Genomic DNA, 57671 nt, shown 5'->3' on the forward strand with positions numbered 1-57671 from the left:
CTGGTATACCTATGGAAGAGACATCACCGAAAATAAACGGGTAGAGAGTGAGTTGGTAAGGCTGTCTTTTGTAGCCAGTAAGATCAATAATGCGGTGGTGATCAGCGATGCCAATAACCATGTAACCTGGGTGAACGATGCCTTTGAAAAGATCACGGGATTTACCATCAATGATTTGAAGGGGAAGCGCCTGGGTGATTTGATCATTGGCCCCAAAACGGATTTGGAGCTATTGAAAAAAGCAAGGYTCCTGATCAAACAAAACAGGTCTTTTACGGTAGACCTCCTTTCGTATAGGAAAGACGGACAACCCATTTGGTTGTCTATTTACAATACAGTGGTGCTGGATGATAAAGGAAAGGTTGATATGGAGGTGGAGATCATTATAGACATTACTGAAAAGAAAAAGGCAGAAGAAGAACTGCAGGTACTGTCTTTGGTAGCCAGTAAAACCAATACTGGAGTTAACATCTCAGATGCCGAAGGCAAAACGACCTGGATAAACCAATCCCTTAAAAAGTTAACCGGTTATTCTTTGGCCGAGCTGAAGGGCAAGGAACTGGGCGATGTGCTTTCTAAAGACGAAGCGCATAAAGAGCTGATCTTAAGCTCCCGGGCAAAGTCACTGAAAAATGAATCTTATGAGATAGAGGTACAAGCCAAAACCAAGGACAGCCAATCTATCTGGCTTTCGGTTTCCAATACCCCAATTATAAATGATAAGGGTTCGCTTGAACGTCAGATTGATCTGATCTCGGATATCACTCAGCGTAAGCAAATAGAGCATGAGTTGCTCGAGGCTAAAGAGCAGGCGTTGCAGCTGAGTGAGGCGAAGGAGATGTTCCTTTCTGTAATGAGCCACGAGATCAGGACCCCATTAAATGCAGTTATTGGGATGACCCATTTGCTGATAGATAATGATCCTAAGGCATCGCAGCTGGAAGATCTGAATGTGCTTAAATTTTCTGCGGAAAACCTTTTGCATATTATTAACGACATCCTGGATTTTACAAAAATAGAAACCGGTAATCTGGAACTGGAAGCTATACCATTAGACATTAAAAGCCTGGCCTGCGATATTGTGAACTCCTTACAAATTAATGCCGCGCAAAAAGGGGACAAGCTGACATTGGCATGTGATGATCAGATTCCGGTGAATATTCTTGGGGATAAGACCAGATTGTATCAGATCCTGATGAACTTACTTGGAAACGCAATTAAGTTCACAGATTATGGGACGATAGAATTAAAGATTGAGCTTGTCAGCGAAAATGAAGAAGCTGTGGTGATGCGCTTTGTGGTAAAGGATAATGGTATTGGAATTCCTGAGGATAAACAATCATACATTTTTGAAACATTTACTCAGGCTAAAACTGATATATCACGGAAGTATGGAGGCACAGGTCTTGGTTTGGCCATTACCAAAAAGCTGCTAAAGTTATATAAGTCGGACATTAAAGTAAAAAGCAAGGAAGGAAAAGGGACCGAATTCTCTTTCGATATTCAATTTAGCAAAGCGACACAAAAGACCGGACTTGTTAAATCAGTAGAACCGCCGGCCTCATTTATTGGAAAAAGGATATTGGTTGTTGATGATAATGAAATTAATATTCTGATTGCAAACCGCATACTTAGTAAATGGGGATTTGACCTTGAATTTGCCAGAAATGGTAGGGAAGCCATTGAGAAGGTAATGACAAAAACCTTTGACCTTATTTTTATGGATATTCAAATGCCAGGTATTGATGGGTTTGAGACCACAAGTATTATAAGGGAGCTGGATGATGAGTATTTTAAAACCATTCCTATAATTGCGCTTACTGCATCTACACTTCAGGATGAAAATAGCAAGTTCAAAGCTTGCGGGATGAATGGGCATATATTGAAGCCATTTAAGCCGGAAGAAATAAAGAATATTATCGCTATAAACTTCTCTAAGTAGTAAAATTGAATTGGATTTGCTGTAAAAGATAAAGGGCCGATAGTCCATTTGCATGGAATTATCGACCCTTAAATTAACGCTCTCGTAACAAAGGAACGAATTATTTCTTAATTGCCAAAAAATAAAAGACTTATTTGACAATAAAAAGTGAAAAAAGTAAAGGGCCGGTATTTCTATTAAGAATACCGACCCTTACCATCTAAATTAACGCTCTCATTAACATAAACGACCTTATCTTGAAATTGTTATAATTGAGGTGTTTTTTTTTAATTATGCTGGTAGCACCCGAGTTCTGAAGGGAATGTTCTGGGCCCGTTATTAAGGTCTTTGTTTAAGAAAAGATTAAAAGCAGGGTCGGCACTTAAATCGCGGCCTTTATGTAATACAGCGCTATTGTTCTGAAGCAGAAAATTGTATTTGATGGGATCTATAAAACCGGGATCAATATTTAACAGATTAAAACTGCCCTCATAGGTTTTTAGCATCGTTTTAATCGCGTTGTTGCTCAGTTCCGTTTCGATAGCTGCAGTGCTTTTTTTATCAACAAGAAACTCTTCAGTTAAGCTTCCCCAAATGATATTATTGACCAGCAGGATTTTTAAATTTTTTGAGGGATATCCGCTCCCTGCATCAGAGAAATACAGACATGGTGTTCTGCGCGATAACTTTGTATTGTAGCCGGCAAATGTATTTTGCTTGAGGTTATATCTTCCTCCGGAAACACCATACAAAAGATATTGACCGGCATTGTAAAACAGATTGTTAAATGCATCCAATTCAGCATTGTAGCCTGCAAGACCGGCAATGGTCATGTTCTTTATGATGCTATTGGTAAGTACTAGTTTGGGTGTGTTATTTGTGGAAAGAGAATCGACAGTGACGCCTATTACTGCATTTTTGATCTGGGTGTAATGGAGTTTTGAATTGGAACTGCTGCTATAAAAATGGATACCATGCCATTGTCCGGGTTCCTCGGCATACATGCCTTCCATTCGGTCTCCCGAAAATAAAACGGGATTGGTGGCTGTGCCGGTCGCTAACAGTTTTCCTTTAATATTCATTCCTGAATTTTCATGAAAAAGCACTTTGGTGCCGGGGAGGATTGTTAGTGTAGTTTGTGGGGCAACCGTTACAGATTTGTAGATGATATAAGGCAGCGCACTATTCCAAGTGGTGTTTGACGTGATGGTTTGGTTGTTTAAAAAAACGGCATTTTGTCCGTAAGCTATAAGTGCAACAGATTGCCGGTTCCCATTTGTATTGAACACAATGGAATCCTGCGCAATAAATGGTTCTGTTTGGTTGTTTGCATCAATGGTAGCCTTTACGTAGATACTGATAGAATCTTTACCGTCAATTTGAAGGTTGGATTTCTGGTTAACAGATTGTCCGTTTATGATGAGGCTAAAATTAGAGCCGGCACCACCACCGAGTTTGATTTCACTGATGTTAACCGTTTTTACATTTGGGTTATAAACCCTAATCCGTTTATTGGTAGATCCTGCAGCAGTAAATACCGTATCGAAGAGGAGGGTGTCGGTAGAAAAAGAGAGCTTTGCTTTAGCATCCGTAGTTATTCCTTCGGATTTACGGCAGGCCGTAAATGCCAGGAAAAGGAACGCAAAAAACAGATGAGACAAACGCATTTAACAAACTTAGATAAATTTATTATGCAAAGACAGCGATGTTTAATTAAGTTCATTCGCTAGTTTTTCCCTTTTTAGGATTTAAGTGGCTGGACCTGATGATTAATTTTGCTGTTTTACGGCGAGCTGACCACAAGCCGCATCAATATCTTTACCGCGGCTGCGTCGGATATTTGTGGTGATGCCCTGGCTTTTCAGGTAATTAGAGAACGCATCGATTTTATCGCCTTCAGCATTCACAAAATCAGCAAACTGAATCGGATTGTATTCAATCAGGTTAACCTTGCAGGGAACATGTTTGCAGAACTTTGCAAGTTCCATGGCATCTTCAATTTCATCATTGAAGTGATTAAACACAATGTATTCGTAGGTTACTGCGTTTTTGGTTTTGGAATAATAGTATTTTAATGCTTCTTCAAGCGCTTTTAGGGTATTGTGCTCATTGATAGGCATAATCTCATTGCGCTTTTTATCATTGGCAGCATGTAATGACAGGGCAAGATTGAATTTAACGCCATCATCACCCAATTTTTTTATCATTTTAGAGATGCCTGCTGTAGACACGGTGATTCGCTTGTACGACATATTTAAGCCATCGGGAGCGGTGATCCGCTCTATCGACTTTAATACATTGGCATAATTAAGCAGGGGCTCACCCATACCCATGTAAACGATATTTGTCAATGGGGCATTGTAATTTTGCTTAGCCTGCTGGTCAATTAATACTACCTGGTCATAAATCTCATCAGCATTGAGGTTACGTTTACGATCCATATAGCCTGTTGCACAGAATTTACAGGTTAAGCTGCAGCCAACCTGAGAGCTTACACAAGCGGTCATGCGGTCGTCCATTGGAATTAAAACACCTTCTACAATGTTGCCGTCATATAGCCTGAATGTATTTTTGATGGTATGGTCATTACTGAATTGAGAGTTGTTAACCTCCACTACGTTGATGGCATAATTTTCATCAAGCTTAATTCTAAGCTCTTTGGAAAGATTACTCATCTCTGCAAATGTGCGTGCTGATTTTTCCCAAAGCCATTGGTAAACCTGTTTGGCCCTGTAAGAAGGTTCTTTCATGGCGGTAAAGTGCTGTTGCAGCTGCGCCAGGTTTAATGAACGTATATCAGTTTTCTTTGTAGTAAGCATTTGGTTGCAAAGCTACCTAAAAAATATTCTTTCCCCGTCATTGATAATTCATTTCAACGCGGAGGGTAGCTGAAACCAGCAACTATTAGCGTTTGGGACTTCTGGTTTTTGCAGCCGGGGCACCGGATCTGCCTTTTGTTGGTCTTACCGGTCTTTTGCTTGGTCCGTTGTTTTTGTTCCAGTCAGTACTTGAAGCAGCGGATTTGAAACCTCCGGCAGATTTTGGTGCTGATTTACCTTTGCCACCAGCGGGACGATCTGCTCTGCTTACCGTACCTGACGATGCCTTGCTATTAGGTTTTTTAGGGCCTCCAGGTTTGCCTGAAGATTTTCTTGGAGTTACATTTTCGGATAAATCTTCTTCTGCCCTGGCTTTAGGTTTTTTATTTACTCTTTTAGGAGCGGCACTTTCGGAACTTGATTTTGCAACCATGTTAAATATCTCAGTCTGCTCTGCTGGGGTGAGCTCGCGCCATTCGCCAACAGGAATGCCTTTTATACTGATGTTCATGATCCTAACACGTTCCAGCTTGGTTACTTCAAAACCAAAATGCTCGCACATCCGTCTGATTTGTCGGTTTAGCCCTTGAATCAGTATGATCTTAAATACAAAAGGACTTTCCTGAGTTACTTTACATTTTTTGGTCATTACGCCCAATACCGGTACACCTTTGGCCATGCCGGTTAAAAATGATTCAGTAATAGGTTTATTTACAGTAACTATGTATTCTTTTTCGTGATTGTTACCTGCTCTGAGTATTTTGTTTACCAGGTCGCCGTTATTGGTAAGGAAGATTAAGCCTTGAGAGTCTTTATCCAGACGCCCGATCGGGAATACCCTTTCACTATGATTTACATGGTCAACAATATTGCTTTTCACACCAGCCTCAGTAGTACTGGTAATGCCAACAGGTTTGTTGTAAGCAATAAGAACAGAGTTCTCGACCTCTTTAGGTTCAATAGTCTGTCCGTTAACCGTAACAATGTCTCCAAAGATGACCTTGTCGCCAACCTTAGCCCGTTTGCTGTTGATAAATACATTGCCTTGCTCAATATATCTGTCGGCCGCTCTACGGGAGCATAAACCGCTTTCACTAATGTATTTATTTAATCGGATGCTAGAATCAGACATGGATATTGGAGTTATAAATTGATTTCTTTTTTACAAAGGAATCAATTTATAACCAAATATGCTATCAAAATATTTTTAAGCAACTTATTTTAGGAAGAAAAGCATGGTCATTCTGATCACAAAATGACCCCATTTTAAAATAAAGCAAATCATTTTAAAAATCCATTTCATCAGCACTGGGACCAAAACTTCCTGGAATTGGGATGTTAAGAAGCCTTAAAAACACCCCTAGTTGAGCCCTATGGTGGATAATTTGATTAATACTCATTCGGATTACATCTGCTTTAGGTTCAACACTATAAATCTGTTGTCCATTTCTTAAGGTCCAGTCCTTATCTAAAAGACTTTCGTTTTCTTCTTTAAGCTCAGATCTGCCATCGGCCAGTGAACTTTCAAAATAAGCCAGTAATTCTTCAGTAGTATTTACATCAGCAGGTTGATAAGGGTTATCGGCGAAGTCAAGCTCGTCGGTTTTGATGGCCATTGTAATCCAGGTTGGCAGTTCCGCAATGTGAGTGGCCAGTCGCTTAATGGTCATGCTTTTTTCATGTGGCTGCCATTCAAACTTATCAGTTGGCACTCTTTGCAACATTTTGCGCGTGGTTAAAGCCTCTTGTTCCAGTTCCTTTAAATACATTTTAATTCTGCTCATAACTTTGTTTTTTGTTTTGTAGAACAAAGTAAATGAGGGCAACTGACAACCCTATGGCAGTCTGTTTTGAGAAAGAAAATTTATTTTAATAATTGACTGGAAGGAGCTTCATATACTCACTTAATTGCATGTGCTCGGTTTTTCGGAATGGGATTTCTAAATTTTTTACGGACTCAATTCGGGATACCTTGAAATCACGGTATTCGCAGCGGAGGTGGCACCATGCGATTAAATGCCAGCTGAATGCATAAAATATGAGTCCAATTGGTTCCAGCTCCCTTTTAGTGGTTTGCACTTTGTTGTTTGTATATGCAATTTCTATGATGCACTGCGAGGAAATGGCGTTTTGTAAGGCCGAAAGGTATTCAAATTCATTTTTTATTGAATCGGGCAGTTGCAGTATCATGTTGTTGTTCAGCAGTTCCAGTTTCTCTTTCTGATTGCTGCGCAATACCGCTTTGACCTTATTTAAGGCAGTGGTATAATGTTTAAGAATAGATTGATCGGTGAAGCCGGAAACCAGACGTTCCATAATTAATAAAGCATTGGCTTCTTCAGAATTAAACGATACGGGTGGGAGAAAGTATCCCTGGACAATGAAGTAGCCTTTTGGCTGCTCGAAGCTAATTGGAATTCCCTGTTCAGTAAGTGCTTTAATGTCGCGATAAACGGTACGGATGCTGATCTCAAATTGATCCGAAATTTTGTCGGCTGTAACATATTTTTTTGTCTGAAGTAGGACAAGTATTCCAAAAAGTCTGTCTATCCGATTCATTTATAGGCTTGTTGATGTTTTGCAAATTGATATAAAATAGCTTTAGCGGGTACTAATTTATAGATTTCTGCGCTTATTATCCGTTCTTTGTAGTTATGATTTCTTATATATCTGCGTCTTACGTATTTCCTGTGGTTAGCCCCCCAATAAAAAATGGGGTGATAGGAGTTGAAATTGATGGTACAATAACCAGTGTTTTAACGCCTGAGGAAGCCGGGAAAGAGAAAATAAAGGACATAACCCATTATGAGGGCTTATTAGTGCCGGGATTTGTGAATACACATTGCCATTTGGAATTGTCGCATCTAAAAGGCCAGATAGAAACACGTACCGGGTTATTGGGTTTTGTCCAAGCCATAATGAAATTGAGGACATCTGATGAAGATGCGCTGGATCTGGCCATGCTGAGAGCGGACAGGGAAATGTTTGAGAATGGAATAGTTGCTGTTGGTGATATTTCGAATCAGATCATTTCAAGGGGAACCAAGCTTGGAAGCCCTATTTATTACCATACTTTCCTGGAAGTTATGGGTTTTAATCCCTTAACGGCAAAAGAATCTATAAATCGTGCACTTGAATTTAAGGAGAAGTTTGATCCCCTTAAGGTCTCAATTGTTCCGCATGCCCCATATTCAGTTTCGGCTGAGTTATTTAAAGAGCTGCGTAGTAATGGTGAAACCAGTAGTGAGCTGCTCAGCATTCATAATCAGGAAACGGAAGATGAAAACCTATTTTTTGAGCGCAAGGAAGGGGGATTTTTGGAATTGTATAAAGTTCTGGGCCTGGATATTGACTTTTATGAAGCCTCTGGTAAAACATCTTTACAAACATTTTTACCACTGTTATCTGGTAAACAGAAAACACTGTTGGTACATAATACTTTTACCTCAAAAGCAGATGTTGAATTTGCAGAAGCATATCATCCTAATTTATATTGGTGCCTTTGCCCGAATGCGAATTTGTATATAGAAAACAGACTCCCGGATGTAGATATCCTGAGGACTGCCGGGGTTAAAATTACGCTGGGGACAGATAGTTTAGCCAGTAACAACAGGCTGAGCATATTTGCAGAGATGCAGACCCTGCAAATCAATTTTGGAATTGACTTTGATGATCTTTTAAAATGGGGCACCATTAACGGGGCTGAGTTTTTAGGGGTTGAACAGCGTTACGGTAGTCTGGAGCCGGGAAAAAGGCCGGGCATAAACCTTGTTGATTTTGAAGAGATAAGCGGGATAATAATGCTGGGATCAAGAGTAGAAAGATTGTTTTAAGTTTTATTTAGATAAATGTCTTTTCTTTGCATTTGATGAAGAATAGAATTGCATCTCTTTTTGGTATTCAATATCCAATCATCCAGGCCGGCATGGTTTGGTGTAGTGGATGGAGGTTGGCTTCTGCAGTGTCTAATGCAGGCGGGTTGGGCATTATTGGCGCCGGGTCTATGTATCCTGAGGTGTTGCTGGAGCATATCCAAAAGTGTAAAAAGGCGACGTCAAAGCCATTTGCGGTAAACGTTCCGTTACTTTATCCTAATGTGCAGGAGGTAATGGATATTATCGTTGCTGAACAGGTAAAAGTGGTATTTACATCGGCAGGAAATCCTGCCAGCTGGACGGGGTTTTTAAAAGAAAAGGGAATTACGGTGGCGCATGTTATTGCCAATACAAAATTTGCATTAAAAGCAGAGGCTTGCGGAGTAGATGCCATTGTGGCCGAAGGGTTTGAAGCAGGTGGGCATAATGGAAGAGAAGAAACGACGACAATGTGTTTAGTCCCCATGGTTAAAGCTGTGGTTAAAGTTCCGGTGATTGCTGCCGGGGGGATTGGAAGTGGCAGGGCAATGCTTGCGGCTTTTGCATTGGGTGCCGAAGGGGTGCAAATAGGATCGGCATTTGCTGTTGCCGAGGAGTCTTCAGCTCATCCCAGTTTTAAACATAGGATAGTAGAGGCAATGGAGGGAGATACTAAGCTGACGCTGAAAAAACTGGTCCCTGTACGGTTATTGAAAAATGAATTTGCAGACGCAGTAGCCAAAGCAGAGTCGGAAGGTGCAAGTGTTGAGGCATTGAAGCATCTTCTGGGAAAGGCACGCGCTAAACTGGGTATGTTTGAAGGAAATATGGATGAGGGCGAGTTGGAAATAGGCCAGGTATCGGCCATGCTACAAGATATTAAGCCGGCAGCAGTTATACTACACAGTATTTGGTCAGAATTTTTAGAAGAAAAAAATAGGTTAAGCGCATTAGAATTTAGCGATTACCGTTAAAGGTTTAAAGTTTACATGGAAACGAAACATATAGATATTAAAATAACAGGAAAGGTGCAAGGGGTATCTTTCAGGGCTACCACTAAGGCTGTTGCTGATCAGATGGGCATTAGAGGTATGGTAAGGAATGAAAAAGATGGTTCATTATATCTGGAAGCAGAGGGTGATGATACTTTACTTGAAGTTTTTGTAGAATGGTGCAATGAGGGGCCAGACCGGGCCAAAATTGAAAATGTAGCGGTTACACCCGGTGAGGTGAAAAACTATCAGAATTTTGAAATCATTAAGAAGTAGATGTCGGTATTAAAGAAGTTTGCTGGTGATACGGCTATTTATGGCCTCAGTACAATCCTTTCCAGGATGATTGCCTTTGCATTAACGCCCATTTACGCGAGAGCATTGCCGGTTGGTGGCAATGGCATTTTTACGGCCATGTATGGATATGCTGCTATTATTAATCCAATACTGGCTTTTGGGATGGAGACTACCTTTTTCAGGTATCTGCAGAAAAAGAATGATAACAGGCAATTGGTTTATAACAATGCTTTTGGGGCAGTGATCGCCATCTCTATTGTATTTTTGTTGTTCTCCTTACTTTTTTTAAACAGCATTATCGATTTTATGCAGACTGGAGATGTTAAAGATCATGCAGATTATGCTTTCTATGTAAAGTGTTTCCTGACGATCCTGATAACGGATGCCTTTTGTGTAATTCCTTTTGCGAAGATTCGTGCCGAAGGTAGGCCGATAAGGTTTGGAACAATAAAGTGTTTGAATATTTTTATCGTTGTGTTCTTTAATGTGTTCTTCCTATTTCTCATTCCGATGATCATTAGCCACAAGCTGCCTGGGGGGGAATGGATGGCAAGTTGGTACAGACCCAAATGGGTAGGTTATGTATTTTTATCGAACGTGATTGCGAGCGTGTGTACCATATTTTTACTATTACCAGAGATTTTGCAGCTCAAGCTGAAGTTTGACCTGGGCATGTTTAGAGAAATGTTTGTATACAGCTGGCCAGTACTGATCGCCAACATTTCCTTTATCATTAACGAAGCACTAGATAAGGCCATGCTTAAGCATATGCTGCCTGCCAGCATCAGTGATCAGGAAGTGGGCATCTACGGTTTATGTGCAAAAATTGCATTATTCCTGAGCATATTTGTACAGGCCTTTAGGTTGGGAGCAGAGCCCTTCTTTTTCAATCATTCAAAAAATAAAAATGCTAAAGAGACCTACGCGCGGATTATGAATTATTTTGTAATTACGGTGGTGATTATAGCAGTGGCACTGGTGGCCAACGTAAATATTCTGGCTACGATAATTGTAGGGCCGGAAACTCGCGTAGTTAACAATCATGTGGTTCAAAACATCTATTGGTCTGGACTGGGAGTAGTCCCCCCATTGGTATTTGGTTACCTTAGTTTGGGTATTTATATGAACTTGTCGGTTTGGTACAAATTGTCTGACCAGACCAAATATGGTTTGTACATATCAGGTATCGGTGCGGTGCTGACTATCGTATTGAACTGGATCTTTATTCCAAAATATAGCTATATGGCATCAGCCTGGATTTCATTTGTCGCTTATGCAGGTATGATGGTAATGTCCTATCTATGGGGACAGCGTAATTATCCCATTCCTTATCAAATAAAAAAGAATTTAGCTTATATTGTTGCCGCCATAGTAATCGTTTTTATCTCATTTAGTGTGTTTAACAGGAACATGTTTATCGGTAATGGGTTGCTGATATTGTTTGCTTTGGCTGCATTTTATGCGGAGAAAAAAGAACTGATGGCGCTATTAAAAAAGAACTAAAAATGAACATAAACATTATAAACAATTCCGGACATCCATTGCCTCAATATGAAACTGAACATGCTGCAGGTATGGATATTCGCGCTTTTATAGAAACTGATATTACGATTAAACCTTTACAACGTATTTTGATTCCAACAGGTTTACATATTGAACTTCCTGTAGGTTATGAAGCGCAGATACGCCCACGTAGTGGCCTCGCTTATAAACATGGAATCAGTATTGTGAATTCGCCGGGTACTATTGACGCAGATTATCGCGGTGAACTGAAAGTGTTGTTGGTTAATCTGTCTGATACAGATTTTGTGGTGAATGATGGTGATAGAATAGCCCAAATGGTTATTGCAAAACATGAAAAGGTAAGCTGGAAATCGGTAGGCGAGTTGAGCGATACAACGCGTGGAGCTGGTGGTTACGGGCATACAGGCAAATAATTTGTTATGAGAAGAGGTAAGTGGTTTTTAATGATATTGCTTACTGGCAGCACATCGGTGTTTGCCCAGGAACCTGTGGTTTCTGCAACGGACAGCATGGCTATAAAAACACTCTTCTTTGCAGGTTTAAAGGAAAAGCTAAATGAAAATTATCCGAAGGCAGCTGAGAACTTTGATAAGTTGTTGAAGATCGATCCTGACAATTCTGCTGCTTATTTTGAGATTGCTACGTTGAATTTCAGACAAAATAAACTGATGGAATCAGAAATGGCCATTAAAAAGGCTACTGCGCTGAGTCCTAATAACATTTGGTTCTGGAAATTATTGGCAGAGCTTTATAAGCGAAAAGGAGATATGGATAATCTGGTTGGCGTTTTTGATAAGTTAATTGCGCTTTCTCCTGATGAAGACTCTTATTATTTTGATAAATCCAATGCTTTGCTTCTAGCGGGTAAAGAAGACGCCGCTTTGAAAGGGTATGATGTACTGGAAAAGAAGTTCGGACCTTCAGATGCTTTAACCGAAGCCAGGCAGCGCGCGAGTATGGGGAAAGATGACGGGCTTGATAAGAAAGAAGTTGAGAAGATCCTAGCTGAAAATGTAAAGGATGTTAAGGGCTTGCTATATACAAGTGGGGTATTGATACAAAAAAACCAGAACGCTGAAGCTTTGGCAGTACTTAAGAAAGCAAAAGAACTGGAACCGGATAATTTTGAGGTGGATCTGGCGATGGCTGACGTTTATAGTGCCTTAAAGAATAATACAGAAGCACAGATATCTCTAAAAAAGGCTTTTGGAAACACTATGATGCCTGTTGACCAAAAAGTTAAAATTGTAGTGATGCTTTTGGGTGGCAAGAAAGATCAGTTAAGGGTGGATGCTGCTGCTGAACTGGCAATGATTGCAACGAAGGTTCATACGGATGATCCTAAAGTTTTTGCTTTATACGGTGATGTACTTTATCAGCAAGGAGATCTGCAGGGCGCATTGACACAGTTCCAATCTGTATTAAAGATGACCGATCAGCTCTATGCAGTATGGGAACAGATGTTGAATATACAGACTTCGCTTGGTTTATATAAGGATGCAATCAAAACTGCTGATGATGCTTTGTCGGTTTATCCGAATCAAGCTATTTTATATTATTACATGGCATTGGCCCTTCAAAATGACAACCAAAATGCATTGGCGTTAACAAATATCAAAACAGCATTGCAACTGGATGCAGAAAATCCGTTATATATAGAGTACTATGGTGATGTTTTATTTCTGAAGGGTGATAAAGATTTGGGATTGGCACAGTGGAAGAAGGCCAAAAGCGCCGGAAGTAATTCAGAGAAGTTAAATAAGAAGATTAATGAGAAGAAATATATTCAATAGCTTGCTGTTTGTTGCTCTTGTTTCGGTGGGAATGGCTTGTAAAACCAAGAAAGCCATTGTTAAGCCGCCAAAGGTAGTGGAAACTCCGGCTGACAACAAGAGATCAGAAACGATAACGGTGCTAAAAGCGAAGGATATTTCTTTTAGTACGCTTTCGCTTAAAGCAAAGGCTAGTCTTGATATCAATGGGAACACAAATAATGTGAACATGAACATCAGGATAGAGAAAAATAAAAAAATCTGGGTAAGTATTACCGCTTTAGGTATCGAAGTGGCAAGGGCATTAATTACTCCGGATAGTATTAAGGTCAGAAATAATTTACAGGGGGTTTATTTAAAGAAGCCTTTTAATTACGTACATACTTATACCAATAAACAGGTTAATTTTGAGCTGTTACAAGCTATTTTCTCTGGAAATACGGTTAAAGATTTCTTTAGAGATGAGACACTGGTAGCACAGGAAAACGGCGTTTGGACCCTTAGTGGCGTAAATGAAGGCCTGGCTTACAGAGTGATTTTTAATACCTTGTTAAAGGTTAATGAAAACAATTTAAATGATATTGCTTCCGGAAGATCTTTGCGGGTTGTTTACGGGGAATATCAGAATATTAATGGCGCTCTTTTTCCCACTAATCTGAAAATTAACTCTATGGCCGGGGATAAAAGAATTAATATCAATTTGGACTTTTCGAAAATTGAAAGCAATCTTGCTCTTGAATTTCCGTTTAATGTTCCAAATAAGTATGAGGTAATAAACTGATTTTTTATACTTTTGATGCAATGAAGCTAAACAAATTACTTTTACTCCTCTTATTTTTACTATCTGCCTCTGTTGTTTTCGGACAAAGTAGTGCAGAGTTGAAAAGAAAAAAAGAAGCCATACAGCGCGAAATTGATTTGTTGCAGAAAAATGCAAATAAAGCAGCAAAGAACAAAAAGCTTACTTTAAGCCAGATCAATGCACTAAATGCCAAAATTGGCTTAATGCAAAGCAAAATCTCTGTGATCAATTCGGAGATGAAAAATCTTGACAATCAGATTCATGAAAACACGAACGTTGTTCATAATTTAAAAGGACAGCTGGGGCAGCTTAAAAAAGAATATGCAAGTATGATCAGGTTTGCGCAAAGGAACAGGAACTCTTATGATAAGATGATGTTCATTTTTGCGGCAAGTGACTTTAATCAGGCATATAAGCGGATTAAGTATTTACAGCAGTTTGGCCAGTACCGTAAAAAACAGGCCGACTATATACAGGGTAAGCAGAAGGATCTTAATTATAAGATCGTGATTTTAGATAGAAACCTTAAGGAGAAGAGCAATCTTTTGCATGAACAGGAGCAGGAGAAAAATAAGCTTGGCAAGAATAAGAGTGAACAATCTCAGGTACTGAATAAGTTTAGCAGGGAAGAGAAGCAGTATAGACAAGACATCGCAACGCGGAAAAAAATATCTGCCCAGCTGGATAGAAATATCCGCGCAGCAATTGCAAGGGAGATAGAGAAAGCAAGAAGAGAGGCAGAAGAGGCGCGTTTGGCCGCTGAAAGAGCTGCCGCCGCCAAGGCAAAAGCAGAAAATAAACCTGCTCCAACTGCCGCTGCGCCAAAAGCAAAAACAAACAGCGGATATCTGACGGCAACACCGGAAGCTGCAAGGCTATCATCACAATTTGAAAGTAACCGTGGCTCACTGCCATGGCCTGTTGCTACCGGTTCAATTACGGAACGTTTTGGAAGACATATGGAAGGGCAGGCATCTTATACCAACGATGGTGTAAATATTGAAACTGCTGAAGGAGCTGCTGTACGTGCGGTATTTAATGGTAAGGTTACTACGGTTATGGAGCAATATGGTAGGTATTTTGTGCTGATTAAACATGGTGAATATTTCACGGTTTACCAGAACCTGAAGTCGGTAAGTGTATCTAAAGACCAGGAAGTGACTACAAAACAAACAATAGGTACTGTGGGTACAACCGAAGGTACACCTCAGCTGCAATTCCAGATCAGAAGAGGGATGGCAGCGCAGAATCCTGAAGCATGGATAGCAAAATAGGATATTGTGGATTATAAATGTTTATATTTGTATTAATTAATTATAAATCAGTAAGAAAATGTATAGAGGGACGTTAATAGAATTCCTGAACATGGGTGGCGGCGAGATTATGCTCATCCTGGCGGTGGTACTTTTGTTATTTGGAGGTAAAAAATTACCAGAACTAGCAAGAGGTTTGGGGAAAGGAATCAGAGATTTTAAAGATGCCTCAGAAGGGGTTAAAAGAGAAATCCATCGTAACATAAATTCCGTAGGTATTGTTGATGATATCGAATCGGTTATTAATGACACCAATGCCAATCGTCATCATCCTTCTGAAACTACTCCGGAGCCACAAGCACAGGTTGTAGAGGAGAGCAGGGGTTCATCGGATTTTGAAAAGCAGGACCTTGTTGCTGCGAATAACGATACAGAGAACACAAAAATAGAAACAGATAAAACTAAACTTTAACTAAAATATCATGTTAAACACAACGATATCAGCCGCGTTAGGTGGCATGGAAATAGCCGTTATTCTTGTAATAGTACTTTTGCTTTTTGGAGGTAGAAAGATCCCGGAACTAATGAAAGGTCTGGGAAAAGGCATTAAAGAATTTAAAGATGGTAAAGACGGAGTTGATGATAATGAACCGGTTGAAAGAAACCGCACCAACAAACCGTTATAGGTTTTAGAACCTAATTTTTAATCTTAATGTATTCTTGAATTTGAAGAAGTATAGCTCCTTAACAGAGATACAAACTCTTATTGGTCAAAAAAAGCTCAGCTTACCTGAGTTGTTAGATTATTATTTTAAGCAAATAGAAGCTCATCAACACCTCAATGCATTCAATGAGGTGTTTTTTTATTCGGCTTCTGAGCAGGCGAAGCTTGTACAGAAAAAAATCGATAATGGAACTGCGGGTAAGCTTGCGGGGATGGTAATTGGTATAAAAGATAATATATCTTATAAAGACCATATGGTTACTGCTTCTTCCAGGATGCTTGAAGGTTTTGTATCTCCCTACTCTGCTACCGTTGTGGAAAGACTGATCAGTGAAGATGCTGTTATTATTGGCAGGTTAAATTGTGATGAATTTGCTATGGGCGGGTCTAATGAAACCTCTTATTATGGTCCGGTAAGTAATGCTGCAGATACTGAAAGGGTTTCGGGAGGATCATCAGGAGGATCGGCAGTTGCAGTTCAGGCAGATTTGTGCCTGTCGGCCTTAGGCACTGATACCGGAGGCTCTGTTAGACAGCCAGCTGCTTTTTGCGGATGTATTGGTTTTAAGCCAACTTACGGCCGTATATCGAGATATGGTGTAATTGCTTATGCTTCATCATTTGATCAGGTAGGTACCATTACATCTTCAGTTAGTGATGCGGCAGTATTGTTAGAGGTTTTGGCCGGAGCTGACGATTATGATAGCACCGTTTCTAAAAAAGAAGTACCTGCTTATGCTGCAGCCTTGGGCAATGGGACAAAAAAGAAAATTGCAGTGATCAGGGAAACCCTGGAAAGCGAAGCACTGGATCCTGCAATTAAGGATTCGATATTGAAAGCCATTGAGCGATTTAAAGCTCAGGGGCATACGGTAGATTATGTGTCGTTCGATTTGCTGGACTATCTGGTGCCGGCCTATTATGTGCTTACTACGGCGGAGGCTTCATCTAATTTATCCCGGTATGATGGCGTGCATTATGGTCACCGTAACCTGGAAGCCGGGAGTTTAAATGAACTCTATAAAAAATCAAGAGCAGAGGGTTTTGGGGAAGAGGTGAAAAGAAGGATATTGTTGGGAACCTTTGTTTTAAGTGCCGGATATTATGATGCATATTATCAAAAAGCACAGCAGGTAAGAAGGTTGATCAGGGAGAAAATGGAAGAGATGCTTAAGGAGTTTGATGTGATTTTAACTCCTGTAACGCCAACACCAGCTTTTAAAATTGGTGATAATATAGATGACCCATTGGTGATGTACATGGCAGATATATTTACTGTATTGGCCTCTTTAACCGGGATTCCGGCGGTAGCAATACCTTTGGGCAATAATGATGATGGTTTGCCGTTAAGTATTCAATTGATGACCAAACATTTTAGGGAGGAAGAACTACTTTCCTTGTCCCAAACATTTTTAAATGATAGTTTAAACTAAGGAGGTTTTTTTAGAAAAGCCTTGGAAGCAGAATGAAATGCCTATGAAAATAAAAGTACACTTCGTATCCTATTGCATTTTAGCATTAATTAGCTTTTCAGCATCAGCCCAACAACATGGCTTAATTTTGAATGACACAGCTTCAGTACCTGAGGTTGATGAAACGCCCCTGTTTAATAACTATAATTACAACTACAAGAACAGATTAGATTCTATTGAGAAGACTGTTCCGCTTACTTACAATGAATACGTACAGAAGTACATAGACATCTATAGCGGAAGGAAGGAAATGATGGGCAGAATGCTGGGCATGTCTGACTACTATTTTCCGATTTTTGAAAGAGCACTTAAAAGCCTTAACATCCCGGAGGAGATCAAATACCTGCCGATCATAGAATCATCTATGAACCCACATGCAGTTTCACGAGTTGGTGCTACCGGATTATGGCAATTTATGTTTGGTACTGCCAGAGAGTATGGCTTAAATATGGATAATTTTGTTGACGACCGAAAGGATCCTATACAGGCAAGTTATGCTGCGGCAGCCTATTTCAGAGATGCCTATGAAGAGTTGGGGGACTGGCTTCTGGCAATTGCCGCTTATAATTGTGGAATGGGAAATGTGAAGCGGGCCATGCAGAAAGCCAACTCCACTGATTTCTGGGAGCTTAGAAGATTTTTGCCAACCGAAACAAGAAATTATGTGCCTGCGTTTATTGCTGCTGTGTATGTAATGAAGTGTTCAGATAAACACCATATTAGTTCACAGCGACCATCTTATATCAAGATTACAGATACTATTCAGGTTAATCGTTTTATTTCTATCCCTACTTTAGCTAGCGCTTTGAATATGGATGAAGAGGAGCTTTGCACGTTAAATCCTTCTTACAAGAAGAAGATCGTTAACGGAACAGAATCGATGCCGAAGCGTGTGATTGTTCCAAAAGTGAGCCTGGCTAACTTTGCCAGAATCTACGAGGTGCTGAACCCTGAGACAGAAACCAACATGAAAGTGGTACTGGCTTCAAATGAAGAGCGTCGACCGGTAAGGAATGCGAAATCAACACCGGTCTTTTTCTATCATAAAGTTAAACCCGGACAAAATTTGGGAGAGATTGCCAATAAATATCATGTTGAAGTTCAGGATCTTAAAGTCTGGAATAAATTAAGAAGTTTAACGATTGTTCCGGGACAGAAAATAAAAGTGTATAGTGCACATACCGATGATGACACCCCCCGTCGACTGAAAAGCTAGCGTTCAGTTTGTTTATTTTCCTGTTCATTTTGTTCATAATTGCATTTAAACACGCGAAATCCGTAATTTAATTGCCTTTTTTTTATTTTAAGCCCTAATAAAAGAATTGTAACTTTGACCCTTTACAATTGACAATTTTATGACTAAAATAAACAGGAAGCAGGATGCTTTAGATTACCATTCGCAAGGGCGCCCTGGGAAAATTCAGGTTATCCCAACAAAACCAACAAACTCTCAAAGAGACCTGGCGCTTGCCTATTCACCTGGGGTTGCAGAGCCATGTTTAAAGATTGCTGAAAATACTGAAGACGTTTATAAATATACAGCTAAGGGGAATTTAGTGGCTGTGATTAGTAATGGTACTGCTGTATTGGGCTTAGGTAATATTGGACCGGAAGCAGGAAAACCTGTAATGGAAGGAAAGGGTCTCCTTTTTAAAATATTTGCTGATATTGATGTTTTTGATCTGGAACTGGACACCACTAATGTGGATGATTTTGTGAAGATCGTAAAAGCCCTTGAGCCTACTTTTGGTGGCATAAATTTAGAAGATATTAAGGCACCTGAGTGCTTCGAAATAGAGCGTCGTTTAAAGGAAGAAATGAAGATTCCGGTTATGCACGATGATCAGCATGGAACTGCTATTATTTCGGCGGCGGCATTGCTAAATGCATGCGAGCTGCAAAAAAAGAAAATGGATAAGGTTAAGATAGTAGTGAATGGGGCAGGTGCTGCTGCCATTTCCTGCTCACGCTTATATGTTTCTTTAGGTGCTAAAAAAGAGAATATTGTGATGTGTGACCGCTCTGGTGTGATCCGTGATACACGTGAGAACCTTGATGCAATCAAAGCTGAATTTGCAACTTCCAGAAATTTAGATACACTGGCGGAGGCAATGAAGGATAGTGATGTGTTCATTGGCTTATCATCTGCTAATTGTGTAACAGAAGATATGCTGAAATCAATGTCAAAAAATCCTATCGTGTTTGCTATGGCAAATCCAGACCCGGAAATTGCTTATGAGCTGGCACTCAATTCCCGTAAGGATATCATTATGGCTACCGGCCGTTCTGACTATCCTAACCAGGTGAACAATGTTTTGGGATTCCCATATATTTTTAGAGGCGCGCTTGACGTGAGGGCTACTGCTATTAACGAGCCCATGAAGATCGCTGCAGTAAGAGCAATTGCCGAGCTGGCTAAAAAACCAGTACCTGAGGCGGTTAATATGGCTTACAATGAAACCAACATTAAGTTCGGTAAAGATTATATTATTCCAAAACCAATGGATCTTCGTTTAATGACGAATGTATCTACTGCAGTTGCTAAAGCAGCAATTGACTCGGGTGTGGCGCGTAAGGTGATCACCGATTGGGAGGCTTATACTGAGGAATTGAAACATCGATTGGGTGGTGATGATGCAATTATGCGTGCAATTACAAATAAGGCTAAATCTGATCCTAAGCGCGTTGTATTTGCTGAAGCTGACAACTATAAAATATTAAAAGCTGCCCAAATTGTAAAAGATGAGAATATAGCTATTCCGATTCTGCTTGGAAACAAGGAAATCATTAAGAAAATAATTGAGGAAAATGCACTGGAATTAGAGGGCGTTACCATAATTGACCCTTTTGAAGAGCAGCAGCGCATGAGCAAGTATGCGAACTCATTATATGAGAAGAGACAAAGAAGAGGGGTGACTTTAATTGAGGCTACCAAATTTCTGCGTGACCGGAATTATTTTGGTGCTTCTATGGTTGAGTTTGGAGAAGCTGATGCAATGATTTCTGGTTTGACTAAGAATTATGTGTCGACAATTAAGCCAGCTTTGCAGGTTATTGGTACAGAAGAGGGTGTAAACCGTGTTGCAGGCATGTACATGATGATGACCAAAAAGGGACCTGTATTTTTCGGAGATACGACTGTTAATGTTGATCCTACTGCAGAAGAATTGGTAGATTTAACTTTGCTTTTAGAAAGATCTGTAAGTAAATTTAACATACAGCCAAGGGTGGCATTACTTTCATACTCTAACTTTGGCTCTAATGAAGGTATTGTACCGGAAAAGGTTAGGAAAGCTGTAAAGATATTACACGAGAAATATCCGCATATTATGGTGGACGGTGAGATGCAGGGGAACTTTGCCATTAATAATGAGATGTTAAAAGACAATTTCCCTTTTAGCAGGTTAATAGGCGCTCCAGCGAATACACTGGTTTTTCCTAATCTGGAATCTGGTAATATTGCTTATAAGTTATTACAGGAACTTGGAGAAGCGGAAGCCGTTGGCCCGATCTTGCTGGGTCTGAAAAAACCGGTACATATTGTACAGCTTGGCAGTTCAGTGAGAGAAATTGTAAACATGGTAACCATTGCAGTTTTAGACGTACAGGCTAAAGAACAAGAAGCAAATCCGAAAAAAGGTCTATTAAAAAGAATTTCAAAAAGATAAAATATGTTTGCATATATTGATGGTAAGTTGACCTTTAAATGCCCCGCGTATATTGTAGTGGAAGCCGGTGGCGTAGGCTACCATATTAATATATCTCTAAACACATACAGCAGTCTTGCTGATGCGGAGCGATGTAAAATCTATACATGGCTTCATATTAAAGAAGATGCCCATACTTTGTATGGTTTTGCTGATGAAGGTGAAAGAAGGTTATTTCTGCACCTGATTTCGGTATCTGGTATAGGACCAAATACAGGAAGAATGATGCTTTCATCCATTACCCCTAATGAAATTCAGTCGGCTATTATCAGCGGCGACCTTCCGCTTATACAACGTATTAAGGGGATAGGTGTGAAATCTGCACAAAGGCTTGTGCTTGAGTTGCAGGATAAATTAAAGAAGGAAGGAACGGGGTCGTTAATTGCGGCCCCTTTAAACAATACTGTAAAGGAAGAAGCTTTATCGGCTTTAATGATGCTCGGGTTTGCTAAACCTGCATCTGAAAAGGCAATTGATAATGCAGTGAAGGTGGGTGGTCAGGATCTATCAGTAGAACAAATGATTAAGCTAGCCCTAAAAAATTTATAACTTTTTTTACTCTTGAAAAACAAATTAACGCTAATATTATCTCTCCTCTTGGTTATACTCTTTTGGGGAAAAAATGCTGTCTCTCAGGTAGTGGTTGGGCGGGCTGCCACTGATACGTCAAGAAATTTATTCGGGTTAAAAGAAAAGCAGCGGCTGGGAATAAGGCCACCGTCAAATTCCTTTAAGCCCTTGCCGGAAAATGTGAAACGTGAGGTTGAGTATGATGCCATAAATAAAAGATACATTATTAGACAGCTGGTGGGCGATAAGTTAATAGCTGCCCCTCAATACCTAACCATCGCCGAATATCAGCGGTTGATAAGCAGTGAAATTAAGCGTGAAAACTGGAGGACACTTTCGAATGAGGAGATCAATGATGTAAGAAGAACCGGGATCATTCCTAGTTTGAGTATCAATAGTAAAGCCTTCGAGAAAATATTTGGCGGGAATACGATCAATATCCAACCGAGGGGGGAAGCGGAACTTACCTTTTTGGGTAGAATAAACAGAAATGAAAACCCCCTGTTTAATGAACGCCAGAGGGTGCAGGGTAATTTTGACTTTAACCAGCGGATCCAGATGGATGTGATTGGTAATATCGGTACCAAGCTGAAGGTTAATATGAACTACAATACTGAAGCTCAATTCGATTTTGAGAACCAGATTAAGTTGGATTATACAGGTGGTGATGATGATATTATAAAGAAAATAGAGGCCGGTAATGTGAGCCTTCCTTTAAATACGACCTTAATTAGCGGAACACAAGCCTTATTTGGGATAAAAACACAATTGCAGTTTGGTAAACTGAACGTAAATACTGTTTTTACCCAGCAAAAATCGCAGTCGAGAGAAATACAGATTAATAATGGTGCACAGCAAAACGAATACAGGATCAGTGCAGATAATTACGAAGCAAACAAACACTATTTCCTTGCCCAGTATTTCAGGGACAATTACAATAAGGCCCTATCCAATCCGCCTACCATTACTTCGGGTGTTATCATTACAAAAATAGAAGTATGGGTTACCAATAAGGCCGGCAATACTCAGGATTCCAGAGATGTTCTTGCCTTTATGGATTTGGGAGAGAACAGGCCATACAATGCTACCCTGACCGGAGGAACCTCAGTACTGCCTTCGGCATTTAAGAATGCTCAGTTTCCAAGGCATTCAAATAATTTGTTGGATAGGTTGCCGGCAGATGCGAGACAAACCAACTCTAATGCAGTTATTTCTTTCTTTGAGCAAAGCAAGGGAACAGACAACTACGCGAAACTCACTTATGCCAGAAAACTAACTGAAAGAGAGTTTACCTTTCATCCTAAACTGGGTTATATCTCCTTAAATAATTCCCTGAATACAGACGAAGTGCTTGCCGTTGCGTACCGCTATACTTACAATGGGGTAGAATATCAGGTTGGTGAGTTCACTACCGATGTTCCATTTGACCAGGGGAGCCCTAAAGTTTTGTTCGCAAAGTTATTAAAGAATGAAACGACTAAAGTTAACCTGCCTACATGGGGACTGATGATGAAAAATATTTATTCTATAGGTGGATACCAAATCAGTCAACAAAACTTTAAGCTGGATATCTTTAGAATAGACGAGAAAACAGGTATTGAGAGACCAGTTATTACTGAGGGTGAGAAACTGGATGAATTTAAGCGGCCACTAAAAGATAAGTTATGGATACAGGTAGGGGGTTTGGATCGTTTAAATCAGCAGGATGAAGCAAAACCGGATGGGATTTTTGACTTCCAGGCAGAGAATAACCCTTTTAATTCAAATTCTAATCAGAACTCCTCAAACACATTTGGGAACAATAGTGCTTTTAACAATACCAATACAATTAATAATACCAATGGAAATACGGCCTACGTGCTTTCAAACACAAAAAATGGATACATTACTATAGATCCATTAAATGGGAGAATAATTTTTCCGCTTGTTGAGCCATTTGGAAGAGATCTGGCCAGTCAGTTTTTACCAACCGAACAAGCTTTTATTGATAAATACACTTACACTGCATTGTACGACTCGACCAAGGTTGTGGCGCAGCAATTGTTTACCAAACAGAACCGGTATATCATTAAAGGAAGTTACCAATCTGATATTGCCTCGGAGTTTAGCTTAAATGCCATCAATGTGCCGGAGGGATCGGTGAGGGTTTTTGCCGGAACAATTCCTTTACAGGAAGGAGTGGATTTTACAGTAGACTACCAGGGAGGAAGGGTGAAGATATTGAATACGGGAATTTTAATATCAGGCCAGCCGATAAGAATATCAACAGAAAATAATGAACTTTTTGGGTTGCAGCAGCGGTCGTTATTTGGGGCAAGGCTGGACTATAAAGTAAATAATAAACTGAATTTGGGAGGTACAATCATGAACCTTTCTGAAAAACCGCTAACACCAAAAGTAAACATTGGAGAGGAACCGATTTCCAATACCATATGGGGGCTGGATATTAATTACAGTTCACCCTCAAGGTTTTTAACTAAGCTGGTTGATAAATTACCTTTCCTTTCTACCAAAGCCCCTTCGAGCATTACCTTTTCGGGAGAGTTTGCCCAATTGTTACCTGGCCACCCGAATGCGCTTAACTTTGGAGGTCAAAAAGGTGGCGTAAGTTACCTGGATGATTTTGAAGCCTCGAGATCAATAATAGATCTTAAAAGTGCTGTAGCATGGCAGTTATCGGGTACCCCTCAACTGTTCCCTGAATCAAATTTGACTAATGACCTTGCGTACGGCTACAATAGGGCGCGTATTGCATTTTATAATATTGACCCGACCTTTTACAATAGGAATGCGAGTAATTTACCTGCCAGCATAAGAAGCAACCGTACAGAATTGTCGAATCATTATGTGCGCGAAATTATAGAGCAGGAGGTTTTCCCTTTTAAAGAAACAAGTACCGGTCAATCTATCACCCTGCCAACTTTAGATGTTGCTTTTTATCCGACGGTGAGAGGACCTTATAATTATGCACCAACAGGATTTGGTTCTAATGGTCTGTTAAATAATCCTAAATCGAGATGGGGTGGTTTGTTCAGAAGAATTGAAACCAATGATTTTGAGGCTTTGAATATAGAGTTTATAGAATTATGGGTTATGGACCCAAATATTTATAAACCAAATTCTGCCGGAGGTGATTTGTATTTTAATGTTGGAAATATTTCAGAAGACATTCTGAAAGACGGACGTAAATCATTAGAAAATGGGTTGCCTGCAAATGGAGATCCAAGTAAATTTGATGAAACAAATTGGGGCAGGGTACCTAAGCTGCAACCGGTGGTTCAGGCATTTGACAATGATCCAGCTGCCAGAAGAACCCAGGATGTAGGGCTGGACGGGTTGTCGAATAATGATGAACGTGCCAAATTCGCCTCGCTTATTAATCAAATAAAGGGGCAGTTAAATCCTGATGCTGCTGCTGAATTAGAAAATGACCCATCATCAGATGACTATTCCTATTATCGGAGTAATGCACTCGATCAGGCTGGTGCCGGAATTTTAAAACGTTACCAGAGATATAATGGTACTGAAGGAAACTCTAAGACCCCTGAACAATCTCAGGAAGATTTTGGTGTAGAGAATTCAGCTTCTACTTCTTTACCGGATGGAGAGGACATCAACAGAGATAATAACATGACCCAGTCTGACGAGTATTTTCAATATAAGGTATCTATGCGTCCGGGAGATTTAATGGTTGGACAAAATTTTGTTACTGACAAGGTGACCTCGCAGGTTAAACTTGCTAATGGACAAACACAACCTGTTACCTGGTATCAGATCCGAATTCCATTGGCACAATACCAGCAAAAGGTTGGAAATATCCAGGATTTTAAGTCGATTCGTTTCATTAGAATGTTCCTGACCAATTATGCCGATACCACTGTGCTAAGGTTTGGAAAGATCCAATTGATAAGAGGTGAATGGCGCCAGTATAATGCAAATAACGATCCTGCACAGGTAATTGTTGATCCGGTGTTACAACCAATAGGAGCCGATAATTCGACAATTGAAGTAGCCACAGTGAACATTGAAGAAAATGGAAAACGTACCCCAATACCATATGTTGTTCCTCCGGGTATTGAAAGAGAACGCGATTTCAGCAATTATCGTGGTGATACCAGGCAGAATGAACAGTCGCTGGCGGTAACGATCAAAAATTTGAGGGATGGATACGGAAGAGCTACATTTAAAACCGCTATTAATGATTTCAGATCATATAAGCACTTGGAAATGTATATTCACCTTGAAGCCCTTGGGAGTAATGTGCTGAATAATAATGACCTGAGTGCCTTTTTAAGAATTGGGACCGATAATCAGGATAATTATTACGAGTACTCACAACCTTTAAGGGTTACCAATCCGGGAACAAGTGATCCTTATGCCATCTGGCCGGACCAGAATAAACTGGATATTGAACTTGAGATTTTTCAAAAAGCCAAGATAGCCAGAAATAAAGCTATGCTTAACGGGCAGCCATGGCCGGTAAATATCCCCTATGAATTTATCGAAAATGGGAAAACAATTACCATAAAGGGTCAGCCTGATATGAGTAAAGTCCGGGTTTATATGCTTGGTGTGAAAAATCCACTCAGGAATCCTGCAAACCCTGGTGAGGATGATGGGCTGGATAAAAATGCGGTGATATGGTTTAATGAATTAAGGTTGACGCAGTTTGACGAAAGAGGGGGGTGGGCTGCAACTGCAAGGATGAATGCACAACTGGCAGATTTTGCGGATGTAAACATTTCGGGAAGTAAATCTACGATTGGATTCGGCTCCCTGGAAAAACGAGTAAGCGAAAGAAACAGAGCTGATAATGTATTTTTTGATATCTCCTCGAGCATGGAACTTGGCAAGTTTTTACCTAATAAATCGGGGGTAAAGATTCCCATGTTTATTAGTTATTCAAGTCAGATAAGTACACCGCAGTATGATCCGAGAACGCCGGATATTGAATTGAAAACTGCGTTGGAAGGGGCCACTAAAGCAGAGAAAAAAGAGATCCTGAATTACGCACAGGATTATACTACACGTAATAGCATCAGTTTTACAAATGTAAGAAAGGAACGTACCGATCTTGATAAAAAACCTAAGCTATGGGATGTAGAAAATTTAAACGCAAGTTATGCCTATACTAAGTTTGCACATAGGGATTTTATTAATCAGAATAATATTCAGCAGACTTACAGGGCATCGTTGGCCTATAATTATGCCGGTCAGTCAAAAAGCTATGAACCGCTTGCCAAGATCATTAAATCAAATACGCTGGCATTATTAAAAGAGATCAACTTTAGCTTATTGCCTAATTCCATAAACTTTAGGATTGATCTGGACCGGTATTATTCAGAAAACAGCCTGCGCAACAATGACCCTAATAATGCCATTCCCATAAACACTACGTTTAATAAAAATTTCCTTGTTACCCGGGTATATGGTATTTCTTGGAACTTTACCCGTTCACTTACTTTAGATTTTGATGCCACCAATTACTCTATCATTGATGAGCCCGAGGGCAGAATTGACGGATTGAAAAGAGACACACTTTGGCAGAATTTAAAGCGACTGGGTAGAACTACAGACTATTCCCACAACTTAAATGTTACTTATAATTTACCGTTAAATAAGATTCCGGGAATGGACTGGTTAAATGTAACTACTCGTTACGGAACTAGCTTTAACTGGCAGACTGAGCCACTATCAACCCTTAGAAACCCACTTATAGATTTGGGGAATACCATTCAGAATTCAAGGATCATTCAGATCAATCCAAATCTGAACCTTGCCAGTCTATACAACAAATTCGGATTTGTTCGAAAGGCAGGTGCCGGGACTACAGATAAGCAATCGGGCACGGGGTTCTTTGTAGGTTTACTTACAGGAATTAAAAATATTGTAGGTGCTTATACGCAGACCAGGGGTATATTTATGCCAGGTTATTTACCTAAAACCAATTATTTTGGTATTGATGATGTGACCGGAGCTCCGGGATTGGGCTTTGTGTTCGGAAGTCAGCGTGACATTAGAAGTATGGCCGTTAATAATGGATGGCTCACTACGGATACTTTACAGACACAGCTTTATGTGAATACCTTGCGAGAGGATTTAAGCTTTACCAGTTTAATTGAGCCCATTCGGGATTTGACCATTACCCTTACTGCAAATAAGAATAGAACATCGAATTTCTCTACGAACTACAGATATGATAGAGACAGTCGTGAATTTGAGAATTTAAGTCCATATACAACCGGAGATTATAGTGTTTCATTTATTTCTTTACGCACCTCATTCTCAGAAAAATCGGGCAGTACGGTTTCTAAGTTGTTTAACCAGTTCATGGCCAACCGACAGGTGATTTCGCAGCGTTTGGGCGCACAAAACCCAAATTCAAGAGGAATGGTTGATGGTTATGCAGATGGTTACGATAAGAATGCCCAGGATGTAGTTGTTTCTGCATTTTTAGCAGCTTATTCGGGCAGAAGTGCCTCGTCAGTTAACCTGAACTCTCTTCCAAGTATTCCTTTGCCGAACTGGCGGTTGAATTACCGTGGATTAACCCGTATTGCTTTCCTTGCGGACCGGTTTAATTCAATAGACATCAGACATTCTTATCGTTCAGTGTACAGTGTAAACAGTTTTAACTCCCTATTGAGATATCAGGAAAGTAACGGATCTGTAATTAGCAGAGAAGATGCTGATGGGGGAAACTTTTTGCCTAAGTTCCAGTATTCTCAGGTAACTATTGCTGAACAATTTGCCCCGCTAATTGGTGTGGATACCAGATTGAAAAATAACATGACGGCTAACTTTGAGTATGGCCGATCGAGATTGCTGGGATTAAGTCTTGCAAACAGTCAGCTCGCTCAATTAACGGAAAACAATATGGTTTTTGGTTTGGGATACAGAACAAATAAATTCAGATTCCCTTTTGGGTTATTTAAAGGATTAAAGACTGATAACAATATGGATTTTAAGTTGGACATTGCATTAAGAGATAATAAGACTGTGATTTATCGTGCAGATATTACTGAGGCAGAAGTTTCATCAGGAGCGCAGAACATAACCTTTAGGCCGAGTATAGATTATGTGCTTAACCAGCGTTTTAATGTGCGGGTATTCTATGATTCTAACGTTACCAAGCCGTATACTTCGCAGACCTTTAACACCTCTTTCAGTAATTTTGGTTTTAGTTTAAGGATTACTCTGAATTAAGGATTGTTATAAACACTGATATTAATTACCTTTGAGCGCGCGCAGCTTATTTAATGTGTTGAGCGGTAAAAGATTTACGAAAAAATAAATTTAGAGAAATGAATTTTCCATCAGAATTAAAGTACACTAAAGACCACGAATGGCTTAGAATTGAGGGTAATGAAGCTTATATCGGTATTACTGATTTTGCCCAGCGTGAGCTAGGCGACATCGTGTACATCGACATAAATACTGTAGGTGACGAAGTGAGCAAAGACGAGGTATTTGGTACTGTAGAAGCGGTTAAAACAGTTTCAGATCTGTTTATGCCAGTAACTGCTACCGTGACAGAAACTAATGCTGCTCTTAATGACAACCCAGAGCTGGTAAATTCTGATCCATATGGACAAGGATGGATGGTTAAGGTTGCAGTTTCTGATCTTTCGGAAGTTGAAGGCTTATTAACCTCGGATGCTTACAAGGCACTTGTAGGAGCATAATTGATGAATAAATTCGGGGAATTAAAATATCAGGTCTGGGCCATTGTATGGACCATTGTAATTTTAGTGCTTTGTAATATGAAAATGCCTGATACCAGTGGATCAGGCTTTTTTTTTGAAGGCTTTGATAAATTGGTTCATTTGGGGTTCTTTTATGTGCTTACTATTCTGTTGTTTTATGGTAAAATAAAACATCAGCATAATTATAGCTTCCGCTCTCTGACCATATTTAAGATCATTGTAATTACAGCAGCACTTGGAGGTGGTATTGAATTGTTACAATGGAAGTTTTTTACTTACAGATCAGCAGAGTGGTGGGATTTTGGATGTGATATGACAGGTGTTTTTATGGGCGTTTTTAGCTATATCTTACTACACAAATCTAATTACAATGAAAAGACGATTTAATTTATTGATGCTGTTAATGTTTGTAGGATTAATTAGCAGCTGCAGCATTTTTAAACCAGGTTGTAAATGCCCAAAAGTTAGCTATTCCAGCTATCCAAGTAAGTAATTGTATCAATTTAACAAGTAGCCCCTTATTTATTAAAGGGCTTTTTTATGACTATATATAAATCCCTGCTTATTTGGATTTATTATAAATTAAGTCTAAATTGCGCCTCAAAATAACACTTATACATAGATGAAACTTTCACAGTTAAATCCAGGAGAACAAGGTACTATCGTAGCGTTTACAGATCTTGAAATGTCTGTAAAATTAATGGAAATGGGATGCTTGCCTGGTGAAACAGTAGAAGTAGAACGTTTTGCGCCACTTGGTGACCCAATAGCTATTCGCGTTGCAGGATATCAACTTTGTTTGCGTAAAAACGAAGCGTCTATTATTATAATTCAATAATAATTTTGGCAAAAGATATTAAAATTGCTTTAGTTGGTAACCCCAACACTGGGAAATCTACACTTTTTAACCTGCTTACAGGATTAAATCAAAAGATTGGAAATTTTCCGGGTATAACTGTTGACAAGAAAGTAGGCTATTGCAAACTAGCCGATAATAAACAGGCTGAAATAATTGATTTACCTGGTACGTATAGCCTGTATCCAAAAAGCAAAGACGAAAGCATCGTATTTCAGGTGTTGGCTGATAAAAATAATTCAAGTCATCCTGATATTGTTGTGCTGGTAGCAGACGCAACAAACCTTCGAAGAAATTTATTGCTTTATTCGCAGGTGGCCGATTTGGGTGTTCCAATGGTTCTGGCACTTAATATGACCGATATGGCCAAAAAAGAAGGAATTGATATCAACATCAATAAACTTTCTGAACGGCTGGGGATACAAGTAGTAGCAATTTCTGCAAGGAGCAATTCGGGCTTAACTGAGCTAAAGGAAGCTATTGATAATACTACAAAAATTGCTACCCAGGTAGCGGGAGCGGATATGCATGTATTGGCGCCAGAGGCTATTAATTTGGTTAAGCAGCGCATCAAAACAGAAAATAATTACCTGTCCTTACAAATACTGCATCAGCACGAGCATCTTAATACATTTTCCCTTCAGGATCATGAAGCCTTTGAGCGGATAAAAGCTGAGCATACCTTTGAATCTTCTAAGTTACAAGCAGCTGAAACCATTGCCCGCTACAGGTATTTAAGCACCATTTTAAGTGGGGTGGTAGAAGATACCGGAGCGGCAAGAAAGTTTGTTTTTAGTGATAAACTGGATTCGGTACTTACCAATAAATTTTGGGGCTTTCTGATCTTCATTGGGATTCTATTTTTTATTTTTAATTCTATTTTCTCCTGGTCGTCTTATCCAATGGAGCTAATTGAATATGCTTTTGTGTGGCTTACTGAATACGGACACCAGCATCTGCCAGATGGTATTTTAACCAATCTTCTTTTAGATGGTGTATTGGCTGGTTTAGGTGGTGTAGTGATATTTATTCCTCAAATAGCGATCCTGTTTGCTTTTATATCTATACTGGAGGATACCGGCTATATGGCTCGAGTTACCTTTATGATGGATAAGATCATGCGAAAGTTTGGGCTTAGCGGTAAATCTGTAGTACCTATGATTGGAAGTTTGGCATGTGCCGTTCCATCAATCATGAGTGCAAGGAATATTGAAAGCTGGAAGGATCGTATCATCACTATTATGGTTGCTCCTTTGGTAAGCTGCTCTGCCAGATTACCTGTTTATACTTTATTGATCTCATTGGTTGTGCCARAAAAGATGGTATGGGGCTTTATCAATTTGCAAGGCTTAACCCTTATGGGGATGTACGTTATTAGTATTTTGGCAGCAGTCGTGGTAGCTTTTGTGATGAAGTTCCTGATAAAGGCGAAAGAGAAATCATATTTCATTATGGAGCTGCCTGTGTATAGAATGCCGAGATGGACAAATGTGATTTATACCATGTATGAGAAATCAAAGACGTTTGTATTTGAAGCAGGTAAGGTGATTATTGCCATCTCTATTATCCTTTGGGTATTGGCAACGTACGGCCCATCTGAAAGGTTTAAAGAAATTGATGATAAATATGCAGCTATAGAAGCCCAAAAAGATAGTGTGCAAATTAGCACATTGGAAAGAGATAGGGCCGCAGAGAAGCTTGAAAACTCTTATGCGGGTATTTTAGGGCATGTGATAGAACCTGCTATTAAACCCTTAGGATTCGACTGGAAAATAGGTATTGCTTTAATTACCTCTTTTGCTGCCAGAGAAGCTTTTGTAGGTACAATGGCTACTATTTATAGTGTGGATAATGATGGGGAGGTTGCTACCATCCGCAATAAAATGCGCGGGGCGCGGGATCCGGATACCGGCCTGCCTGTATTCACATTTGCCACGGCATTTTCCCTGATGTTATTTTATGCTTTTGCAATGCAGTGTATGAGTACTGTGGCAGTGGTATTCAGAGAAACCAAATCCTGGAAATGGCCTATTATTCAAATTGTGTATATGACCGGAATGGCATATGTAGCGAGTCTGATCGCCTATCAACTTTTAAAGTAATTTAATTATCTTGGCCTTTGTGAAAAAGGAGAATATCTTAGCACAATACATGCCTGTTGCCGCGGCTCCAATTATAGCCCGGTGGATAGATTATTTTCAATGTGAATTTAAGATTTCTAAGAACAGAGCAACAAAGCTTGGTGATTACAGACATCCATTTAAGGGTGCCGGGCATAAGATTTCGGTCAATAATGACCTTAATGCTTACGCTTTTCTTGTAACCACTGTTCATGAATTTGCTCATCTGCTAACCTGGAACGACCACAAAAATAAAGTAAAACCTCATGGTGATGAATGGAAACGGAATTTTAAGCGCATGATGGTACCTTTTATTGAACAGAATATTTTTCCTGAGGACGTACAATCTGCAATTGTAAGCTATTTAAATAACCCATCTGCCGCCAGCTGTACTGATTTGAAGTTGTCAAGAGCTTTGAAAAAATATGATCTGCTGTTAAATGTTTCCCGCCTGGAAGAGCTTCCTATAAACACCGTATTTAGCATAAAAGACGGAAGACAATTTAAAAAAGGAGAGCGACTGAGAAAAAGATATCGTTGTGTTTGTCTTGATAACGGGAATACTTATCTTTTTAATCCGTTAGCGGAGGTAACACTGCCCGCTACGGGTACATAAACGGCTTCTTTGTCTCTTACTTCCCATTTTATATTCAATTTTTTGTCCTTATAAATTGAAGGGTCTTTTAACAGACTATCCACATAGCTGTCCGTATCCTTTATTAAAATGCTTGCGGTATAGCCGCCGGCGATTTTACTTTTTAAGAGAATATACCTTTCATCCGGAGCAGATATAACATTATCGAAAACCAAATCAAATTTATCAGCGCCGTTAACTGCGTCGTTTAATAACTTTATGTCTTCATTGTATTCTTTTGTCTGATCGGAAGCTGTTTTCTTTCTGATCTGGAAAGGCTCGGCTTTAAGCGATGTGAGGGTGGCTGAACTGCGGAATTCTTCTTTAAAGGGGATATTATTTCTAAGATAGGTGCGATGATCCTCAAAAACATCTGTTCCCTGTTTGGTTATTTTGGCTCCCTCCCTCAACAAAATCAGGCTATCATTTTTAAAATAGTATTTTTTTATCTCATTGCTTATTCCTTCATCATTTTCGTACTGAGAAAACAATACCGGTTTGCCATTCCAACTGTATTTTTCTACACGCATCGTTGCCTGCCCCAGTTGATAAACCAGACTGATATTCTTTTCATAAGTATTGAGGGTTGCATCAATGGAATCTGCATAAAGCAATATCGAAGCCTCTGTCATTGGAGTGCCAATACGCGCATTAACAAGATCGGCTTGAGGATGCTTAGGACCCTGATTACAACTCACAACAGTTATAGCGAGCAAGGAAAATAGAGATAATGATTTCATACGATGAACTTAGCTTGTGTTTAACTAACAGGCTATTATCATGCCAAGTTAAACTAGTAAGCCAACAGGCGTTTCACGGTATCCGGGAGGCTGCTTTTTGCCAGGAAACTATCTTCAAGCGTTTTGCTCATTGGTATGGCCGTGTCGGCACTTGCGCAACGCATAACCGGAGCATCGAGGTATTTAAAGCAATGTTCAGAGATCCATGCAGCCAACTCGGCGCCAAAGCCACAGGTTAACGTATCTTCATGTAAGATCAGGGCTCTGCCTGTTGTTTTAACTGCTGTGGCAACAGTTTCTTTATCCCATGGCTGCAAACTTCGTAAGTCGACTAGAGTGGCTGAAATCTCAGGATTTTCATCCAGATAAGAGAGTGCCCAGTGAACCCCTAATCCATAAGTTATGATAGTTAGTTGTGTTCCATGTTTTAAAATACTGGCCTTTCCAATCTCTATGTTATAATATCCGGATGGTACATTGCCACTCAAACTACGATAAAGATATTTATGCTCGAAATACATTACAGGATTCGGATCGTCTATAGCGGAAAGTAGCAATCCTTTGGCATCATAAGGGAAAGCCGGATAAACAACTTTTAGTCCGGGGGTTTTGGTAAACCATGCTTCATTGCTTTGAGAGTGAAAAGGGCCGGCTCCAGTTCCTGCTCCTGTAGGCATGCGCACCACAACATCAGCTTTTTCTCCCCATCGGTAATGGGTTTTTGCAAGGTTATTGACAATTTGATTGAAACCGCAGGTAACAAAATCTGCAAATTGCATTTCTACTACAGCTTTATATCCATTTATTGAAAGCCCTAAACCAGCGCCAACAATAGCAGACTCGCAGATGGGCGTATTTCTAACCCTTGCTTTTCCAAATTCCTTTACAAAACCATCAGTAATCTTAAAAGCCCCACCATATTCAGCAATATCCTGCCCCATCAAAACAAGGTTCTCATGTTTTGTCATGCCTGTTCTCAGTCCATCTGTGATGGCATCTAAATAGCGTATCTCTCTTGGTGATCCGGTTGGTTCAGTAGCTTCAAACAAATACGGCGAAAACATGTCGTCAAGTTCTGTTTGTATGTCGACAGTGGGCTCCTGGTCGCGAAAAGCAATTTCTATCTCCTGGTCAATATCTGTTTTGAATGAGGCGCTTATTTCCTGAACTAAGCGCTCTGTAAGAATATTTTGTTCAAGTAAGTACTGTTCAAAGTTTTTGAGGGGATCTTTTGCAGCCCATTTATCGAATAGCTCCTGCGGAATATACTTAGTTCCCGAAGCTTCTTCATGTCCTCTCATTCTGAATGTAAGGCATTCAATTAGGACTGGTCTTGGGTATTTCCGGATAGAAGTAGCTATCGAGTTCAGCGTATCATATACCTCCAGGATATTGTTGCCATCTACCTGAATTCCCTCAATTCCATATCCAATAGCTTTATCTGCAAGGTTTTTGCATTTGAATTGCTCATTTATAGGCGTGGAGAGCCCATAGCCATTGTTTTCTATAAGAAAGATCACAGGTAAGTTCCACACCGCTGCAACGTTTAGTGCTTCATGAAAATCACCTTCGCTTGTTGCCCCTTCGCCGGTAAACACTAAAGTCGCCTTCTCTTTATGTTCAATTAAATCCGCAAGTGCAATCCCATCAGCCAGTGCCATTTGAGGGCCAAGGTGGGATATCATCCCAATAATTTTATAATCCTGAGTCCCAAAATGAAAGGAACGATCTCTCCCTTTAGTAAAGCCTGTAATTTTGCCTTGCCATTGGGCCATTAGCTTTCTTAAAGGAATATCACGGGTTGTAAATACACCAAGGTTGCGGTGCATCGGCAGGATATATTCCTGAGCTTCCATTGCCATAGTACTGCCTACGGCAATAGCTTCCTGACCAATTCCTGAAAACCATTTGCCTATGCGACCCTGGCGCAGTAGGATTAGCATTTTCTCTTCGACCATTCTTGGATAAAGTAGGCGCTTATAGAAATTCAATAATGCGCTGTCACTTTTGTCTTTTCGGTCGAAGGTCATGCTTATAGGTTTTTAGATTCCTTATTTTTTTCTTCCCATTGCTTGGCAAAAGACTTTGGTGATATTACCGGCATGGAACGGTATTTACCCCATATTTTTCTAAATAGATTTTTAAGGAAGAAGTTCTTGATTTTTCCACTCAGGAAATCCATTCTTGATCTTTTTAACATGCCTACGTTCCAGATTTTCCAGCCTACTTCCTCGGCCTTACTATTGTCGTGGTTAGCAGCAGCGTCTCGTCTGTTCAGCAACAACATTTTATGAATGTCTATTTTAACCGGACAAACTTCTGAGCATTTTCCGCACAGGCTTGATGCGTAGCTTAAATGCTTGAAATCTTTCATGCCTTTAAGATGCGGGGTAATAATAGAGCCAATAGGGCCACTGTAAGTAGTATTATAAGTATGTCCGCCAATATTTTTATAAACAGGGCAAGCGTTGAGACAAGCACCGCAACGAATGCAGTATAAGCCCTGACGCTGTTCTTTTTGAGCAAGTAAATTGGTCCGTCCGTTATCAAGTAAGATTACGTACATTTCTTCCGGACCATCAGTTTCTTCACCTCTTCTGGGACCGCTTAGAATCGTATTGTAAACGGTTAGGTTTTGTCCCGTACCATGACTAGCCAAAAGCGGCCAGAAAAGATCAAGATCTGCCATAGAAGGAATGATCTTCTCGATACCCACAATAGCAATGTGTATTTTAGGGAAAGTTGTACATAGCCTTGCATTACCCTCATTTTCAGTTAAAGCAATGCTTCCTGTGTCGGCTATTAGAAAATTTCCCCCGCTAATCCCAATATCCGCTTTCAGGTATTTATCTCTTAAAAGCTCACGAGCCTTTTGGGTAAGCTGTTGAGGGGTATAATCGAGAGGGGTACCAAATTTTTCATGAAATAATTTAGCAATATCCTCTTTGCTTAAATGCATTGCAGGCGTCACAATATGATATGGGGGTTGCCCCAGTAGTTGTACTATATATTCGCCCAGATCACTTTCTAGGGATTCAATATCATTTTTTTCAAGAAAATCATTTAAATGAATCTCTTCTGTAGTCATGGATTTCGACTTAATTACTGTCTTTCCACCATTCTTTTTAATGATATTCAGAATTTCTTTTTGGGCTTCATTGGTGTCGTTTGCCCAAATTACTTTACCGCCTCTACGTTGGAAATTGGATTCGAACTCTGGTAAAAACTTATCCAGGTTCTCCATAACGCGCCACTTAATAACGTGTGCTTTTCTTTTGGAGTTCTCTAAATTTTCAAACTTGGATAATCCGCGTTCAACAGCAAGATTATATTTGCCTATGTTATGATTGATAGTGTTGCGATGTCCTAAATCGAAGGCCTTCTCATCTGCCTTCTCCAAAAATTCCTCTGATATATCCATCGTTTTCACCTGTTTTTATTTACCTATTCAATTCTCAGATATAGCTTTTTAAGGCTTTAAACCATTTCCCCTGGTTTTGAATCTTGTTAGTTTCAAACTTAGATAAAACTATGCAAGTATTCATGAAAAAAAGTAATTTGACTATTACATCTTTGGCGTGCCGTCGTCATTTTTATTAACCACCGGGCGCTTTAATCCATTGGCTAGTTCCCAGGCTGTAAAGTAAACCAATTTGGCTCTTTTGGCAAGCATAGGAAAATCTATCTTGCTTACCTCATCTCCGGGCATGTGGTAATCATCATGTACACCATTAAAATAGAAAATTACCGGAATGCCATGTTTGGCAAAATTATAATGATCAGAACGATAATAGAACTGATTAGGGTCTGTGCGGTTATTATATTTTTCATCGAGATTGATATTCACATAAGTTTTGTTGGCTTTTTTACCAATTCTGTCCAAATCTGAGCTTAGCATGTCTGAACCAATAATGTAAACGAAGTTGTTATCACTTTCGTGTGCCTTGTCGCCACGGCCAATCATATCGATGTTTAAGTTTGTAATGGTGTTTTCTAAAGGAAAGACAGGATTTTCTGAGTACCATTCAGATCCAAGTAATCCCTTTTCTTCACCTGTAACAGTCATAAATAAAATACTTCTTTTAGGGCCTTTGCCTGCTTTCTTTGCTTTAGCAAATGCTTCGGCAATTAACAACACACCCGTTGTACCAGATCCATCATCATCTGCACCATTGTTGATTTTATCATCGCCTTTGGCATCAGGTGTAATACCAATGTGATCGTAGTGGGCTGTGATTATCAATACTTCGCGCTTTAGTTTGGGATCTGAACCCGGCAAAAAACCTAAAACATTCTCAGATTTAACTTTTTTCTCGACCTTGCTTGCGCTTGCGCACACGCTTATTTTAATCTCTTGTGGAGAAGGTTTTCCACTGTCAGTTATTTTCTTTTTAAGTGCGTCGATGTTTGTGCTGGCTCCGGCAAGAATTTTATTTGCAAGTGAAGTCCCTATTGTGATAACAGGCATAGTTTGAGGAACATCCTGACGGTCCATCGTTTCCTTATTCTTTAATGCCATTTCTTCCGATTGGAGATAGCCTTTTAAATTGTCAGGCATATTATCAACAATAGGGTCAATAAGCAGAACTGCCTGTGCCTTTTGCGCTGTCAGATATTTAAGTTTGGCATTTAAAGCGCTGGAATTTCTTATAGATGCAGTAGGGGCGGGAGATCCGGGTTCTCCTGATTTAAAGATCATTACTACCTTTCCGGCTACTGTTTGGCCAGCATAATCGTTGTAATCATCTTTTGTTAGCCCATAGCCGGCAAATAATATGCTGTTGGCATTAAAAGCAAAACCTTTGGTCGAAACGGTTTTGGGCATAATGAAAAAATCAGTTAAAGGTTCGGCCGGTTGACCATCTACTGTTACTATTTGTGAAAGACCAAACGAAACTATGTCAACTGGCTGAAAGTAATCTCCGGATACAGGACCTTTTAAACCAATGGTTTTAAAGTGGTTTTTAATGTATTCGGCCGCCATCCAACCACCTTTTTTCCCAGTTTCTCTACCTTCGTATTCATCGGATGCCAATATTGACAGATGTTTGGAAGCATTATCTTTATTGATGGTCTGACTGAATTTTATGGCATCTTTATTTTGTGCCACTGCAGTACAGCCAATAAGTAATAAAAAACTTGAATATAAAAGCTGCTTTTTCATCTCGGCCGGATTAAATTTCTTAGGTTCTCTTTATTTCGATTGGTTTTTAGCAGGACATTTTTCCAACCCTTACACCATGCCTGCCGCCTTCAAAAGGTGTRTTGATGAAGGTTGTTGCCATTTCTTTTGCAAGATCTTCTGAAACAAATCTGGCAGGAATGCACAAAACATTTGCATTGTTGTGTTGTCTTGCAAGAGCGGCAAGTTCATTGAGCCAGCAAATCGCTGCTCTTATTTGCTGATGCTTGTTTGCAGTAATTGCCACACCATTTGCGCTTCCGCATACTAAAATGCCAAAGGTATACTCGCCACTTTCGACTGCTGATGCTACAGGGTGTGCAAAATCAGGGTAATCAACAGATTGGCTTGAATAAGTTCCAAAGTCTTTAACTTCATAATCAGTTAGGTAGGATTTTAATAGCTCTTTATATTCAAAACCTGCGTGATCTGCGCCTATTGCAATTTTCATTTTTTTATCTATTGACATTTTAAAACTTTGTTATTTAATTAAATATTGTACTAAGCCTATTTTACCTTGGCCACACCATAAATATCTTTATTTCTTTTCTTCTCTATATTTGCAGATATAAAGATACTCAATTCATAAAGCAAGAATAATGGCAGTGCTACAATTAGCATTGTGTATGGATCGGCAGTTGGTGTAACTACAGCTGCTATTATTAAAATAAGAACAGTTGAGTATCTTCTGCTTGCCCGCATAAATGCCGGAGTCATTATACCTAATTTTGATAAGATATAGATGATGACCGGTAACTGGAAAATTACTCCGGAACCAAGCGTTAAGGTCATTACTGACGAAAGATAAGAGTCAATTGTAAAGGTATTTTGAATCTCAGGACTTACTGTAAAATTAGTTAGGAAGTTGATGGATAAAGGGCAGATGATGTAATACCCAAATAGTATACCTAAGAAAAACAGGAATGAAGCAAAAGCTACAAAGCCACTTGCAGATTTTCTTTCGTTCTCGTGCAGTGCTGGTTTTACAAATAACCAAAGTTCAAACAGGAGATAGGGGATACCCAATATGATACCTACCATTACACATGAATTCAGCTGGAGTGTGAACTGTCCGGCCATCTCTGTATTGATGATTTTTGCATCAATTTTTGTAATACAGAACTCCGGACCTATAGAAGGAAAGCGCTCTACCAGCTTACACATCATACGATAGGTCCAAAAGCTGGGGTTTTTTGGGCCCATAATGATCGTGTTGAAAATAAAATCAGTATAGTAAAATGCCCCAATGGTAAGTACCAGAACAATGGCTAATGCGCGCAATAAATGCTTTCTAAGTACGTCAATGTGGTCAAAGAAAGACATTTCCGCTTCTAATGTTTTCCCTTTTTCTTTTATAGCACCAATAAGGTCCCTTTTTTTAGTATCACTCATGTACGTTATTTGTAAAACAAAAATACCATTCTATTTTATTCAGAATGGTATTTACGTTTTAAATCTTATAAATAGTTTTTTCTATTCTGAAAATTCGAAGGTTTCCATAAACTTCGTGGTAAAATTACCAGCTCTAAAGTTAGGATCTTTCATCAATTTTAAGTGAAAAGGTATCGTAGTTTTTACACCTTCAATTACAAACTCACTTAATGCACGCTCCATCGTACTAATTGCTTCCTCACGTGTTTGTGCAACACAAATTAATTTAGCAATCATAGAGTCGTAGTTAGAAGGAATTTGATAACCAGCATAAACATGCGTATCAACCCTTACACCATGACCTCCGGGAGAGTGGAAGTTGGTTATTTTACCTGGACAAGGTCTGAAGTTGTTAAAAGGATCTTCCGCATTAATCCTGCATTCAATTGCGTGCATATCAGGCATATAGTTTTTGCCAGAAATAGGAACACCTGAAGCCACTTTAATTTGTTCTTTGATCAAATCGTAGTTGATTACTTCTTCAGTTACCGGATGCTCAACCTGAATACGGGTATTCATCTCCATAAAATAGAAGTTGCGGTGTTTGTCAACCAGGAATTCAATTGTACCGGCACCTTCGTATTGAACAGCGATTGCCCCTTTGATAGCAGCTTCGCCCATTTTCTCTCTTAACTCAGGAGTCATGAAAGGAGATGGGGCTTCTTCAACAAGTTTCTGGTGACGACGTTGTATTGAACAATCGCGTTCAGATAAATGGCAAGCTTTGCCATACTGATCACCAATGATCTGGATCTCGATATGACGTGGGTCTTCGATGTATTTTTCTAAATATAATCCATCGTTTCCAAAAGCAGCACCCGATTCTTGTCTGGCGCTATCCCATGCATTTTCGAACTCTTCATCTTTCCATACCACGCGCATTCCACGACCACCACCACCGGCAGTTGCTTTCAGGATAACCGGATAACCCATGCCGTTGGCAATTTTTATACCTTCTTTAACACTTTCAAGTAAACCTTCAGATCCGGGAATAGTAGGAACGCCTGCTTTTTTCATGGTCTCTTTAGCCGACGCTTTGTCGCCCATAGAGTTGATTTGTTCAGGTGTTGCTCCAATAAATTTAATACCGTAATCACGGCAAACGGAAGAGAATTTAGCATTCTCAGATAGAAATCCGTAACCTGGGTGAATTGCATCTGCATTTGTTAATTCAGCAGCAGATATAATGTTAGGAATACTCAGGTAAGAATCTTTACTTGGTGGCGGCCCTATACAAACAGCTTCATCAGCAAAGCGTACATGTAAGCTTTCCCTGTCAGCAGTAGAGTAAACAGCTACCGTTTTAATGCCCATTTCTTTACAGGTGCGAATAATTCGCAATGCGATTTCGCCCCTGTTGGCAATTAATATTTTCTTAAACATATATTTTTCCTTTTCGTCATCCTGAAATTTCAGGAGTAGTATTTATTGATTTTTTGTCTTCAAGAATGCTACGCAGTTTATTTCAGGATCTATTTTGAATATGGAGATACCGAAATTCAGCCTGACGGATTAAATTGGTTCTACTAAAAACAATGGCTGATCATATTCTACTGGTGATGCATTATCAACAAGTACTTTTACGATTCTTCCAGAAACTTCACTTTCTATTTCATTGAACAATTTCATTGCTTCAATAATGCAGATTACTTTACCAGTAGAAACCTCGTCACCAACGTTTACAAATAGTGGCTTATCAGGACCGGCTGAGCGATAAAATGTTCCGATCATTGGAGATTTAATGGTAATGTATTTTGAAGTGTCCTCAGTTGCAGGAGCTGCTTTAGTTTCTGTAGCTGACACCGGTTGTGGCGCTGCGGCTGCAGGGATTGCAGACGTAACAACAGGAGCTGGAACAGTAGCATGAACAACTGTTGGGGTCTGATTTGTTTTAATAGTTATCTTGAAGTCTTTTTGCTCAATAGCGACTTCATTTACGCCCGAACGAGAAACAAATTTAATAAGTTCCTGAATTTGTTTGATATCCATTTTTTGGTGTTATTTTAAGAAAACAATGTGTTTTTAGAATTAACTAAGTTATGATTAATTATGATAAAATCATCATGAGTTTGCATTCAAAAAATCTATAAATGCATCTCATAACGACTTAAAAGTCTTTAAGTTGTATTCTGATTAAAAATTTAATACGCCCATTTTAAGTAAACCGAACCCCATGTAAAACCACCGCCAAAGGCTGCAAGTATAATGTTGTCGCCTTTCTTCAATTGACTTTCCCATTCCCATAAACATAGGGGGATGGTGCCGTTAGTAGTATTACCATAGCGCTGAATGTTGATCATCACCTTTTCAGAACCAACTCCCATTCTTGAAGCTGTGGCATCAATAATTCGTTTATTGGCCTGATGAGGTACTAACCAGGTTACATCTTCAGAAGTAAGATTATTGCGATCCATAATTTCAGCTGCAACATCCGCCATATTGGTTACGGCAAATTTGAAAACAGCCTGCCCCTCCTGATAAACGGCATGTTCATGGTTATCAACTGTTTCATGGGATGCCGGTCTTGCAGAACCACCAGCTTTCTGGTGCAAAAATTGTCTGCCTGAACCATCGCTCCTAAGGATAGAGTCCATTACTCCGAATCCTTCTTCGTTTGGTTCTAAAAGTACGGCGCCACAACCATCGCCAAAAATAATGCAGGTAGTACGGTCCTGGTAGTTAATGATGGACGACATCTTATCGCCTCCAACTACTAAAACCTTTTTGTGTTTACCCGATTCAATAAACTGAGCTCCGGTTGAAACACCATAAATGAAACCAGAGCAAGCTGCCTGAAGGTCGTAACCCCATGCATTTTTTGCTCCAATTTTGTCTGCCAGTATATTAGCAGACGCAGGGAAAGGTAAATCAGGTGTAGTCGTACAGAAGATGATCAGTTCGATCTCTTCAGCAGTGATTCCACGTTTTTTAAGTAAGCCATTAACAGCATGAACTGCCATATCTGAAGTGCCTAAACCTTCACCTTTTAGTATTCTGCGCTCTTTTATGCCTGTTCTGGACGTGATCCATTCATCCGTAGTGTCTACAATCGATTCTAGCTCTTTGTTTGTAAGCACGTATTCGGGAACGTAGCCATTAACAGCCGTAATCGCAGCATGAATTTTACTCATTTCTTGATATTAATTATTAAAAGCGGCTTGTATCTTGCCTACCAAGCCTGTAGTAATCATGTCTCTGGACTGTAATATCATATTTTTTACTGCCGTAGGACTAGAAATTCCATGTCCTATAACAACCGGAGCATTTACACCAAGAACCGGGCTTCCGCCGTAGTTCTCGTAATTAAAGCGGTCAAAGAATTCATCCTTTAAACCTCTTTTTAATGTTAGTACATAGAATGATTCTGCAAGTTTAAGCATTACATTTCCAGTAAAGCCATCACAAACAATTACATCGGCCTTATCGTTAAATAAATCCCGGCCTTCTACATTACCTATAAAGTTAAACAGGTTGGTATCTTTCATTAAAGGGAATGTTGCCAAACTCAGCATATTTCCTTTTTCATCTTCCTCACCAATATTCATCAAGGCTACTTTAGGATTGCTTATACCCATTACATTTTCTGCGTACAAGCTTCCAAGAACACCAAATTGTAATAAAGTATCAGGCTTACAATCTGCATTGGCGCCTACATCCACCATTAAACCTACGCCACCGCTAAGCTTTGGTAAAAAAGTAGAAAGACATGGTCTTATGATTCCGGGAATAGTTTTTACACTAAAAACGGCACCAACAAGCATGGCTCCCGAATTACCGGCGCTTGCAAATGAATCAAGTTTACCTTCTTTAAGTAAATTGAAACCTATAGAAATACTGGAATTAGGCTTCTGAACGATAGCCTTAGTGGGATGTTCACCCATACCTATTACCTCCTCGGTATGAACATATTCAAAGAGATCCGGATCAAATCCGTTTTCGGAGAGTAAAGGTTTAATCTGCTTCGTATCTCCAATAAGCACTATCTGCTCATCTGGAGATAACAATGGATGGGCTGCTATTGCTCCTAAAACATTTGCTTTAGGAGCATAGTCTCCGCCCATTATATCGAGACCTATTTTCATAGTAAAAAATCAGTTTGTGTATAAGGTAAAATCACCCTTGTTTCCAGTCTCTAAGTTAAACTTTCAAAGACTTAAAACACAAACTATTTTTCAGAAAATTAACCTATTGAGGTGTTTTCAATAACCAATTTACCGTTGTAGTACAAGTTACCATCAACGTTGTAAGCGCGGTGAGGTGTGTGGATTGCACCTGTTGTTTGACAAGTAGCTAAAGAAGGAGCTTCTGCTTTATAGTGGGTTCTTCTTTTATCTCTTCTACTTTTAGAAATCTTGCGTTTTGGATGTGCCATTGCTGATTTATTTAATTATTATTTTAATTTTTTTAATGCTGCCCAACGTGGGTCATCATCTTGTTGTTCTTCTTCTTCTTTTTGTGATCCGATAGAAAGACTTTCCAGTCTTGCTATCATTTCCTGGTCGCATTGCTGGCCTTCGCCATTTTGCTCGCATATTTTTATATATGGTACAGATACTGTGATGAATTCATAAATAAGTTCTGATACATCGATCTCACTTTCTTTTTTACTAAGAACAATGATCTCCAGATCATCACTCTCTAACTCATCTTCAGCAAATTTTACAATCTGCCTTTCCTGTACGCTTATTGGTGCTCCAAACTCGGCTAAACATTTGTCGCAATCTAAAATTATAGTTCCTTCAATATGGAACTGCAAAATCAGCATTGTTTCTTGTTTGTCTAATTCAACGCTAGCTTTTAAATCACCTTTTTTTACTAAAGAGTATTCAAAAGCATCAAAAAAGCTGTTATCAATCTCAAAATCAAACTGATGTTTGCCAATTTTTAAGCCGGTAAATGGGATTGAAAATTGTTTTAATGGTTTCAATTGTAACAAAATTTTAGCCCGCAAATGTAAGAATTAATTTGACATTTCTAAAATGTTATTGAAAAATAAAATACTCTTAATTTGCGTCATCCTTCATGTCTGCCGCAGTTTCAATAATTTTTCCACCACTGCGCAGTTGATTTTTTAATAATTCTTCTTGTTCTCTGCGGTTTTTCACAATGTGAGTAGCGGCAAAAACGGCTTCTATAAACGAAGTCGGATCTGCAACATTCTTTCCTGCTATATCGTATCCTGTACCGTGGTCTGGTGAAGTGCGTACAATCTTCAATCCAGCACTATAATTAACACCTGTGCTAAAAGCAATTGTTTTAAAAGGGATAAGGCCCTGGTCATGGTACATGGCCAGTACAGCGTCGAATTGCTTATACCCACCATTACCAAAAAAGCCATCGGCAGGGTAAGGGCCAAAGCAAATTACTCCTTTGTCGAAAGCTTCCTGAATAGCAGGTGTAATAATATCGGCCTCTTCTTTTCCTAATAAACCATTGTCGCCAGCGTGAGGATTAAGACCCAGAACTGCAATTTTTGGTTTTTCTATCCAAAAGTCTTTCTTAAGACTTTCATTCATCATTACCAGTTTCTTTACAATTTTGTCTTTAGTAATACTTGCAGATACCTCTGTAATAGGAATATGTCCGGTTACCACACCTACACGAATGTCCTCGCTTATTAAAAACATCAGCACATCATCACTACCGCTGCGTTGTTGCAAGTACTCTGTATGTCCAGGGAAATTAAAAGTATCAGATTGGATATTGTGTTTATTAATAGGAGCAGTTACCAATGCATCAATATTGCCATTAATGAGGTCGTCTGTGGCTTTCTCTAACGATAAAAGGGCATATTTACCGCCAATTTCGTTAGAAACTCCTAAGTCTATTTTAACATCTTCTTCCCAGCAATTGATCAGGTTTGCTTTTTTAGGATTAGCTGCATCAGCGTTATTGATCACATTAAAAACAAGATCATTCATGCCTAATGCCTTACGGTGATAAGAAGCAACTTTAGTATGGCCATAAACAATTGGCGTACAATAGTCCAGGATGCGGTTTTCAGATAAGGTTTTAAGGATAACCTCTAATCCTATGCCGTTTACGTCACCTATACTTATACCGATTTTAATTTTATTGCTCATATCTAAATAGAAAATTTAGCGCAAATTACAGAATTTCACCTGAATGTTAGTCCGATACTAGTAAAAGTTTACTTATTTTGCACCTTTTAATAGATCAGGATATGAGTTTGGTAAAGGCAAAAAAGCATTTAGGGCAACATTTTTTAACGGATAAAAACATTGCGGCAAAAATAGTAAACGGCCTTATTCATACCGATAAATACAAACAAGTACTTGAGGTAGGCCCGGGCATGGGAATCTTATCAGATATTTTACTGGAACGGACAGACCTTGAAACTTTTTTAATTGATATAGATGTGGAATCGTATCGTTTTCTGCAGGAAAAATATCCTCAGCTTGGCGATAGACTAATAAATGGTGATTTCCTGGCATTAAATCTTTCTGAAATTTTTCCTGACAAGTATGCGATCATCGGAAACTTTCCTTATAATATTTCTTCTCAAATCCTGTTCAAGATTCTCGAAAACAGAACACATGTTGTGGAAATGGTTGGTATGTTTCAGAAAGAAGTTGCAGAACGCTGTGCATCTAAGGCAGGAACTAAAGACTACGGCATTTTAAGTGTGTTGATCCAGGCTTATTACGATATTGAATACCTGTTTTCTGTTAAGCCCGGTACATTTAATCCCCCACCAAAAGTAAATTCAGGTGTGATCAGGCTCAGCCGGAATAATGTAGAAACACTGCCGTGTGATGAAAAGCTTTTCTGGCGTACCGTAAAAGCGGGTTTCAATCAAAGAAGAAAAACATTGCGTAATGCGCTATCCGGGGTGGTACCTAAAGATAAAATGGATGACCATGCCTTTTTTGATAAACGTGCGGAGCAATTAAGCGTTGCAGATTTTATAGCGCTAACACAGCATTTAGCACAGCTATCTCAGTAAAATCAAATCACTAAACCCTGTATTTTTGCATAAATAGAATTCTAATAATGACCAAAGGGAAAATATTAATAGTAGACGATCTGCATCCGGCATTTAAAGAAAGTGCCATTGCACTGGGATACGAAGTAAACGATCAACCGTTAATTACAAGAGCCGAAACGCTTGCTGTAATTGCTGAGTATGAAGGAATAGCTGTTCGAACAAAATTTTTGATTGATAAAGAACTTTTAAGCGCGGGCGTTAAGTTAAAATTTGTTGCAAGGGCAGGAGCGGGATTAGATAACATAGATGAAGCGTTTGCCAAGGAAAAAAATATTGAGCTGCTAAATGCTCCCGAAGGAAACATGGATGCTGTTGGAGAGCATGCTACAGGTTTGCTGCTTGCACTTATGAATAACTTCCGCAGGGCAGACATTGAAGTACGAAATGGTGTTTGGGACAGAGAGGGTAGTCGTGGATTTGAGCTTAAAGGTAAAACCGTAGGGATAATAGGCTATGGCTTTATGGGTAAAAGCTTTGCGAAAAAATTAGCAGGTTTTGAAGTTAACGTTATTGCATATGATAAATATAAAACAGGCTTTACCGATGCTTACGCTAAAGAAGTAAGCATGGAAGAGATTGTAAAGCAAAGCGATGTGCTGAGCCTACATATTCCGCTTACATCTGAAACCAGGCAAATGGTAGATGAGGAGTATCTGTTTCACTTCCGCAAGCCAATATTTTTTATCAATACCGCAAGGGGCGAGGTAGTAAATACAAAGGCAGTCTTAAATGCAATAGCTGCAAATAAAATACTCGGCGCAGGGCTCGACGTACTAGAGGTAGAGAAATTTCCTGCTTTGGGAACTCAGAACTGGTACCAGGAGCTGGCTAAATCCGACAAGGTGATATTAACACCACATGTTGGGGGCTGGACCTTCGACTCTTATCGCAAGATTTCAGAAGTTCTGGCAGAGAAGTTACGCAACTTATAATTTCTTTAGCCAAATATTATCAGCTGGTTTGGCATCCATAAAAATACCGCCATCTAAGGTGATCGATCGTACGGGGGCATCTGCCCTGATTTCAAAAAATGTCTCTTTACGGTTGTTTTTCCATGTTTCCGGAGTTCGGTGAATCAGCTGTTCCTTGCCGTCGTTATAAATAACCTTCAGGTCAAAAGGAATTGCAAATCCTCCGGCATTTTTTACTGAAATCGTATAATTGTTCCCCTTTACAATTACCTTTTCAATAGCAAGGTCTATGTAGCTGCTACTAAAAAACCAATTGTTCCAAAACCAGTTTAAATTTTGTTTTGTGGCGTCATTAAAGGAATAAAAGAAATCCCATGGAATGGGGTGCTTACCATTCCAACGATCCATGTAGGTATGCAGTGCCTTTCCAAATACTTCGTCGCCAAGTAAATCTTTTAAAGCCAGATATGCCAATGAAGGTTTACCGTATGCATTATTGCCGTATCCGGCATCTGATACCTGGGTTGACATAGAGATAATTGGCTGATCTTGCTCCGTTGAAGGGTCAGATATCCAACGTTGTACCCTGAACTTCTTATAATTTTCTGCGGCTTTTTCTTTGCCTAATTGCTGTTGCCCTATCAAATATTCTAATGTGGTGGCCCAACCTTCATCCATAAATGCATAGCGTGTTTCATTGGTGCCCATGTAAAAAGGGAAATATGTATGAGCAATTTCATGATTAAGTACGAATTGAGAAAACTCCAGATCTGGCGTGCTGGAGTCATTCACCATCATTGGATATTCCATGTCAGCAAAKCCCTGAAAAGCGGTCATTTTGGAGAAAGGGTAGGGCACCCCAGGCCAGTTGTTAGAGAACCAATCCAGTGCAAGCTTGCCCCATTCAACTGCATGAGAAAAATCATTTGCAGCTTCATTATAAGCCGCCTGAACACTAACCCTTCTATTGGTTTTCTTATCAACTACAATACTTCCTGCATCCCATAAATAGCTACTGCTTAATGAAAAAGTAACATCGCTTATATTGTTGGCTTCAAACTTCCAGATGTTGTCGTCTTTTGGTTTTGTTACCCCGCCTTTTTTCATTTCAGCGGCTGTAGCAATATGGATCACCTCGTCAGAAGTGTAAGACTTTTTAAGTCTCGACGCATATTCAGCTTCCAAAACTTCATCAGGGTTTAACAGATCACCTGTTGCCCAGACAACATAATTTTTTGGCGCTTTAACAGCAAGTTTATAGTCGTTAAAATCGTTATAAAACTCTGTTCTGTCGCTATGCGGAATCATATCCCATCCATTGTAATCATCATATACAGATATTCTGGGGTAAGCGTAGGCCACAAAAAGAGAAGTGTTGTCGATTTGTCCCTCGCGACCACTCTGCTTTGACAAGGGATAGTTCCATTCGATCACAAAGGTTGCCGATTGGCCAGAAGGGAGTGGGCTCTTAAGTGCAACACTTGCAACCGTCCCCCAATTGGTACTGTTCACTTGGTAGGCCTGGCCATTTACTGTAAATGAGGAGATTTTTAAGCCGGAGCTTAAGAAATCAGCACCAACATAACCAGATCTTGGAGATTCTGGTTTGTGGATATTGTTTACGAATCTTATTGCGGCTGATTTTAATGTATCAGGGCTATTATTTGCGTAAACAATAGTTTCTTTTCCAGTTACAATCTTGTTTTTTTCGTCAACCGATACCTGAATGTCATACTTTCCCCGATTTTGCCAGTAATTTTTACCTGGTTTCCCATCGTATGAACGTGTTCCATTATCATATGCATTTTTTATATTTCTGGGTGTGTATAATTCTTGTGCACTAACTGTAAATGAAGTGATTAAGAATAGAAATAGGGTTTTTAAAGTATTCATTCTATAACTGTTAACTTAATGGAAATATAAAAATAGCCTTATTTTGTTCATAACTGCATCATTTTAGATCAATAATTTGTTTTTGTGGTATTACCCCATTATCTTCGTTTTAATTGAAGCAAGACTATGTAGGTTTAGAATCCCATGTAGTCTTGTTTGTTTTTTAGAGTAACTAACAAAATAAACGAGCTATGACAGAGGTAACATATTATACCCAAGATGGTTTAGAGAGACTAAAAGAAGAGGTGCACTATTTAAAAACTACCGGAAGGCAGTTAATATCTAAAGCAATAGCAGAAGCAAGAGATAAAGGTGACCTTTCTGAGAACGCGGAATATGATGCAGCAAAAGAAGCCCAAGGTTTACATGAAGCCAAGATAGCTAAGCTTGAAACAACACTTTCAACAGCAAGGCTAATTGATGAATCGAAACTGGATACTTCTAAAGTACTTGCATTATCAATCGTAAAGATCAAAAATGTTAAAAATGGCGCTACAATGAGCTATCAATTGGTAGCGGAGTCGGAGGCAGATTTAAAAACAGGAAAGATTTCTGTAAAATCTCCTATTGCCCAGGGTTTATTGGGTAAGTCAGTTGGCGATAAAACTGAAATTCAAGTACCGGCCGGTAAAATTGAATTCGAAATATTGGAAATCACGAGATAAAACCCAAAATCATGTCAAGCATATTTTCAAAAATTGTTAATGGCGATATTCCGGCACATATAGTTGCAGAAACCAGTGAATTCCTTGCCTTTTTAGACGTGAGTCCGTTAGTAATGGGGCATGTACTGGTTATTCCAAAAAAGGAAATTGATTACATCTTTGATATGGATGACGAAAGTTATTTTGGACTGACCTTGTTCGCAAAAATTGTAGCCCAGGGGTTAAAGGAAGCTTTTCCCTGTAAAAAAGTAGGCGTGGCAGTAATCGGACTTGAAGTACCACATGTGCATATTCACCTGATTCCAATGAATGCCGTAAACGACATGAATTTTAGTAAAGAAAAGCTAAAACCTACAGACGAGGAATTGGCAGAAGCGGCAGCTAAAATTAAAGCAGCACTAACCCTCGATTAAAGACATTATTTTGAAATACCTGAAAGGCAGCGTCTAAAAACGCTGCCTTTTTTTATTTTAACTTCTCGTTGTTTTTATGCCTTTCCGCATCGCGAATATTCTTTTTAACCAGGTTCTTCTCCAGGGCAGTGGTCAAATCAATGCCGGTCTGATTGGCCAAACATATCAATACAAAAAGCACATCAGCCATTTCATCACCCAGATCAACTGCTTCGTCGCTTTTCTTAAAAGATTGCTCGCCATACTTTCTAGACATGATTCTGGCTACCTCACCCACCTCTTCCATTAAAATGGCGGTATTCGTTAATTCATTAAAATACCTGATGCCTGTGGTATTAATCCATTGGTCTACAGTTTTCTGTGCTTCTTCTATTGTCATTTTAGTCTTCTTTCATTTCCGCTCTTAACCGGGCATTGATGTCAATTTTAGCGTTCTCCAGTAAATAAACGGATGTCCCGTATTCACGGGCCATTTTATTTTTAACGGAATTGATTTTCGATACCCGTTCAAATATAGGTTTTTCCACTTTCCGATCGGGATCATCATCGTCTATACTCGTAACAAGGATAACATTTTTAATTTGTTTGTCCAGATTAACCCAGGTAATGTAGTCTGCACTGAAAGAAACAGCATTGATGTTTTTAAAAGTAGAATAATGATTTATAGCTCCGGCTTCTCCATAATTATCACAAAGAATAATCAGGTTTTCCTTTTGCGGGATCCTTTTATAGACCTCATCTACAATTGTTGCCAATTCTTTCCAGCCAAGCATGTCAGCAAAATCCTGAGGGAGATGATGGTTTTTCCCGTCTTCCCATCTCATAACACCTAGTTTTTCAAATTTCTCCTTTTTAAGGGTAATTTCCCTCGGGGTTAGTATTGGATAGGCATAAGGCAGGATAAGAAAAAACATTGCTACAGCAGTAATTAAAGGAATAGCCTTAAGATATCTTTGCCATCCAGTTTTAAGTAAAGCGGCGAGATAAACAGATCCGCAGGCTAGTAAAACAGGATAAAGCCCGGCAGCATAATACCCTTTTGCCCTAAACCAGGTAAACAAGCCAATGGTAATCAGGTAGCTTAAGCCAATCCATCTTAAATTTTTAAATGGTTTATAAACAAAAAAGGCAATTGCTGCAGCAAATAAAATCCACAGATCGCCGATGTAATAAAGCAACTGCTCTTTTAGGAAGTCTATTCGGTTAATTTTATCCAACTGGGTTGCTGCAAGCTCCTTCATATGTTTAACCACAGGGAAATGATTTTGATATTGCCATAACAGATTTGGTAAAACCAGCAGTAGGCCAATGGCAATGGCGAAGTATAAGTGTTTTACAGCAAATATATGCCGCTGCGCGGATATGGAAAACCCAAGCCCTAAACCAACAACCAAAAAAGCAATACTGTATTTGTTTAAAAAACCAATTGCAATGGCAAGTATTGCATAGTAAATAAACCTTGGCGCATTTGTAGAGATGTATTTTATAAAGTAATAGTAAGTGGCTGTCCAGCATAAAATATCAAAAGCATTGGGCTGAAATAACATATCCAAACGCGCAATGGCACATGCAAACAATGCCACCATACATAATATCTTGGCAAACAGATCACCTTTTAGCGCTTTTACAATAAACCAGGAATACATTAATGTACCTGCGCCAAAACACGCGGTAATCAGACGTATTATAAAAGTACCGCCGCCAAGCATTTTTATGATCCATGCAAAAATGGAGGTAACAGGAGGAACAGATTGAAAGCCCCATGCCAGATGGTTTGCCTGATCGAGGTGTAAAAACTCATCACGATGTAATTCGTATACCGGATTAATCAGGAAACAGTGTAAAAAAAGCTTCAATACAACAAAGGATACTAAAACAATGGTTTCAGTGTTGGTTTTTTGGAGTGGCATACCAGTAATTTAGGTAAGATTAATTTATGATGAAAATAAATTTACCCAAAATTCAGCAAAGCTGTTATTCTTTGTTTTTTGTGTCGATACTGATGGTAACCGGACCATCGTTTACAAGGCTGATCTTCATGTCTGCCCCGAATATTCCGGTTTGGACTTCTTTATTGAGCAATGAAGACAATTGCTTAATCATGGATTCATATAGGGGAATGGCCTTGTCAGGTCTTGCTGCCCTGGTAAATCCGGGCCTATTGCCTTTTTTAGTAGACGCAAACAATGTAAACTGACTAATCAGTAAAATGTTTCCATCAATATCTGCGAGACCTTTGTTCATTAGCCCGTTTTCATCTCCAAAAACCCGCATGTTCACTATTTTTTGAGCCAGCCAATCCAGGTCTTCATGTGTGTCGGCATCTTCAATACCTAGCAATACCAGAAAACCATCGGTAATGGCACCTGTTATTTTGCCGTCTACCTTACAGCTGGCTTCAGTAACTCTTTGGATAACCGCTCTCATACCGCTTAGGCCCGTGTTTCGTTGCCGTTATAAATACTAAGATAGCTTTCGTACCTGCTTAGCTCTATTTCACCATTTTCTACCGCTCTTATCACAGCACATCCTGGTTCATTCACATGTCGGCAATTATTGAATTTACATTCATTCATCAAGTCCCTCATCTCTCTGAAATAATGACCAAGTTCTTCAGGCCTGATGTCAAATATGCCCAGTTCTCTGATGCCCGGAGTATCTATAAGATAGCCTCCGAAAGGTAAAGTATGCATCTCTGCAAAAGTTGTAGTGTGCTGGCCTTTGTCGCTGGCTTCCGATATTTCACCAGTCTTAATGCTTCTTCCGGGTAGTAATGCATTAATTAGACTTGATTTTCCTACACCTGAGTGGCCAGAAAACAAAGTCGTTTTGTCTTTAAGTAAACTTTCTATCTGAGGGATATTGGTGCCTTCTATAGCAGATACGGTATAGCATGGATAACCTATGTTTTCGTAAATAGCTGCATATTCAGCTAAAATAGCCAGGCCATCTTCATTAAAGAGGTCAAGTTTATTGAAAATCAGAACCGCAGGAATGGAATAGGCTTCGGCCGTTGCCAAAAAGCGATCTATAAAACCTAAAGACGTGCGGGGAGAGGCAAGGGTAACTACCAGAAAAGCCTGATCCATGTTGGCCGCAATAATTTGAGCCTGTTTTGATAAATTGATGGATTTACGGATAATGTAGTTTTTCCGGTCGTGCAGTTTATGAATCACCCCATTGTCGGAATTTGGCTCAAGTTCAAACTCTACCTGATCACCAACGGCAATAGGATTTGTGGTCTGAATACCCTGAATTCTAAACTTGCCCTTAATCCGGCAGTCATAATTGATGCCATTTTCTGCATGTACCTGATACCAGCTTCCTGTTGATTTAATTACTAATCCTCGCATATAAAGGTGTAAAGGTAAGAAACCTGATATAAAATATTTTTATAATCATTTGCTAATTAGAAAAATATAACTTTACTTTACACCGCAGCACACTAAGTGTAAAAAATACAATGTATATGAACTCAACAATTACAACCACTACAACCACCACCGGGATTACTCGGAGGAAGGTAAGCTAATGGTGTAACTGAAAAAATAAAAAACCACGAAAAGCGCCTTCCTCTAAACCAGGAAGGCGCTTTTTTTTTAACCAACAACTATGAATATTTTAAAATTTGGAGGCACATCGGTCGGTTCTGTCGAAAGCATAAGCGCTTTGATAGAGATACTTAAACCACTGCAGGGAGATGAGAACCCTATAGTAGTTTTATCAGCCATGGGCGGTGTTACCAACGCATTACTTGACATGGCAGAAAATGCCCGGAACCTAAGAGACTACGGCGACGCATTAAAACTTGTTGAGGAGAAACACTTCAAGGTAATCAGAGCTTTGTTACCTGCCGGGGCACAAAATCCAGTGCTTACTAAACTTAAAATTTATTTTAACGAACTGGAAGATATTTTWCAATCCGTATATAATCTTCGTGAACTTAGTGCTCAAACCAAAGATTTGATTCTTAGTTATGGCGAACGCTGTTCTACAGTAATGATCAGCCACATTGCCAAACAACAATTTTCTAATGCTGTTTATGTTGATGGAGCAGAGCTGATCAAAACAGACAGTAATTTTGGCCAGGCTAAGGTAAATACTTACATGACCGAGATGCTTATCAACGATTTTTACGAAGCCAACCAAGACAAGCTTTTGTTTGTTACCGGTTTCATATCAAGCAATGATGATGGGCGTGTAACCACTCTTGGTCGTGGCGGCAGCGATTATACCGCCGCAATATGGGGTGCAGCCTTAAACGCATCAGAAATACAGATCTGGACTGATGTTGACGGGATGTTAACAGCGGATCCGCGCATCGTTAAAAAAGCTTTTTCATTACCTGAACTGAGTTATACTGAAGCAATGGAGCTCTCTTATTTTGGTGCCAAGGTGATCTATCCCCCAACCATGATCCCTGCTTTTTTAAAGAAGATTCCAATTGTAATCAAAAACACCTTTAATACTGACTTTGCCGGAACATACATTAAGCACGGCATAAGCCCTTCAAACCTTCCGATAAAGGGAATCTCCTCAATTGATGAGATCAGCGTTTTAAACCTTTCAGGAAGCGGCATGGTAGGCAAAGCAGGCTTTAGTGGCAGGTTGTTCTCTATGCTTTCACGTGAACAGGTTAACGTTGTGCTGATCACTCAGTCGTCATCCGAGCATAGCATCACCTTTGCGGTAAAACCAGCCGATTCTTTAAAGGCCTTGTCGTTAATCAATAAAGAGTTTGAACTGGAACTTCAAGCCAGAAAGCTTGAATATCCTGAAGTAGAAAACGGACTATCAGTTGTAGCCATAGTTGGTGAGAACATGAAGCGCACACCAGGTATGTCTGGTAAATTGTTTAGCGCCCTTGGCCGTAATGGTGTAAATGTAAGGGCCATTGCACAAGGCTCTTCAGAATATAACATCTCGGTAATTATCTCGAAAACCGACTTGTCTAAGGCAGTAAATGCCATTCATGATGCATTTTATGCAGATCTTAAAAAGACTTTACATGTGTTCTGTCTGGGTACCGGCAACATAGGTAAAACCCTGTTTAAACAACTTCAGGATCAAATGCCTTTCCTTGCCGATAATAACGATTTGCAAGTAAAAGTTATGGGGGTTAGTAATACCCGTAAAATGTATCTTGACCCAAGAGGAATAGACCTTAATACCTGGGAAGAAGACTTAAACAATCAGGACACAAAAGCAAGCTTACCTGATTTCATCAGACGAATGAAAGCGATGAACCTTCCGAACTGTGTGTTTGTTGACAATACTGCAAGCCATAATCCGGTTGAGTTTTATCTGGATATATTACAATCGAGCATCTCTGTAGTTACCTGCAATAAAATAGGAAACTCTGCAGATTACGAGCAGTATGCAGCCTTTAAACAAGCAGCAAGGACTTATGGAGTCGACTTTTTCTACGAAACCAATGTAGGGGCAGGTTTGCCAATTATCCGTACACTTAAAGACCTGATGCTAAGTGGCGACAAGGTAGCTTGTATCGAAGCCATCCTTTCGGGTACTATCTCTTACATCTTTAACAACTACAAAGACGGAGTTCTTTTTCATGAAGTAGTAAAAGAAGCACAGGAAAAAGGGTATACCGAACCTGACCCGAGAGATGACCTTAATGGGAAAGACTTTATGCGTAAAATGCTTATTCTGGCCCGTGATGCCGGATATGCATTAGAAGAAAAAGATATAGAACTAGAAAATATGTTACCTCCATCATGTATGGCTGCAGAAAGTGTGGCCGACTTTTATAAAGAGTTAAAAAATAATTCAGCTTACTTCGAGAACCTGAAAAAACAGGCGACTCAAGACAATAAAGTATTAAGATATATTGGTAAGCTAGAAGGTGGTAAGGTTTCCATTAACCTGCAAATGGTAGATGAGAATCACCCATTCTATACCCTTTCTGGTAGTGATAACATTATTTCGTTTACTACTAATCGTTATAAAGACAGGCCTTTGGTTGTAAAAGGACCTGGTGCTGGAGCAGAAGTAACTGCTGCGGGCGTATTTGCTGACATCATAAACGTAGGTAAACGATGAAAAAGTCTATAAAAGTTTTCGCTCCAGCTACTGTTGCCAATGTGGTGTGTGGATATGATGTTTTAGGTTTTGCCGTAAACCAACCAGGTGATGAGGTAATTATGAGTCTTACCGATGGTAAGGGTATTACTATTTCAAAAATTACAGGTGATGATGGGAAGTTGCCATTAAACCCAACAAAAAATACAGTAAGTGCCAGTGTTCAACATTACTTAAACCATATTGGTAAACCTGATCTGGGTGTAGAAATTGAACTGCACAAAAAGATGCCGATAGGCAGCGGACTTGGTTCAAGCTCTGCAAGTACTGTAGCCGGTTTGTTTGCTATAAACACATTGATGGGT

The 57671-nt window shown here is 39.5% G+C and carries 50 protein-coding genes (1 of these 50 running past the window's edge); 27 read left to right on the plus strand and 23 right to left on the minus strand.

Annotated features, from left to right (window positions below):
• Positions 1-1942, plus strand: a 1942-nt coding sequence (locus AC1DDX_RS00005) for a PAS domain-containing hybrid sensor histidine kinase/response regulator (protein WP_477621697.1), incomplete at its 5' end; no start/stop codon positions are given.
• Between the two features lie 266 nt (positions 1943-2208).
• On the opposite strand, the gene AC1DDX_RS00010 is transcribed toward AC1DDX_RS00005, so the two are convergent.
• The 5 genes from AC1DDX_RS00010 to AC1DDX_RS00030 all read right to left on the minus strand — a co-directional run bounded on the left by AC1DDX_RS00010 (position 2209) and on the right by AC1DDX_RS00030 (position 7299).
• On the minus strand, positions 2209-3588 hold the full coding sequence (locus AC1DDX_RS00010) for a hypothetical protein (protein WP_288882737.1): 1380 nt from the start codon (positions 3586-3588) through the stop codon (positions 2209-2211).
• Positions 3589-3690: 102 nt separating this feature from the next.
• Positions 3691-4740, minus strand: a complete 1050-nt coding sequence (gene rlmN, locus AC1DDX_RS00015; protein WP_288882735.1) for a dual-specificity RNA methyltransferase RlmN — start codon at positions 4738-4740, stop codon at positions 3691-3693.
• Between the two features lie 85 nt (positions 4741-4825).
• Positions 4826-5872 carry a 23S rRNA pseudouridine(2604) synthase RluF gene (rluF, locus tag AC1DDX_RS00020; RefSeq protein WP_288882734.1) on the minus strand — a complete coding sequence of 349 codons (1047 nt, stop codon included), beginning with the start codon at positions 5870-5872 and terminating at the stop codon, positions 4826-4828.
• A 154-nt stretch (positions 5873-6026) separates the two neighbouring features.
• Complete coding sequence (locus tag AC1DDX_RS00025; protein WP_172661954.1) at positions 6027-6524, minus strand: DinB family protein; 498 nt, start codon at positions 6522-6524, stop codon at positions 6027-6029.
• Between the two features lie 85 nt (positions 6525-6609).
• Positions 6610-7299, minus strand: a complete 690-nt coding sequence (locus AC1DDX_RS00030) for a helix-turn-helix transcriptional regulator (RefSeq protein ID WP_172661953.1) — start codon at positions 7297-7299, stop codon at positions 6610-6612.
• A gap of 95 nt (positions 7300-7394) precedes the next feature.
• Here AC1DDX_RS00030 and AC1DDX_RS00035 point away from each other — a divergent pair, with 95 nt between their 5' ends.
• The 20 genes from AC1DDX_RS00035 to AC1DDX_RS00130 all read left to right on the plus strand — a co-directional run bounded on the left by AC1DDX_RS00035 (position 7395) and on the right by AC1DDX_RS00130 (position 33005).
• A complete protein-coding gene (locus AC1DDX_RS00035; RefSeq protein ID WP_172661952.1) occupies positions 7395-8573 on the plus strand; it encodes an amidohydrolase family protein in 1179 nt (392 codons plus the stop codon).
• Positions 8574-8608: 35 nt separating this feature from the next.
• Positions 8609-9568 (plus strand): NAD(P)H-dependent flavin oxidoreductase, encoded by a 960-nt coding sequence (locus AC1DDX_RS00040; protein ID WP_288882732.1) that lies wholly within the window; start codon positions 8609-8611, stop codon positions 9566-9568.
• A gap of 15 nt (positions 9569-9583) precedes the next feature.
• Complete coding sequence (locus AC1DDX_RS00045) at positions 9584-9862, plus strand: acylphosphatase (protein ID WP_172661950.1); 279 nt, start codon at positions 9584-9586, stop codon at positions 9860-9862.
• A complete protein-coding gene (locus AC1DDX_RS00050; RefSeq protein WP_172661949.1) occupies positions 9863-11386 on the plus strand; it encodes an oligosaccharide flippase family protein in 1524 nt (507 codons plus the stop codon).
• A gap of 2 nt (positions 11387-11388) precedes the next feature.
• Complete coding sequence (dut, locus tag AC1DDX_RS00055) at positions 11389-11820, plus strand: dUTP diphosphatase (protein ID WP_172661948.1); 432 nt, start codon at positions 11389-11391, stop codon at positions 11818-11820.
• 6 nt (positions 11821-11826) lie between these two features.
• On the plus strand, positions 11827-13200 hold the full coding sequence (locus tag AC1DDX_RS00060) for a tetratricopeptide repeat protein (protein WP_172661947.1): 1374 nt from the start codon (positions 11827-11829) through the stop codon (positions 13198-13200).
• Entirely contained in the window at positions 13178-13960 is a 783-nt protein-coding gene (gene lolB1 / locus AC1DDX_RS00065; protein ID WP_172661946.1) for a lipoprotein insertase outer membrane protein LolB1, read from the plus strand. The genes AC1DDX_RS00060 and lolB1 overlap by 23 nt, the downstream gene beginning before the upstream one ends.
• Before the next feature lie 20 nt (positions 13961-13980).
• Complete coding sequence (locus AC1DDX_RS00070) at positions 13981-15255, plus strand: murein hydrolase activator EnvC family protein (RefSeq protein ID WP_172661945.1); 1275 nt, start codon at positions 13981-13983, stop codon at positions 15253-15255.
• A gap of 58 nt (positions 15256-15313) precedes the next feature.
• Positions 15314-15706, plus strand: a complete 393-nt coding sequence (locus AC1DDX_RS00075; RefSeq protein WP_288882727.1) for a Sec-independent protein translocase subunit TatA/TatB — start codon at positions 15314-15316, stop codon at positions 15704-15706.
• Between the two features lie 10 nt (positions 15707-15716).
• The gene (locus AC1DDX_RS00080) at positions 15717-15920 is read left to right on the plus strand and encodes a Sec-independent protein translocase subunit TatA/TatB (protein WP_048903583.1); all 204 of its coding nucleotides are present in this window, start codon (positions 15717-15719) and stop codon (positions 15918-15920) included.
• A gap of 40 nt (positions 15921-15960) precedes the next feature.
• Positions 15961-17391 (plus strand): Asp-tRNA(Asn)/Glu-tRNA(Gln) amidotransferase subunit GatA, encoded by a 1431-nt coding sequence (gene gatA / locus AC1DDX_RS00085; RefSeq protein WP_172662415.1) that lies wholly within the window; start codon positions 15961-15963, stop codon positions 17389-17391.
• A gap of 43 nt (positions 17392-17434) precedes the next feature.
• Entirely contained in the window at positions 17435-18646 is a 1212-nt protein-coding gene (locus AC1DDX_RS00090) for a lytic transglycosylase domain-containing protein (protein ID WP_172661943.1), read from the plus strand.
• A gap of 139 nt (positions 18647-18785) precedes the next feature.
• The gene (locus AC1DDX_RS00095; RefSeq protein ID WP_288882725.1) at positions 18786-21098 is read left to right on the plus strand and encodes an NADP-dependent malic enzyme; all 2313 of its coding nucleotides are present in this window, start codon (positions 18786-18788) and stop codon (positions 21096-21098) included.
• Between the two features lie 3 nt (positions 21099-21101).
• Entirely contained in the window at positions 21102-21686 is a 585-nt protein-coding gene (gene ruvA / locus AC1DDX_RS00100; protein WP_068888257.1) for a Holliday junction branch migration protein RuvA, read from the plus strand.
• Positions 21687-21740: 54 nt separating this feature from the next.
• Complete coding sequence (sov, locus tag AC1DDX_RS00105) at positions 21741-28913, plus strand: T9SS outer membrane translocon Sov/SprA (protein ID WP_448105516.1); 7173 nt, start codon at positions 21741-21743, stop codon at positions 28911-28913.
• 98 nt (positions 28914-29011) lie between these two features.
• Positions 29012-29392 (plus strand): glycine cleavage system protein GcvH, encoded by a 381-nt coding sequence (gene gcvH, locus AC1DDX_RS00110; RefSeq protein ID WP_288882720.1) that lies wholly within the window; start codon positions 29012-29014, stop codon positions 29390-29392.
• 3 nt (positions 29393-29395) lie between these two features.
• A complete protein-coding gene (locus AC1DDX_RS00115) occupies positions 29396-29800 on the plus strand; it encodes a VanZ family protein (protein ID WP_172661939.1) in 405 nt (134 codons plus the stop codon).
• A 235-nt stretch (positions 29801-30035) separates the two neighbouring features.
• Positions 30036-30251: a FeoA family protein gene (locus tag AC1DDX_RS00120; protein ID WP_048903622.1), complete on the plus strand. Its 216-nt coding sequence runs from the start codon at positions 30036-30038 to the stop codon at positions 30249-30251.
• A gap of 5 nt (positions 30252-30256) precedes the next feature.
• Positions 30257-32371, plus strand: a complete 2115-nt coding sequence (gene feoB / locus AC1DDX_RS00125) for a ferrous iron transport protein B (RefSeq protein WP_477621698.1) — start codon at positions 30257-30259, stop codon at positions 32369-32371.
• Positions 32372-32420: 49 nt separating this feature from the next.
• Positions 32421-33005 carry a SprT-like domain-containing protein gene (locus tag AC1DDX_RS00130; protein ID WP_172662414.1) on the plus strand — a complete coding sequence of 195 codons (585 nt, stop codon included), beginning with the start codon at positions 32421-32423 and terminating at the stop codon, positions 33003-33005.
• Here AC1DDX_RS00130 and AC1DDX_RS00135 read toward each other — a convergent pair.
• The 13 genes from AC1DDX_RS00135 to pdxA form a co-directional block, all read right to left on the minus strand.
• Positions 32954-33763, minus strand: a complete 810-nt coding sequence (locus tag AC1DDX_RS00135; protein ID WP_288882715.1) for a hypothetical protein — start codon at positions 33761-33763, stop codon at positions 32954-32956. The genes AC1DDX_RS00130 and AC1DDX_RS00135 overlap by 52 nt on opposite strands.
• A gap of 53 nt (positions 33764-33816) precedes the next feature.
• Positions 33817-35793 (minus strand): alpha-ketoacid dehydrogenase subunit alpha/beta, encoded by a 1977-nt coding sequence (locus tag AC1DDX_RS00140; RefSeq protein ID WP_288882714.1) that lies wholly within the window; start codon positions 35791-35793, stop codon positions 33817-33819.
• Between the two features lie 2 nt (positions 35794-35795).
• Positions 35796-37184: a LutB/LldF family L-lactate oxidation iron-sulfur protein gene (locus AC1DDX_RS00145; protein WP_172661935.1), complete on the minus strand. Its 1389-nt coding sequence runs from the start codon at positions 37182-37184 to the stop codon at positions 35796-35798.
• A gap of 144 nt (positions 37185-37328) precedes the next feature.
• A complete protein-coding gene (locus tag AC1DDX_RS00150) occupies positions 37329-38927 on the minus strand; it encodes a M28 family peptidase (RefSeq protein ID WP_288882713.1) in 1599 nt (532 codons plus the stop codon).
• A 46-nt stretch (positions 38928-38973) separates the two neighbouring features.
• Positions 38974-39396 carry a ribose 5-phosphate isomerase B gene (gene rpiB, locus AC1DDX_RS00155; protein WP_216854433.1) on the minus strand — a complete coding sequence of 141 codons (423 nt, stop codon included), beginning with the start codon at positions 39394-39396 and terminating at the stop codon, positions 38974-38976.
• A 56-nt stretch (positions 39397-39452) separates the two neighbouring features.
• Positions 39453-40337: a twin-arginine translocase subunit TatC gene (tatC, locus tag AC1DDX_RS00160; protein ID WP_172661932.1), complete on the minus strand. Its 885-nt coding sequence runs from the start codon at positions 40335-40337 to the stop codon at positions 39453-39455.
• A gap of 81 nt (positions 40338-40418) precedes the next feature.
• Complete coding sequence (gene accC / locus AC1DDX_RS00165; protein WP_172661931.1) at positions 40419-41759, minus strand: acetyl-CoA carboxylase biotin carboxylase subunit; 1341 nt, start codon at positions 41757-41759, stop codon at positions 40419-40421.
• A 129-nt stretch (positions 41760-41888) separates the two neighbouring features.
• Positions 41889-42365 (minus strand): acetyl-CoA carboxylase biotin carboxyl carrier protein, encoded by a 477-nt coding sequence (gene accB / locus AC1DDX_RS00170; protein WP_288882712.1) that lies wholly within the window; start codon positions 42363-42365, stop codon positions 41889-41891.
• A gap of 152 nt (positions 42366-42517) precedes the next feature.
• Complete coding sequence (locus AC1DDX_RS00175; RefSeq protein WP_172661929.1) at positions 42518-43507, minus strand: beta-ketoacyl-ACP synthase III; 990 nt, start codon at positions 43505-43507, stop codon at positions 42518-42520.
• Positions 43508-43516: 9 nt separating this feature from the next.
• A complete protein-coding gene (gene plsX / locus AC1DDX_RS00180; protein WP_048903634.1) occupies positions 43517-44458 on the minus strand; it encodes a phosphate acyltransferase PlsX in 942 nt (313 codons plus the stop codon).
• Positions 44459-44556: 98 nt separating this feature from the next.
• A complete protein-coding gene (gene rpmF, locus AC1DDX_RS00185) occupies positions 44557-44748 on the minus strand; it encodes a 50S ribosomal protein L32 (RefSeq protein WP_048903635.1) in 192 nt (63 codons plus the stop codon).
• A gap of 18 nt (positions 44749-44766) precedes the next feature.
• A complete protein-coding gene (locus AC1DDX_RS00190) occupies positions 44767-45303 on the minus strand; it encodes a YceD family protein (RefSeq protein ID WP_172661928.1) in 537 nt (178 codons plus the stop codon).
• Between the two features lie 76 nt (positions 45304-45379).
• The gene (gene pdxA, locus AC1DDX_RS00195) at positions 45380-46459 is read right to left on the minus strand and encodes a 4-hydroxythreonine-4-phosphate dehydrogenase PdxA (protein WP_172661927.1); all 1080 of its coding nucleotides are present in this window, start codon (positions 46457-46459) and stop codon (positions 45380-45382) included.
• 101 nt (positions 46460-46560) lie between these two features.
• On the opposite strand from pdxA, the gene rsmA reads away from it, so the two are divergent.
• A complete protein-coding gene (gene rsmA / locus AC1DDX_RS00200) occupies positions 46561-47343 on the plus strand; it encodes a 16S rRNA (adenine(1518)-N(6)/adenine(1519)-N(6))-dimethyltransferase RsmA (protein ID WP_172661926.1) in 783 nt (260 codons plus the stop codon).
• 47 nt (positions 47344-47390) lie between these two features.
• Entirely contained in the window at positions 47391-48317 is a 927-nt protein-coding gene (locus tag AC1DDX_RS00205; protein ID WP_288882708.1) for a 2-hydroxyacid dehydrogenase, read from the plus strand.
• On the opposite strand, the gene AC1DDX_RS00210 is transcribed toward AC1DDX_RS00205, so the two are convergent.
• Positions 48312-50189 (minus strand): M1 family metallopeptidase, encoded by a 1878-nt coding sequence (locus tag AC1DDX_RS00210; protein WP_337717861.1) that lies wholly within the window; start codon positions 50187-50189, stop codon positions 48312-48314. The two genes, AC1DDX_RS00205 and AC1DDX_RS00210, sit on opposite strands and share 6 nt — an antisense overlap.
• Positions 50190-50380: 191 nt before the next feature.
• On the opposite strand from AC1DDX_RS00210, the gene greA reads away from it, so the two are divergent.
• Together greA and AC1DDX_RS00220 are read left to right on the plus strand one after the other, a co-directional pair.
• Positions 50381-50854, plus strand: coding sequence for a transcription elongation factor GreA (gene greA / locus AC1DDX_RS00215; RefSeq protein ID WP_048903641.1), 474 nt, complete (start codon positions 50381-50383; stop codon positions 50852-50854).
• Positions 50855-50865: 11 nt separating this feature from the next.
• On the plus strand, positions 50866-51267 hold the full coding sequence (locus tag AC1DDX_RS00220) for an HIT family protein (RefSeq protein ID WP_172661923.1): 402 nt from the start codon (positions 50866-50868) through the stop codon (positions 51265-51267).
• A gap of 52 nt (positions 51268-51319) precedes the next feature.
• On the opposite strand, the gene AC1DDX_RS00225 is transcribed toward AC1DDX_RS00220, so the two are convergent.
• From AC1DDX_RS00225 to rsgA, 4 genes are all read right to left on the minus strand, one after another.
• Positions 51320-51646 carry a nucleotide pyrophosphohydrolase gene (locus AC1DDX_RS00225; protein ID WP_048903643.1) on the minus strand — a complete coding sequence of 109 codons (327 nt, stop codon included), beginning with the start codon at positions 51644-51646 and terminating at the stop codon, positions 51320-51322.
• Position 51647: 1 nt separating this feature from the next.
• Positions 51648-53177, minus strand: coding sequence for a glycosyltransferase family 39 protein (locus AC1DDX_RS00230; protein ID WP_288882702.1), 1530 nt, complete (start codon positions 53175-53177; stop codon positions 51648-51650).
• A 64-nt stretch (positions 53178-53241) separates the two neighbouring features.
• Positions 53242-53694 carry a D-aminoacyl-tRNA deacylase gene (gene dtd, locus AC1DDX_RS00235; protein WP_288882701.1) on the minus strand — a complete coding sequence of 151 codons (453 nt, stop codon included), beginning with the start codon at positions 53692-53694 and terminating at the stop codon, positions 53242-53244.
• Positions 53695-53699: 5 nt separating this feature from the next.
• Positions 53700-54620, minus strand: a complete 921-nt coding sequence (gene rsgA, locus AC1DDX_RS00240) for a ribosome small subunit-dependent GTPase A (RefSeq protein WP_048903646.1) — start codon at positions 54618-54620, stop codon at positions 53700-53702.
• Positions 54621-54879: 259 nt separating this feature from the next.
• On the opposite strand from rsgA, the gene thrA reads away from it, so the two are divergent.
• Both thrA and AC1DDX_RS00250 read left to right on the plus strand, forming a co-directional pair.
• Positions 54880-57327: a bifunctional aspartate kinase/homoserine dehydrogenase I gene (gene thrA, locus AC1DDX_RS00245; RefSeq protein WP_477621699.1), complete on the plus strand. Its 2448-nt coding sequence runs from the start codon at positions 54880-54882 to the stop codon at positions 57325-57327.
• On the plus strand, positions 57324-57671 hold the beginning of the coding sequence (locus AC1DDX_RS00250; protein ID WP_172661919.1) for a homoserine kinase. The gene runs 588 nt beyond the window's last position; the window shows 348 of its 936 coding nt (coding positions 1-348); its start codon is at positions 57324-57326; its stop codon lies off the right edge, out of view. Before thrA ends, AC1DDX_RS00250 begins: the two co-directional genes overlap by 4 nt.

This window comes from Pedobacter sp. 10L46_2 (assembly GCF_056395165.1).

Excerpts from the sequence above, each read along its gene's own strand:
- pdxA (WP_172661927.1), bottom strand. The coding sequence starts at position 46,459 with ATGAGCAATAAAATTAAAATCGGTATAAGTATAGGTGACGTAAACGGC.
- AC1DDX_RS00130 (WP_172662414.1), top strand. The coding sequence starts at position 32,421 with ATGCCTGTTGCCGCGGCTCCAATTATAGCCCGGTGGATAGATTATTTT.
- AC1DDX_RS00225 (WP_048903643.1), bottom strand. The coding sequence starts at position 51,646 with ATGACAATAGAAGAAGCACAGAAAACTGTAGACCAATGGATTAATACC.
- AC1DDX_RS00060 (WP_172661947.1), top strand. The coding sequence starts at position 11,827 with ATGAGAAGAGGTAAGTGGTTTTTAATGATATTGCTTACTGGCAGCACA.
- AC1DDX_RS00075 (WP_288882727.1), top strand. The coding sequence starts at position 15,314 with ATGTATAGAGGGACGTTAATAGAATTCCTGAACATGGGTGGCGGCGAG.
- AC1DDX_RS00140 (WP_288882714.1), bottom strand. The coding sequence starts at position 35,793 with ATGACCTTCGACCGAAAAGACAAAAGTGACAGCGCATTATTGAATTTC.
- AC1DDX_RS00150 (WP_288882713.1), bottom strand. The coding sequence starts at position 38,927 with ATGAAAAAGCAGCTTTTATATTCAAGTTTTTTATTACTTATTGGCTGT.
- AC1DDX_RS00040 (WP_288882732.1), top strand. The coding sequence starts at position 8,609 with ATGAAGAATAGAATTGCATCTCTTTTTGGTATTCAATATCCAATCATC.
- dut (WP_172661948.1), top strand. The coding sequence starts at position 11,389 with ATGAACATAAACATTATAAACAATTCCGGACATCCATTGCCTCAATAT.
- AC1DDX_RS00120 (WP_048903622.1), top strand. The coding sequence starts at position 30,036 with ATGAAACTTTCACAGTTAAATCCAGGAGAACAAGGTACTATCGTAGCG.
- plsX (WP_048903634.1), bottom strand. The coding sequence starts at position 44,458 with ATGAAAATAGGTCTCGATATAATGGGCGGAGACTATGCTCCTAAAGCA.
- AC1DDX_RS00010 (WP_288882737.1), bottom strand. The coding sequence starts at position 3,588 with ATGCGTTTGTCTCATCTGTTTTTTGCGTTCCTTTTCCTGGCATTTACG.
- rluF (WP_288882734.1), bottom strand. The coding sequence starts at position 5,872 with ATGTCTGATTCTAGCATCCGATTAAATAAATACATTAGTGAAAGCGGT.
- AC1DDX_RS00045 (WP_172661950.1), top strand. The coding sequence starts at position 9,584 with ATGGAAACGAAACATATAGATATTAAAATAACAGGAAAGGTGCAAGGG.
- accC (WP_172661931.1), bottom strand. The coding sequence starts at position 41,759 with ATGTTTAAGAAAATATTAATTGCCAACAGGGGCGAAATCGCATTGCGA.
- AC1DDX_RS00030 (WP_172661953.1), bottom strand. The coding sequence starts at position 7,299 with ATGAATCGGATAGACAGACTTTTTGGAATACTTGTCCTACTTCAGACA.
- lolB1 (WP_172661946.1), top strand. The coding sequence starts at position 13,178 with ATGAGAAGAAATATATTCAATAGCTTGCTGTTTGTTGCTCTTGTTTCG.
- AC1DDX_RS00095 (WP_288882725.1), top strand. The coding sequence starts at position 18,786 with ATGACTAAAATAAACAGGAAGCAGGATGCTTTAGATTACCATTCGCAA.
- rlmN (WP_288882735.1), bottom strand. The coding sequence starts at position 4,740 with ATGCTTACTACAAAGAAAACTGATATACGTTCATTAAACCTGGCGCAG.
- AC1DDX_RS00175 (WP_172661929.1), bottom strand. The coding sequence starts at position 43,507 with ATGAGTAAAATTCATGCTGCGATTACGGCTGTTAATGGCTACGTTCCC.
- AC1DDX_RS00220 (WP_172661923.1), top strand. The coding sequence starts at position 50,866 with ATGTCAAGCATATTTTCAAAAATTGTTAATGGCGATATTCCGGCACAT.
- gcvH (WP_288882720.1), top strand. The coding sequence starts at position 29,012 with ATGAATTTTCCATCAGAATTAAAGTACACTAAAGACCACGAATGGCTT.
- AC1DDX_RS00035 (WP_172661952.1), top strand. The coding sequence starts at position 7,395 with ATGATTTCTTATATATCTGCGTCTTACGTATTTCCTGTGGTTAGCCCC.
- accB (WP_288882712.1), bottom strand. The coding sequence starts at position 42,365 with ATGGATATCAAACAAATTCAGGAACTTATTAAATTTGTTTCTCGTTCG.
- AC1DDX_RS00025 (WP_172661954.1), bottom strand. The coding sequence starts at position 6,524 with ATGAGCAGAATTAAAATGTATTTAAAGGAACTGGAACAAGAGGCTTTA.
- dtd (WP_288882701.1), bottom strand. The coding sequence starts at position 53,694 with ATGAGAGCGGTTATCCAAAGAGTTACTGAAGCCAGCTGTAAGGTAGAC.
- AC1DDX_RS00115 (WP_172661939.1), top strand. The coding sequence starts at position 29,396 with ATGAATAAATTCGGGGAATTAAAATATCAGGTCTGGGCCATTGTATGG.
- AC1DDX_RS00070 (WP_172661945.1), top strand. The coding sequence starts at position 13,981 with ATGAAGCTAAACAAATTACTTTTACTCCTCTTATTTTTACTATCTGCC.
- AC1DDX_RS00050 (WP_172661949.1), top strand. The coding sequence starts at position 9,863 with ATGTCGGTATTAAAGAAGTTTGCTGGTGATACGGCTATTTATGGCCTC.
- AC1DDX_RS00230 (WP_288882702.1), bottom strand. The coding sequence starts at position 53,177 with ATGCCACTCCAAAAAACCAACACTGAAACCATTGTTTTAGTATCCTTT.
- AC1DDX_RS00090 (WP_172661943.1), top strand. The coding sequence starts at position 17,435 with ATGAAAATAAAAGTACACTTCGTATCCTATTGCATTTTAGCATTAATT.
- greA (WP_048903641.1), top strand. The coding sequence starts at position 50,381 with ATGACAGAGGTAACATATTATACCCAAGATGGTTTAGAGAGACTAAAA.
- rpmF (WP_048903635.1), bottom strand. The coding sequence starts at position 44,748 with ATGGCACATCCAAAACGCAAGATTTCTAAAAGTAGAAGAGATAAAAGA.
- AC1DDX_RS00080 (WP_048903583.1), top strand. The coding sequence starts at position 15,717 with ATGTTAAACACAACGATATCAGCCGCGTTAGGTGGCATGGAAATAGCC.
- rsgA (WP_048903646.1), bottom strand. The coding sequence starts at position 54,620 with ATGCGAGGATTAGTAATTAAATCAACAGGAAGCTGGTATCAGGTACAT.
- rsmA (WP_172661926.1), top strand. The coding sequence starts at position 46,561 with ATGAGTTTGGTAAAGGCAAAAAAGCATTTAGGGCAACATTTTTTAACG.
- AC1DDX_RS00145 (WP_172661935.1), bottom strand. The coding sequence starts at position 37,184 with ATGGATATATCAGAGGAATTTTTGGAGAAGGCAGATGAGAAGGCCTTC.
- AC1DDX_RS00135 (WP_288882715.1), bottom strand. The coding sequence starts at position 33,763 with ATGAAATCATTATCTCTATTTTCCTTGCTCGCTATAACTGTTGTGAGT.
- AC1DDX_RS00205 (WP_288882708.1), top strand. The coding sequence starts at position 47,391 with ATGACCAAAGGGAAAATATTAATAGTAGACGATCTGCATCCGGCATTT.
- tatC (WP_172661932.1), bottom strand. The coding sequence starts at position 40,337 with ATGAGTGATACTAAAAAAAGGGACCTTATTGGTGCTATAAAAGAAAAA.
- ruvA (WP_068888257.1), top strand. The coding sequence starts at position 21,102 with ATGTTTGCATATATTGATGGTAAGTTGACCTTTAAATGCCCCGCGTAT.